At 57.3% G+C, this 57,671-nt stretch carries 44 protein-coding genes, 2 tRNA genes and 1 pseudogene (2 of these 47 only partly in view); 24 read left to right on the forward strand and 23 right to left on the reverse strand.

The genetic code is table 11. The features are described from left to right. Window positions 1-1,566: the 3' portion of a serine/threonine-protein kinase gene (locus ACIX8_RS07080; RefSeq protein WP_014264652.1), read on the forward strand. It extends 909 nt beyond the left edge of the window; the window shows 1,566 of its 2,475 coding nt (coding positions 910-2,475); the start codon falls outside the window, past its left edge; it ends in the stop codon at window positions 1,564-1,566. 44 nt (window positions 1,567-1,610) lie between these two features. Here ACIX8_RS07080 and ACIX8_RS07085 read toward each other — a convergent pair whose 3' ends face one another. The 4 genes from ACIX8_RS07085 to ACIX8_RS07100 all read right to left on the reverse strand — a co-directional run bounded on the left by ACIX8_RS07085 (window position 1,611) and on the right by ACIX8_RS07100 (window position 6,321). Beyond that, window positions 1,611-2,699 (reverse strand): IS30 family transposase, encoded by a 1,089-nt coding sequence (locus ACIX8_RS07085; protein ID WP_014263695.1) that lies wholly within the window; start codon window positions 2,697-2,699, stop codon window positions 1,611-1,613. A gap of 152 nt (window positions 2,700-2,851) precedes the next feature. Further along, on the reverse strand, window positions 2,852-3,751 hold the full coding sequence (locus tag ACIX8_RS25450) for a hypothetical protein (protein ID WP_014264653.1): 900 nt from the start codon (window positions 3,749-3,751) through the stop codon (window positions 2,852-2,854). Between the two features lie 385 nt (window positions 3,752-4,136). Continuing rightward, a complete protein-coding gene (gene bshA / locus ACIX8_RS07095) occupies window positions 4,137-5,282 on the reverse strand; it encodes an N-acetyl-alpha-D-glucosaminyl L-malate synthase BshA (RefSeq protein ID WP_014264654.1) in 1,146 nt (381 codons plus the stop codon). A gap of 172 nt (window positions 5,283-5,454) precedes the next feature. Continuing rightward, the gene (locus ACIX8_RS07100) at window positions 5,455-6,321 is read right to left on the reverse strand and encodes a ChbG/HpnK family deacetylase (RefSeq protein ID WP_014264655.1); all 867 of its coding nucleotides are present in this window, start codon (window positions 6,319-6,321) and stop codon (window positions 5,455-5,457) included. A 146-nt stretch (window positions 6,322-6,467) separates the two neighbouring features. Here ACIX8_RS07100 and panB point away from each other — a divergent pair, with 146 nt between their 5' ends. The 7 genes from panB (at window position 6,468) to ACIX8_RS07135 (ending at window position 14,471) form a co-directional block, all read left to right on the forward strand. Then, the gene (gene panB / locus ACIX8_RS07105) at window positions 6,468-7,385 is read left to right on the forward strand and encodes a 3-methyl-2-oxobutanoate hydroxymethyltransferase (protein ID WP_014264656.1); all 918 of its coding nucleotides are present in this window, start codon (window positions 6,468-6,470) and stop codon (window positions 7,383-7,385) included. Window positions 7,386-7,400: 15 nt separating this feature from the next. Then, entirely contained in the window at window positions 7,401-8,267 is an 867-nt protein-coding gene (gene panC / locus ACIX8_RS07110) for a pantoate--beta-alanine ligase (RefSeq protein WP_014264657.1), read from the forward strand. Next, entirely contained in the window at window positions 8,260-9,498 is a 1,239-nt protein-coding gene (gene coaBC / locus ACIX8_RS07115; RefSeq protein ID WP_014264658.1) for a bifunctional phosphopantothenoylcysteine decarboxylase/phosphopantothenate--cysteine ligase CoaBC, read from the forward strand. Before panC ends, coaBC begins: the two co-directional genes overlap by 8 nt. 40 nt (window positions 9,499-9,538) lie before the next feature. Then, a complete protein-coding gene (gene nadA, locus ACIX8_RS07120) occupies window positions 9,539-10,849 on the forward strand; it encodes a quinolinate synthase NadA (protein ID WP_014264659.1) in 1,311 nt (436 codons plus the stop codon). Beyond that, window positions 10,846-12,375 (forward strand): L-aspartate oxidase, encoded by a 1,530-nt coding sequence (gene nadB, locus ACIX8_RS07125; RefSeq protein WP_014264660.1) that lies wholly within the window; start codon window positions 10,846-10,848, stop codon window positions 12,373-12,375. Before nadA ends, nadB begins: the two co-directional genes overlap by 4 nt. Further along, window positions 12,372-13,238, forward strand: a complete 867-nt coding sequence (nadC, locus tag ACIX8_RS07130) for a carboxylating nicotinate-nucleotide diphosphorylase (protein WP_014264661.1) — start codon at window positions 12,372-12,374, stop codon at window positions 13,236-13,238. The genes nadB and nadC overlap by 4 nt, the downstream gene beginning before the upstream one ends. A 93-nt stretch (window positions 13,239-13,331) precedes the next feature. Continuing rightward, window positions 13,332-14,471, forward strand: coding sequence for a cysteine desulfurase family protein (locus ACIX8_RS07135; protein WP_014264662.1), 1,140 nt, complete (start codon window positions 13,332-13,334; stop codon window positions 14,469-14,471). A gap of 468 nt (window positions 14,472-14,939) precedes the next feature. On the opposite strand, the gene ACIX8_RS07140 is transcribed toward ACIX8_RS07135, so the two are convergent. Beyond that, on the reverse strand, window positions 14,940-18,866 hold the full coding sequence (locus ACIX8_RS07140; RefSeq protein WP_014264663.1) for a TonB-dependent receptor: 3,927 nt from the start codon (window positions 18,864-18,866) through the stop codon (window positions 14,940-14,942). A 461-nt stretch (window positions 18,867-19,327) separates the two neighbouring features. Here ACIX8_RS07140 and ACIX8_RS07145 point away from each other — a divergent pair, with 461 nt between their 5' ends. Together ACIX8_RS07145 and ACIX8_RS07150 are read left to right on the forward strand one after the other, a co-directional pair. Then, a complete protein-coding gene (locus ACIX8_RS07145; RefSeq protein WP_014264664.1) occupies window positions 19,328-20,902 on the forward strand; it encodes an Asp-tRNA(Asn)/Glu-tRNA(Gln) amidotransferase GatCAB subunit A in 1,575 nt (524 codons plus the stop codon). Window positions 20,903-20,951: 49 nt separating this feature from the next. Next, a complete protein-coding gene (locus ACIX8_RS07150) occupies window positions 20,952-22,580 on the forward strand; it encodes an Asp-tRNA(Asn)/Glu-tRNA(Gln) amidotransferase GatCAB subunit A (RefSeq protein WP_014264665.1) in 1,629 nt (542 codons plus the stop codon). Here ACIX8_RS07150 and ACIX8_RS07155 read toward each other — a convergent pair. Continuing rightward, window positions 22,546-23,553, reverse strand: coding sequence for an EamA family transporter (locus tag ACIX8_RS07155; protein WP_014264666.1), 1,008 nt, complete (start codon window positions 23,551-23,553; stop codon window positions 22,546-22,548). The genes ACIX8_RS07150 and ACIX8_RS07155 overlap by 35 nt on opposite strands. Window positions 23,554-23,642: 89 nt before the next feature. On the opposite strand from ACIX8_RS07155, the gene ACIX8_RS07160 reads away from it, so the two are divergent. Beyond that, complete coding sequence (locus ACIX8_RS07160; protein ID WP_014264667.1) at window positions 23,643-25,214, forward strand: Asp-tRNA(Asn)/Glu-tRNA(Gln) amidotransferase GatCAB subunit A; 1,572 nt, start codon at window positions 23,643-23,645, stop codon at window positions 25,212-25,214. Window positions 25,215-25,323: 109 nt separating this feature from the next. Here ACIX8_RS07160 and ACIX8_RS07165 read toward each other — a convergent pair whose 3' ends face one another. Continuing rightward, a complete protein-coding gene (locus ACIX8_RS07165; RefSeq protein WP_150110516.1) occupies window positions 25,324-26,820 on the reverse strand; it encodes a TPR end-of-group domain-containing protein in 1,497 nt (498 codons plus the stop codon). 469 nt (window positions 26,821-27,289) lie between these two features. On the opposite strand from ACIX8_RS07165, the gene ACIX8_RS24420 reads away from it, so the two are divergent. Then, window positions 27,290-28,138, forward strand: a complete 849-nt coding sequence (locus ACIX8_RS24420) for a GNAT family N-acetyltransferase (RefSeq protein WP_014264669.1) — start codon at window positions 27,290-27,292, stop codon at window positions 28,136-28,138. A 61-nt stretch (window positions 28,139-28,199) separates the two neighbouring features. On the opposite strand, the gene ACIX8_RS07175 is transcribed toward ACIX8_RS24420, so the two are convergent. Next, the gene (locus ACIX8_RS07175) at window positions 28,200-28,784 is read right to left on the reverse strand and encodes a DUF6916 family protein (protein ID WP_014264670.1); all 585 of its coding nucleotides are present in this window, start codon (window positions 28,782-28,784) and stop codon (window positions 28,200-28,202) included. Window positions 28,785-29,075: 291 nt separating this feature from the next. On the opposite strand from ACIX8_RS07175, the gene ACIX8_RS07180 reads away from it, so the two are divergent. From ACIX8_RS07180 to ACIX8_RS25130, 5 genes are all read left to right on the forward strand, one after another. Continuing rightward, the gene (locus tag ACIX8_RS07180) at window positions 29,076-33,569 is read left to right on the forward strand and encodes a DUF7933 domain-containing protein (RefSeq protein WP_014264671.1); all 4,494 of its coding nucleotides are present in this window, start codon (window positions 29,076-29,078) and stop codon (window positions 33,567-33,569) included. Window positions 33,570-33,591: 22 nt separating this feature from the next. After that, window positions 33,592-34,935, forward strand: a complete 1,344-nt coding sequence (locus ACIX8_RS07185) for an NHL repeat-containing protein (protein ID WP_014264672.1) — start codon at window positions 33,592-33,594, stop codon at window positions 34,933-34,935. Between the two features lie 102 nt (window positions 34,936-35,037). Continuing rightward, entirely contained in the window at window positions 35,038-35,538 is a 501-nt protein-coding gene (locus ACIX8_RS07190; RefSeq protein ID WP_014264673.1) for a phage tail protein, read from the forward strand. An 8-nt stretch (window positions 35,539-35,546) separates the two neighbouring features. Beyond that, window positions 35,547-36,065 carry a phage tail protein gene (locus ACIX8_RS25125; RefSeq protein ID WP_014264674.1) on the forward strand — a complete coding sequence of 173 codons (519 nt, stop codon included), beginning with the start codon at window positions 35,547-35,549 and terminating at the stop codon, window positions 36,063-36,065. A gap of 105 nt (window positions 36,066-36,170) precedes the next feature. Beyond that, a complete protein-coding gene (locus tag ACIX8_RS25130; protein WP_014264675.1) occupies window positions 36,171-36,701 on the forward strand; it encodes a phage tail protein in 531 nt (176 codons plus the stop codon). Between the two features lie 115 nt (window positions 36,702-36,816). On the opposite strand, the gene ACIX8_RS26325 is transcribed toward ACIX8_RS25130, so the two are convergent. The 7 genes from ACIX8_RS26325 to ACIX8_RS07230 form a co-directional block, all read right to left on the reverse strand. After that, window positions 36,817-37,344: a hypothetical protein gene (locus tag ACIX8_RS26325; protein ID WP_190273752.1), complete on the reverse strand. Its 528-nt coding sequence runs from the start codon at window positions 37,342-37,344 to the stop codon at window positions 36,817-36,819. A 143-nt stretch (window positions 37,345-37,487) separates the two neighbouring features. Next, entirely contained in the window at window positions 37,488-37,967 is a 480-nt protein-coding gene (locus ACIX8_RS07205) for a hypothetical protein (RefSeq protein WP_014264677.1), read from the reverse strand. 109 nt (window positions 37,968-38,076) lie between these two features. Next, a complete protein-coding gene (locus ACIX8_RS07210; RefSeq protein ID WP_014264678.1) occupies window positions 38,077-39,285 on the reverse strand; it encodes an acetate/propionate family kinase in 1,209 nt (402 codons plus the stop codon). A gap of 90 nt (window positions 39,286-39,375) precedes the next feature. Continuing rightward, window positions 39,376-40,122, reverse strand: a complete 747-nt coding sequence (locus ACIX8_RS07215) for an SOS response-associated peptidase (RefSeq protein WP_014264679.1) — start codon at window positions 40,120-40,122, stop codon at window positions 39,376-39,378. Between the two features lie 172 nt (window positions 40,123-40,294). After that, window positions 40,295-40,711, reverse strand: coding sequence for a hypothetical protein (locus ACIX8_RS07220; protein ID WP_014264680.1), 417 nt, complete (start codon window positions 40,709-40,711; stop codon window positions 40,295-40,297). Window positions 40,712-40,973: 262 nt separating this feature from the next. After that, window positions 40,974-41,050 (reverse strand) — tRNA-Val (locus ACIX8_RS07225). Window positions 41,051-41,101: 51 nt separating this feature from the next. Beyond that, the gene (locus ACIX8_RS07230) at window positions 41,102-42,424 is read right to left on the reverse strand and encodes a Gfo/Idh/MocA family protein (RefSeq protein WP_014264681.1); all 1,323 of its coding nucleotides are present in this window, start codon (window positions 42,422-42,424) and stop codon (window positions 41,102-41,104) included. Window positions 42,425-42,690: 266 nt separating this feature from the next. On the opposite strand from ACIX8_RS07230, the gene ACIX8_RS07235 reads away from it, so the two are divergent. Genes ACIX8_RS07235 through ACIX8_RS07245 form a run of 3 tightly spaced genes read left to right on the forward strand, consistent with a single transcriptional unit; the run spans window position 42,691 to window position 45,988 of the window. Next, window positions 42,691-43,674, forward strand: a complete 984-nt coding sequence (locus tag ACIX8_RS07235; protein ID WP_014264682.1) for a sugar phosphate isomerase/epimerase family protein — start codon at window positions 42,691-42,693, stop codon at window positions 43,672-43,674. A gap of 10 nt (window positions 43,675-43,684) precedes the next feature. Then, window positions 43,685-44,731: an FAD:protein FMN transferase gene (locus tag ACIX8_RS07240; protein ID WP_014264683.1), complete on the forward strand. Its 1,047-nt coding sequence runs from the start codon at window positions 43,685-43,687 to the stop codon at window positions 44,729-44,731. 27 nt (window positions 44,732-44,758) lie between these two features. After that, complete coding sequence (locus tag ACIX8_RS07245; protein ID WP_014264684.1) at window positions 44,759-45,988, forward strand: Gfo/Idh/MocA family protein; 1,230 nt, start codon at window positions 44,759-44,761, stop codon at window positions 45,986-45,988. A 183-nt stretch (window positions 45,989-46,171) separates the two neighbouring features. Here the strand turns inward: ACIX8_RS07245 and ACIX8_RS07250 are convergent, their stop codons facing one another. The 3 genes from ACIX8_RS07250 to ACIX8_RS07260 all read right to left on the reverse strand — a co-directional run bounded on the left by ACIX8_RS07250 (window position 46,172) and on the right by ACIX8_RS07260 (window position 51,062). Next, window positions 46,172-48,703 (reverse strand): glycoside hydrolase family 31 protein, encoded by a 2,532-nt coding sequence (locus tag ACIX8_RS07250; protein WP_014264685.1) that lies wholly within the window; start codon window positions 48,701-48,703, stop codon window positions 46,172-46,174. 136 nt (window positions 48,704-48,839) lie between these two features. Next, on the reverse strand, window positions 48,840-50,252 hold the full coding sequence (gene zwf, locus ACIX8_RS07255; RefSeq protein WP_014264686.1) for a glucose-6-phosphate dehydrogenase: 1,413 nt from the start codon (window positions 50,250-50,252) through the stop codon (window positions 48,840-48,842). A gap of 189 nt (window positions 50,253-50,441) precedes the next feature. Next, window positions 50,442-51,062, reverse strand: coding sequence for an NAD(P)-dependent oxidoreductase (locus tag ACIX8_RS07260; RefSeq protein WP_014264687.1), 621 nt, complete (start codon window positions 51,060-51,062; stop codon window positions 50,442-50,444). 78 nt (window positions 51,063-51,140) lie between these two features. On the opposite strand from ACIX8_RS07260, the gene ACIX8_RS07265 reads away from it, so the two are divergent. Further along, window positions 51,141-51,590: a winged helix-turn-helix transcriptional regulator gene (locus ACIX8_RS07265; RefSeq protein WP_014264688.1), complete on the forward strand. Its 450-nt coding sequence runs from the start codon at window positions 51,141-51,143 to the stop codon at window positions 51,588-51,590. Window positions 51,591-51,629: 39 nt separating this feature from the next. Here ACIX8_RS07265 and ACIX8_RS07270 read toward each other — a convergent pair whose 3' ends face one another. After that, window positions 51,630-52,193 carry a c-type cytochrome gene (locus tag ACIX8_RS07270; protein ID WP_014264689.1) on the reverse strand — a complete coding sequence of 188 codons (564 nt, stop codon included), beginning with the start codon at window positions 52,191-52,193 and terminating at the stop codon, window positions 51,630-51,632. A gap of 133 nt (window positions 52,194-52,326) precedes the next feature. On the opposite strand from ACIX8_RS07270, the gene ACIX8_RS07275 reads away from it, so the two are divergent. Continuing rightward, window positions 52,327-52,878, forward strand: coding sequence for a hypothetical protein (locus ACIX8_RS07275; RefSeq protein ID WP_014264690.1), 552 nt, complete (start codon window positions 52,327-52,329; stop codon window positions 52,876-52,878). A 249-nt stretch (window positions 52,879-53,127) separates the two neighbouring features. Further along, window positions 53,128-53,204 (forward strand) — tRNA-Asp (locus tag ACIX8_RS07280). 184 nt (window positions 53,205-53,388) lie between these two features. Here the strand turns inward: ACIX8_RS07280 and ACIX8_RS26485 are convergent. Then, window positions 53,389-53,493: pseudogene (locus tag ACIX8_RS26485) on the reverse strand (hypothetical protein); the annotation flags it as partial. 178 nt (window positions 53,494-53,671) lie between these two features. On the opposite strand from ACIX8_RS26485, the gene ACIX8_RS07285 reads away from it, so the two are divergent. Next, on the forward strand, window positions 53,672-54,979 hold the full coding sequence (locus ACIX8_RS07285; RefSeq protein WP_014264691.1) for a glycosyltransferase family 39 protein: 1,308 nt from the start codon (window positions 53,672-53,674) through the stop codon (window positions 54,977-54,979). Window positions 54,980-54,993: 14 nt separating this feature from the next. On the opposite strand, the gene ACIX8_RS07290 is transcribed toward ACIX8_RS07285, so the two are convergent. The 3 genes in view from ACIX8_RS07290 to ACIX8_RS07300 are tightly spaced (at most 2 nt apart) and all read right to left on the reverse strand, a layout consistent with a single transcriptional unit that may run on beyond the window. Then, on the reverse strand, window positions 54,994-55,761 hold the full coding sequence (locus ACIX8_RS07290) for a formyl transferase (protein ID WP_014264692.1): 768 nt from the start codon (window positions 55,759-55,761) through the stop codon (window positions 54,994-54,996). Then, window positions 55,749-56,747, reverse strand: coding sequence for a polysaccharide deacetylase family protein (locus tag ACIX8_RS07295; protein ID WP_014264693.1), 999 nt, complete (start codon window positions 56,745-56,747; stop codon window positions 55,749-55,751). The genes ACIX8_RS07290 and ACIX8_RS07295 overlap by 13 nt, the downstream gene beginning before the upstream one ends. 2 nt (window positions 56,748-56,749) lie before the next feature. Then, a protein-coding gene (locus ACIX8_RS07300) for a glycosyltransferase (RefSeq protein WP_014264694.1) crosses the window boundary here: on the reverse strand, window positions 56,750-57,671 show its 3' portion. 167 nt of this gene lie beyond the right edge of the window; 922 of the gene's 1,089 nt are visible here — the last part of the coding sequence; its start codon lies beyond the right edge, outside the window; the stop codon is at window positions 56,750-56,752.

Raw genomic sequence — 57,671 nt, forward strand, 5'->3', positions numbered from 1 at the left:
AACATGCCGGCGCAGCAGCGTCTCGACATGGAGACGCCCGAGGAAGAGAAGCGTACGACGGGCATTCTCTCGATGCTGGCGGAGCGCTTTCGCGAGAGCGTCACCAGCACGACGAACAAGGGAACGAGCATTGTTGTTCTGCCGTTCGTGAATCTTGGCACGACGGCTGCGACGCCGTTCTACGGCTACGCGCTGGCCGATGCGCTGGCGGCGCGTCTGGCCAAGGTTCCGGCGCTGGTAGTGCGGCCTTCGAGCGCCTTGATGAATGTACCGACGCAGCAGCTGGACCCGCTCAGCGTGGGGCGCAAGCTGATGGTGAACTACGTTCTGGCAGGCAGCTTTCTGCGCTCGGAGAGCGGTTTCGATTTGAACTGGCAGCTGCTGGACGTTGAGGGGCAGAGCGTTCGGACGGGCGGCGCGATCAGCGTGCAGAGCTTCGATCTGATCTCGGTGCAGACGGAGATCTGCGACGAGGTCTTTGGCGAGCTGCATGGATTTGGAGATCTGCAAGGAGGCATGGGCGAGCCGCAGCGCAGGGATGCGCTGGGAGGCAACGTCTCGGAGGAGTACCTGCAGGCACGCGCGCTGTTGTCCTCGTTCATGTCGAGGACCGGAAACCGCGAGGAACTGGATCGGGCACGGGAGCTGTTTGCCCGCGTCGTCGTGCAGGATGCGGCTTATGCGCCGGGGTGGTCAGGTCTGGGGATTACGCACCTGCAGTATGCGCGGCATGGCCTGGGCGGACAGATGCATGTACTGGAGGCACGGCGTGCCTTCGACCGTGCGTTGGAGCTGGATTCGGGATCGGTTGAGGCAAATCTGTATCGCGTTTACATGCTGCTCTCGCGCGGTGAAAAAGAGAGCGCCCGGCACGGCATCGAGCATCTGTTGCAGCAGGCTGACAACGACTGGAACGTCCATCTTGTTGCGGGCATGACGCTGCGCATCGACGGCATGTATGAAGAGGCGTTGGACCAGTTCAATACCTCTCTGCGGCTGAACCCGTCGAATGCGGCGATGATCTACAACCATCGCGCCAGGGTTTATCAGTACCAGAACCAGTTGGAGCTGGCGGCGGATGAGATCGAGAAGGGGCTCACGCTGGAACCGAGGCAGCCGTTGCTGCGGATCTCGCTGGGATATCAGCAGATGCGTGAAGGACAGTTGTCGCGAGCGGTGGATACGCTGGAGGGTGTCATTCGCGATGATGCGACGCTGCGCATCGTGTTTCCGACGATTGCGATGTGCTACGTGCAGCTCGGTGACCGGCATAAGGCGGCGGAGTTCATTTTGGAAGAGACGCTGGCTGCGGCTGAGGCCGACAGTGAGATGGCTTACAGGCTGGCGACTTATTTCGCGGTGGAAGGGGATGAGTCCGAAGCCCTGCACTGGCTGCGTCGCGCGATCTACCTGGGGAATGAGAACTATCCGTGGTTCAGCAAGAATCCGGCATGGCGCGGGATGAGCGATCATGGGGATTTTCAGCGCGCGCTGGAGGATTTGAAGAAAAGTTATCGGAGAAATCAGAAGAACTGGAAGCGGTTGTTGTCGCAGGTGATGCGGTAGGGCTGGGCGGGTATGAGCGAAGAGCGGGAGGAAGCAGCTTGGATTCAAGCCCCAAGTGCAACATTTGTGAACATACCAGGATTTTGCCAGAACTCAACGAAGTCGAAGGCTCCTTCTGGGAGGAAGAGTTCAGCTGGAGCTCGTTTTCCGAGTGATTTTCGGATGCGAGCATTCATGAGCATGGCGATATCGTCGAGCTGCTGTTGTGAGAAGTGACCGAGGTCTTGTCCCTTGGGCAGGAACTGTCGGAGCAGGCCGTTGGTGTTTTCGTTGATGCCGCGCTCCCATGGCGAGTGGGGATGGGCGAAGTAGACCTCGATGCCAGTCTGCTGTTCCAGCCACTTGTGCTGGGCCATCTCTCGTCCCTGATCGTAGGTCATGGAACGGCGCATCTGGGAGGCGAAGCGGTTGAGGATGCGGGCGAAGCCTTCCGCGCAGGTCTTTGCCGAGCCGTCTTCGAGCTTGACCAGGGCGAGGAATAGCGTGGTTCGCTCCACCAGCACTCCGACGCGGGACTGGTTGAGTCTGCCCTTGATCAGGTCTCCTTCCCAGTGTCCCGGGACCAGGCGAAGCCCCACCTCCTCGGGCCGCTGGTCGATGAGCTTGATGGGGTCGATGAAGTGACGGCGGTTGGGGTCCACAGCGGCCTTGGAGCGCGATCTGCGGCTCATCCGGCGGCGGCGCAGCATCGTCATCACGCGGGCGCGGAGTTCTCCCCGTGGCATGGCGTAGAGCGCGGTGTAGATGGTCTCGTGCGACAGACGCACCGGATCGGGCATACGCCTGAGTGTGAACCCAACCTGCTCCGGACTCAAGCCCCGGCCAAGCTCGGCCACGACAAGGTCCCACACGAGGGTGCCTGGAACCAGTTTGCGCGCAACCCGCGGCATGCGCTGCAACCTTCGGGCACGTCGATCTGCCGTCACCGCAGAATAGCCTCCGGCGATAAACCGGCGACCGCCCTTCGGACTAGGCTGCGCAACGTGCCAGCCATTACGACCCATCTCCCGGGTGACCGTGGACCGCGCCCGTTGGAGGCCGGCGGCTATCGCCGCCGGCCTCCAACCCATCGATAACTGCGTCTGCAGAAGACAGCGCTCCTCCATAGAAAACTGCTTGTACGTTCGACCCATGCAACATCTTCCTCCTTAGAAAAGAAAATGTTGCACTTCGAGTTTGAATCCAAGCAGGTTCCTCGGCTGCGCCTCGGAATGACAACTAGAAAGGCAACAGCAACAGCAAAAACGGCCCCTGATGGGGCCGTTTGATTTGTTATGAGTTGTAACTAGCGGTTGGCGGGTTCGAGAGGCATGGGCTGCGTGAGGCTGAAGATGATCTCCGTGCCTGCGTGCAGGGTCTCCTGGTTCTCATGCTTCAGCCACCAGACTGTGCCTACACCCGCGCCGATGCCGGCGCCAACGACCGCGCCTACTCCACCGCCGACTACTGCGCCCGTTACTGCGGCTGCGCCTGTGGTGAGGCCGAGGGTGGTTAATGTGCCTTTGCTGTGGTCGTTGCCGACGATGGTGCCTTCTCCGGAGACGTGCGAGTTGCGAATGTGCGCGAGGTCCACGACCTGGGCATCCAGACGATAGGTCACGCCGTCAGGCAGCGTTACGAACTCAGGCTGCAGATGAATGGCCGCGGAACCGCTGATGCGGCGGCCTTCGTGAAGATTGCTGACGCGGCCGCTGAGGATGGAGCCGGCAGGGATGATGACTCGGCCACGGTGCTCGATGTTCTGGGTGAGCTGGGTGTGGAAGGCAGCGCCGCGAGCAGTGGTCTGAGTCGAGATTTCGCTGTCGAGGACTGTGCGGAATAGGGTGCCTTCGGGCAGCTCATGGGCATTCGTTGGAACGTCGATGACGACGCCGCTGTTGATGTCATCGGTTACGGTCAAAGGTGCTTCGCGGCGAACGATCTGCGCGGTTTCTACAGAGCGTTGATCTGAATTGGAGGTGGGAGGGACATACGAACGATCATGCAGGACCGGAGCGGGTGCGGACGCATTGTCGACAGGGATGCCTGCGGAGGGCTTTTGATAGTGCTGGGGCGGAGCCTGGGTGGTCGCCGAGATGGAGTCGTTGAGATCTTCGGGGTGCGAAACTCCCGAGCTCTGAGCAAACAGAGGCGCTGCGAGCAGGAGGGAGGCAGCAGCGGTGAGACTGGGAATCGTGAGCTTCATAGGGCCGGTCCTCGCGTAAGGCGCAAAGGCGCTTGTTTAGAGGATAAAGCGGTAGGAGTGGCTTTGGTGGGAATCGTGCTGCGAAGGCATCCGGCGGGTTAACACGGGGTGTTTGTTGTTGTTTTTCTGGTTGTCATTCCGAGCGGAGCGAGTGAACCTGTTGTCTCCCGTTTTTTGGTTGTGTCTCCACAAATGTTATGTGGCAATGCAATCTGTGGTTTTCGGTTGTGGTCTGCGTGCGTTCTGGGAACTACGAACGAAGAACGGTAGGAAGCAGGTTCGCTCCCCTTCGGCTACGCTCAGGGTCGGAATGACAACCAGAAAGGCAAAAGCAACAGCAGATTCCCTGCGGGAATGACAACCAGAAAAACAAAGGCAACGACAACTACTTGCGTGGCCCCGTAGCGATCACGCGCTCGTAGTACTCCTCGTAGTGGGGGATGATGCGTGAGGCGCAGAACTTGTCCTGTGCGGTGCGGCGGGCGGCGAGGGACATGGCTTCGAGGCGCGTGGAGTCCGTGAGGAGTGAGAGTGCGCCGGCGGCCATGCCGTCGATGTCGCCAACTTCGTAGAGCAAGCCGTTGTTCCCGTCTTCGATGAGCTCCGGCACACCGCCCACACGGGTTGCGATGGCGGGAACGCAGCAGGCCATCGCCTCCAGCGCGGCGAGGCCGAAGGACTCCATCTCGCTCGGCATCAGCATGAGGTCGGCGAGTCCGAGGAGTTCGTTGACGTTCTCCTGCTTGCCGAGAAACTCGACGCGGTTGGTGATGCCGTGACGCCGGGCGAGGAACTCGGCGGCGGAGCGCTCGGGGCCGTCGCCGATGAGGAGCAGGCGCGACGGGACCTTGGGCGCGATGCGGGCGAAGACTTCGACGACGTCGAGCACGCGCTTGACGGGGCGAAAGTTGGAGAGGTGGACGAGGATGCGCTCGTCGGGGGTGGCGAAGCGAGGGCGCTGTTTGGCTACGAGTTCGGGATCGCGGGTGTAGAAGTCGCAGTTGACGAAGTTGCGGATCACTTCGATATCGCGCTTGATGCCGAAGGCCTCGTAGGTGCGATCGCGCAGATAGCTGGAGATGGCGGTGACGCCGTCGGACTCTTCGATGCCGAAGCGGGTGATGGGAAGGTACGAGCGGTCGAGGCCGACGAGGGTGATGTCGGTGCCGTGAAGGGTCGTGATGAAGGGGAGATGGAGGCCGCGCGCGGCGAGCATCTGGCGAGCGAGCAGGGCGCTGACGCTGTGCGGAATGGCGTAGTGGACGTGCAGGAGGTCGAGCGAATGAAGCTCCGCGACCTCGGCCATGCGGGTGGCGAGAGCGAGATCGTAGGGGGGGAACTCGAACAGCGGGTAGTTCGAGACCGGGACCTCGTGATAGTGAATGTTGGCCTCGCGGCCGGTGAGGCGGAAGGGCTGCGAGTAGGTGATGAAGTGGATCTCATGCCCGCGTGCTGCGAGTTCGATGCCCAGTTCCGTGGCAACGACGCCGGAGCCGCCGTAGGTGGGGTAACAGGTGATACCGATCTTCATAGGGGGCTCGCGCTTCTCCGCAGATATCTTGGAACGGTACATCTTGGAACGGTACGTATGGCAGGGTAGTTAAGTCTCTGGGCCGGTGCGAACGAGAAGCCTTGACGCAAAGGTCGCGAAGAGAAGAGCCAAGTTTTGCTACGGCTGCCGTGGTGAAGGTTAGCGTTCGTGGTTACTCCGCATTAATGGGTTTCAGCTTCCCATAGTGGATGAGTTCGAGGCCTGAAAGATGCAGGGAAGATTCCAGCAGGGCTGTGCGCTCGACCTCTCTTGTGACGCGGAGCCTTGTAGTGACGGCGTCAAGGTCGCGGTCGTTGTAGCCGGGGTGGCAGACGAGCTCCCAGTGTCCTTCGGGCATGGCGTCCAGCATGGCGCGCAGGGTTGAGGAGTCGAGACGGCCCGTTGCCGAGATGCCGATGGTGCCGTTCGTCGTAAGGATACTGCCGGAACGAATCTGCGGCAGAGCTTCGAAGCGTTTGCGAAGGGAATGGAGCAGCCGGACCTGAAGGCCGCGTATCCAGCCGCCCTTGCCGATGGCCAGGCTCCAGGGCTCTTCAAAGGGGTTGCGGACGGCGCCGATGCCGTTTTGTTCGGCGACACTGAGCAGAGGGCGGGCGACGCTGGGGAGCATGTGGGTGTGTTTGTGGGTGTCGAGGTGCGTGACCTGGAGGCCCGCCTGCCGGATGCGTTGGATCTGCGCCTGGGCCTCGCGCGCGATCTCGTCGCTGTTGATCCTGCCTCGTAGGGCGGCGCTGAGAAAGCTGGAGAGCGTGGGGCGGAAGCTTTTGCCATCGGGGCCGAGCAGGGTGGGGATGCTCTGTGGGGGAGAGAGGGGAATGCCGTCGGTGAGGACCACGTGGCAGCCGACGCCGAGTGTGGGGTTTGCGTGGGCGATGGCGATGGCGTCGTCGAAGGCCGGGCCGTTGGCCATGAGGGTGGCGGAGGTGAGCACGCCTGCCTGATGGAGCTCGAGGATGGAGCGGTTGATTCCGCGGGTGAGGCCGAAGTCGTCTGCGTTGATGATGAGGCGGGTGGGCATAAAAGGATTTGAATGAGTTTGATGCTGTTTGTTCTTTGTCGTCTCAGGATGACGGCGGAAACAAACAATGACCTTACACGCTATACTAAGGTCTGATTCGGGCAGCATCTGCTATGAGGCGGAGCGGCACTGGAGAAGACAAAGTTATGAGTCTCACCCAACTTCGCGATCGCGGAGCATCGGCGTCCACGCCAAGAGTTACGGCTGACGTCCTCCTACAGAAAAAACGTGCGGGCCAGCCGATTACGGCGTTAACCGCGTATGACTTTCCTACAGCACGCCTTGTCGATGAGGCGGGGATCGACCTTGTGCTCGTCGGCGACTCCGTCGGCATGGCGGTTCTGGGTTACGAGAACACTCTGCCGGTCACGATGGAAGAGATGCTGCATCACACACGGGCCGTCTCGCGCGGGGTGCGGCGGGCGCTTCTGGTGGCGGACATGCCCTATGGTTCGTACCAGGCTTCGGTCGAGGACGGAATCAGGAACGCCGTGCGCTTCGTGAAAGAGGCGGGCGCGCAGGCGGTAAAGATCGAGGGTGGCCGTAAGCATGTCGATCTGATCGCGCGTCTGGCGGATGCCGAGGTTCTGGTTGTTGGCCATATCGGCCTGACGCCGCAGTCGGTGCATCGCATGGGTGGTTATCGGGTGCAGGGGAAGTCTGCGGAGGCGATGGATGCTTTGTGTGCGGATGCCCAGGCGCTTGAAGCTGCGGGTGCGATTGCCATTGTGCTGGAGGGCATTCCTCGCGAGCTGGCTACCGTGATTACCGCCAGGAGCGGAGTGCCGACGATCGGTATCGGTGCTGGTCCTGACTGCGACGGGCAGATCCTGGTGTTTCATGACCTGTTCAACCTGACGTTTTCGGCGCCTGCGAAGTTCTCGCGCCGGTATGCAGATGGAGCGGAGTTTTTCTCGCGAGCCATCGAGCAGTATCGCGACGATGTTGCCGGGCGCTCCTTTCCGAGTGATGCCGAAAGCTACCACCTGCCGCGTGAGGTGCAGTTGCCGCGCGAGGTCCAGGCTGAATCGGATGCGGAAGAACCGCATCTGTGTAAGGCGTAGGGGCAAGGCATCGAGATGAGAATCTGTCGCACCATCAGCGAGATGCAGCAGGCGTGCCGAGAGCTTAAGAGAAGCACCGCACAGGAGCGAGGTCTTGGCTTTGTTCCTACGATGGGAGCTTTGCATGTCGGACATCTCTCGCTGGTTGCTGCCGCGCGTGCGGAATGTGATGCTGTGGTGGCATCGATCTTTGTTAACCCGCGCCAGTTCGGTGTGGGCGAGGACTACGAGATCTATCCCCGGGAGTTTGAAGAGGATTGCCGCAAGCTGGAGTCTGCCGGGGTGGAAATTCTCTTTGCACCCACAGTAGATGAGATGTACCGGCCTGGTGCGACTACGTTCGTCGAGGTCGCAGGGATTAGCGACCGGCTGGATGGAGCTTCGCGGCCCGGCCACTTTCGCGGCGTAGCAACGGTGGTTGTCAAGCTATTCAATATCGTCGGGCCCGACAAGGCTTACTTCGGACAGAAGGACGCGGCGCAGGTGGCTGTGCTGCGGGCCATGGTGCGCGATCTGAACTTTCCTGTGGAGCTGATTGCCTGCACAACGGCTCGCGAGGACGATGGCCTGGCCATGAGTTCGAGGAATCGGTATCTCTCTGCTGAGGAACGACAGCGAGCTCTTGTTCTTTCCCATGCGTTGCAGGCTGCGAAGTCTCTGGCGAAAGAAAAGGGCAGCAATGCGCAGATGTTGCGCGAAGCCATGCTGCAGAAACTTACTGCTGAGCCTCTGCTGCGCATTGATTATGCGGCAGTCGTCGATGCTGACACGCTGGAGCCCATTGAGGATCTAAGCAACGGGGCGTTGGTCGCGCTTGCTGCGTGGTTCGGGAAGACACGCCTGATCGACAACGTTCTGCTGGAGCCGGTGACGCATGTCTAGGAACATTCTGCTCGGTGTATGCGGCGGTATTGCGGCCTATAAATCCGCGGAGTTGGTGCGCGCTTTGCAGAAGCAGGGCATGGAGGTTCGCGTCGTGATGACGAAGGCTGCCGAGGAGTTTGTGCGGCCTTTGACCTTTGCTTCGCTGACGTCGCATAAGGTGTTTACCGATCTGTGGGATTCGAAGGTGGAGGCCGAAAAGGCCGGGTTTTCGATTGAGCATATTACGCAGGCGCAGTGGGCCGATTTGCTATTGATCGCTCCGGCCACGGCGAATACGATGGCGAAGTTTGCCCAGGGGCTTGCTGACGATTTTCTTTCGGCAACGTATCTTGCGACGACTGCTCCGGTTGTCTTTGCGCCGGCGATGAACGTGAATATGTGGAATCATCCCGCTACGCAGGCGAATCTGCTCGCGTTGCAGCAGCGTGGGCACCGGATCGTCGAGCCGGAGAGCGGCTATCTGGCCTGCGGCATGACCGGCAGCGGCCGGTTCCCGGAGATTGAAACTATTGTGGAGTCGGTGCTGGGACAGTTGCAGGTGCAGCGCAATCTTGCGGCGGAGACGGTTCTGATTACGGCAGGCGGTACACGTGAGCCTATCGATCCGGTTCGCTTTCTCGGGAACCGCTCCAGCGGCAAGATGGGCTACGCACTGGCTGCTGCCGCGCAGCGCCGAGGAGCGCGGGTGATTCTCGTGACGGCTCCCACTGCGCTTGCGACGCCGGAGGGTTGTGAGGTCGTTCGGGTCACGACGGCGGCGGAGATGCAGGCTGCTGTTCTGGCGCATCTGCCGGAGGCTACCGCTGTGATCAAAGCGGCGGCGGTTGCGGACTTTCGCATGAAGCAGGCTGCTGCCACGAAGTTGGAGCGCAAGGGATCGCTCACTCTGGAGCTGGAGCCTACAGACGACATCGTTCGCAGCGTGGTGGAGGCGCGGAGGCCGGGAACGCTGGTCATCGCCTTTGCGGCGGAGATGGGGCGGAATCTGGAGAGGGCTCGCGAGAAGCTGTTGCGGAAGGGCGCAGATGCGATTGTGGTCAATGACGTGGCCGTTGAGGGGTTGGGCTTCGATTCTGACCGGAATGCTGCGACACTGTTAACAAGGGTGCAATCGATCGATCTCCCAGAGTCATCTAAGAGGGAACTTGCGGAGCGGATTCTGGACGAGATGCTTCGTCTGAGGGCTTTGGTTCCCCGAACAAAAGCGAGAGAAGCGCTGAGCGTTTGAGCCAGGCGCAGCATCGGTGAGTTGCACGAAGGAGTTTTCATTGTCATCGGTAAACAGCACGATTGAGTTGATCCAGATCCAGGAGAATCGCGGAGAAACGCCTGGCCCAACGACCTGTAGTTCCAGGCTTGTCAGTCCACCATGGACGTTCGACACGCAGACGCCGGAGTATGGTCCCGGAGCTTCGATGGAGGATTTTATTCCCTCCGATGCTCCTCGTCAGGGACAGATTCCGAAGGAATATCGCAACGCCAGCGCGGAGGAACTCGACCTGCGCATTCGCGCGGCAAAGCATGCTCTGGGAGAGCGTGTTGTGATCCTCGGCCACTTTTATCAACGCGATGAGGTTGTGAAGTACGCCGACTTCGTTGGCGACTCCTTTCAGCTCGCGCGTGCTGCGACGTCTCGGCCTGCCGCCGAGGCGATTGTTTTTTGCGGCGTGCACTTTATGGCGGAGACGGCGGATATGCTCTCCGGCCCGAAGCAGTCGGTGATCCTGCCGAATCTTGCTGCTGGATGCTCCATGGCCGATATGGCCGATATTGACTCCGTCAGCGAGTGCTGGGAGCAGTTGGAAGAGGTCTACGGAACGGCTCCCGATGCGAGCGGCCGCGTGCCGGTGATTCCTGTGACCTACATGAATTCGTCCGCGGCGTTGAAGGCTTTTTGCGGAGAGCGTGGGGGCATCGTCTGCACCTCGTCGAATGCCGCTGCTGTGCTGAAGTGGGCGTTTGAGCGTGGTCAGCGCGTACTGTTCTTTCCCGACCAGCACCTCGGCCGCAATACGGCGAAGGCCATGGGGATTTCTGTCGACAAGATGCCGATGTGGGACCCTCGCAAGCAGCTTGGCGGCAATACTTCGGAGGCGCTTGCGGAGGCGCAGGTCATTCTGTGGCATGGATTCTGCTCCGTGCACAAGAGGTTCAGCGTCGAGCAGATTGACGCCGCGCGTGCGCAGTATCCCGGGGTTCGCGTGATCGTTCATCCCGAGTGCCCGATGGAGGTTGTCGATGCAGCGGATGAGTCCGGTTCCACGGACTATATCGCGAAGGCAGTTGCTGCCGCTCCTGCCGGGACGACCTTTGCTATCGGCACGGAGATCAACATGGTGCAGCGCTTGGCGAGCCAATATCCGCAGCATACGATCTTCTGCCTCGATCCGGTGATCTGTCCCTGCTCGACGATGTACCGCATTCATCCGGCTTACCTGGCGTGGGTGCTGGAGTCGTTTGAGCGCGGAGAGGTTCTCAATCGGATCGCTGTTCCTTCTGCGATTACCGTGCCCGCGCGGGTGGCGTTGCAGCGCATGCTCGATGTGGTCCCAGCGCCCGTTGCGAGAGTTGGCCAGTGAGCGAAGTCATCATCGTAGGCAGTGGCATCGCCGGTCTTATCGCAGCCATCGAAACAAGCCGCCAGCATGTAGTTACTCTGATCACCAAAGCAGAGCTGAGCGAGAGCAATACACGTTACGCGCAGGGCGGTATCGCCGTTGCGCTCTTTGCGGATGACAGCGTCGCCGAGCACGTGGCGGATACTCTGCGTGCAGGGGCGGGCCTCAGTTGCCCGTCTGTGGTGGAGGTGCTCTGCTCTGAAGGACCGGCTCGCGTTCGCGACCTGATACGGCTGGGTGTTGAGTTTGACCGACGTAATGGGGAACTCGCTCGCGGCCTGGAAGCTGCGCATTCGCGTCCGCGTGTGCTGCATGCGGGCGGCGACGCTACGGGGTTTGCGATTGAGTCGGCACTGGTGCATGCGGTGCGCTCGGCTGCGAACATCACGATCCTGGAGCACACCTTCGTCAAAGACCTGATCGTGCGTGACCGCAAGGTTGCCGGAGTAGAAATCCTGAATGAGGCTGGCGAGGCTCGTTCGCTGAGCGCCGATGCCGTGGTTCTGGCCAGCGGCGGAGCGGGGCAACTGTATCCGCATACGTCGAACCCTTCTGTAGCTACTGGAGATGGTTCAGCGATTGCGCTTCGTGCCGGAGCCGAACTGGCGGACGTGGAGTTCTACCAGTTCCATCCGACGACGCTGGCGGTACCGGGCAACTTCCTGATCTCGGAGGCTCTGCGCGGCGATGGCGCTGTGCTGCTCGATTCCGAAGGCCATCGCTTTATGCAGGCGGTCCATCCGGATGCGGAGCTTGCGCCGCGTGATGTTGTAGCGCGGGGTATCGCGGAGCAGATGGCCAAACAGAACGGCGCACCGGTCTTTCTGGATGCCTCTGCGCTGGGTGCGGAGTTTCTCAAAGAGCGCTTCCCAACGATTGACGCAGCCTGCCGCACCTATGGATTCGACTGGGCGGTTCAGCCTGTTCCTGTGACTCCGGCAGCGCACTATTGGATGGGCGGCGTGCGGACGGATGAGTGGGGACGCACTTCGCTACCGGGATTGTTTGCCGTGGGTGAGGTGGCCTGTACGGGTGTTCATGGAGCCAATCGGCTTGCTTCGAACTCGCTGCTCGAGAGCCTGGTGTTTGCGTGGCGTTGTGCGAGTCTTCTGCTGAATGAAGAAACCTTCAGCAAGGCGTGGCCTGCTTTCAGCAAGAGTGAGGTTCATGTGCTTCCCGCAGAAGAGAACAGTACCGCGACTCCAGTAGATCGTGCGGCGTTGCAGAAGCTGATGTGGGAGACCGTGGGCATCTATCGCGATGCGAGCGGGCTGAAGCGGGCGGCGGAGCAACTGCGTGGATGGCGTCGTGACGGTGCAACGGTGAGTGATTGTGAGACCGCGAACCTGCTTGATCTTGCACGCGTGATGGTTGCGGCGGCGAATATGCGGCAGGAGTCGCGTGGCGCGCACTGGCGCAACGACTTCCCCGAGACCCTGCAGAGCTTCCAGCACCACCAGAACTTTCGCAGAGAGGTAAGCGCGTGATCGTTCCGCAGAATCTTATTGATCAGGCTGTGAGAGCGGCCCTGGCTGAAGATGCCCCTTGGGGAGATCTGACGTCGCAGACATTTATTCCGGAGTCGGCGATCGCTTCGGCTCTGCTGGCCGCGCGCGAGCCGGGTGTCTGCTGCGGAGCCCAGGTCTTCACCACGGTGATGGGACTGACGGACGCGAGGATCTCGACTGTCTTTCATGCGGAAGAGGGCGAGCGCTTTGATACAGGCGATACGGTTGCAACGGTTATCGGTCCTGCGCGATCTGTGCTTCAGGCCGAACGTGTTGCGTTGAACTTTATGCAGCGGATGTCAGGGATTGCAACGCTGACTGCGAAGTACGTGGCCGAGATTGCAGGCACGCGAGCGCGCATCGTGGACACGCGCAAGACAACGCCGGGACTTCGTGTGCTGGAGCGCTACGCAGTGCGCTGCGGCGGCGGAATGAACCATCGCTTTTCGCTCTCCGACGCTGTGATGGTGAAGGACAACCATCTTGCTGTGCTTACTGCGAGCAGCAAGCTCGGCGTGACGGAGGCTCTGCGCGAGGCGCGTTCGAGGCTTCCGCATACGGTGCACTTCGAAGTGGAAGTCGACCGCATCGACCAGATCGAGCCTGTGCTCGCTGCCGGGGTCGATACGATCATGCTCGACAACTTTACGCTTGAGGAACTGCGGCAGGGAGTTGCCCTCGTCGCCGGCCGCGCGCTAGTGGAAGCCAGCGGTTCGGTGAGGCTTGAGACTGTGGGCGACATCGCTCGCACCGGTGTCGATATCATCTCGGTGGGTGCGCTTACGCATAGTGTGCGTGCGCTGGATCTTGGGTTGGATATTGAGATTGAGGCTGTTGTGTAAGGGATTTTGCTTTGAGTTGCGAGTGATGAGTCGCGAGTTGCGAGTTCGGAGCTTGAGGCGGAATGAACTGTTTCTTTAATAGGAGCATGGCTTGTGATCTATCTCGATTCGGCAGCGACAACAGCAGTCCGCCGCGAGGTGCTCGAGGCGATGTGGCCCTATCTGACTGCGGAGTTCGGCAATCCTTCGAGTCACCATTCGCTGGGTGAGGCTGCGGCTCAGGCTCTGAAAACAGCACGGGCAACGCTTGCGCAGTTGCTCGGCTGCCGGGCCAGCGAGATCATCTTTACCTCGGGTGGCACAGAGGCAGATAACCTCGCGATTAAGGGCATTGCGCTGGCTGCTCCACGAGGCCGCCATATTGTGACCACCACGATTGAGCATGAGGCAGTGCTGGAGTCCTGTGACTACCTGCATCGGCATCATGGTTTTGAGATCACCTATTTGCCGGTTGATCGCCAGGGTCTTATCTCCCTTGAGCAAGCGGCAGCAGCGATTCGTCCGGATACGACGTTGTGCTCGATCATGCTGGCCAATAATGAAGTAGGAACGATTCAGCCTATCCACGAGCTCGCTGGGATAGCTCATGCTGCGGGTGTTCCGATCCATACAGATGCCGTGCAGGCCGCTGGGGCGCTTGATCTGAATGTTGGCAATCTTGGGGTGGATGCTCTTAGTCTTTCAGGCCATAAGTTCGGCGCACCAAAAGGAACGGGGCTGCTCTACCTGCGAGGCCGGTTGACGATTGAGCCGGTGTTGCATGGCGGTGGGCAGGAACGTGGTCGCCGGTCGGGAACAGAGAGTGTTGCGGGAGCTGTAGCTCTGGCCAAAGCCTTTCAGATGGCTGAGACCTCAAGGCTCGAGAGCGCGCAACGGCTCAGTAAACTTCGCGATGATTTTATTGCTGCTGTGCTCTCCTTTGTTCCGAGTGCGATCTTGACTGGCGACTCTGTGAAGCGTCTGCCGGGCAGCGCGTCGTTCTGTTTTCCGGAGACGAGCGGCGAGGCTGTGCTGCTCTATCTGGAAGAGCACGAGATCATCTGCTCCAGTGGATCGGCCTGTGCTGCCGGAGCGGATCACCCATCGCATGTGCTTCTGGCGATGGGACTGGAGCCTGCGATCGCTCAAACGGCTGTGAGGTTTACCTTGAGCGAGAGTACGACTGCCGAGGAGTTAAGCAGGGTCGCGCTGACGATACGGAACGCGATTCATTCTCTTACTCGATCGAAGTAAGTTCTTCTTGTTAAGCGAAGAGCCGTACCTTTTCAAGTAAAAGGTACGGCTTCTAAACGCAGGAAAGAGATCCGGATGTCGAGTGGTGACTAGCTCATCACTCATCCCTACATACTTCCCAAATCTTATCCGTGGTCCCTAAGACCTAGCGACGGTCGTAACGATGATGCCGGTAATGGTGGTAATGACGGTGATGGCGATGTCCAACCGCAATGACAACTTGTGCGTTCGCTGGAGCAGCTAGCGGCGCAAGGAAGAGTAGGAGGAGCAAGCCAAGCGTAAATTTTCTCATACTCTCTTCGATGTCGGGTTGGTTGGAGGGGTTGTTGTCTTCAGCAATAAATATTTCTACATCAGTAAGTTGCCGGTTTTCGAATATTGAAGATGAGGCCCTCACGAATAAGTCAAAGCCAAAAATGGACGCCAGCCTTAGCTGGCGTCCACAAGTTGCAAGGGCAGAGGAACAATCTAAAAGATGTACCGCAGTGAGATCTGCTGGATACGCGGCTGGCTGAGCGTATGGGTGTATTGGCCCAGGGTACCGGTGCCTACCGAGTTCTTGAGCGAGGTAACAGGGTTTGTATCGAAGCGAACGGCATTGGTCACGTTGAAGACCTCCCAGTCGAACTTGAGACCCTGGCTATCGGTAATTCTCCACGTCTTCATCAGACCGGTGTCCGCTCCGAAATATCCATCGCCCCTGTACTTGTTCCGCTGGCCGACCTCGCCCGGTAGAGGATAACGGAGGGGTGTGGTGCCTGTGTTTCCACCCACAAGTCCAGAGATGCCAGCCACCAAGGCCGTTGCGTTCGGAAAGACGTTAGGGGAACGTACGCCATTGATCTTGGTCTTCTTTGGGGCAAGGGCTCCTAGTGGAGCCGTTTGAATCGTGTAGCTTTGCTTCGGCCATGCTGTCATCCATCCACCGGAGATCTGGAGGCCGAAGGGCAGGCCGCTGGTCCAGCGTCCGAGACCGTTGAGCTGCCACCCACCAAAGATCGCGTCAACCCATCCACTTGGACTGTTCAGGAAGGCTTGTCCTCTTCCGAAGGGGAGCTTGTAGACAGCGTCTGTGGTGATGATATGCGTGGTATCGAAATCGGCCACGCCCTTATTGAGAGAGGGGTTGAAGGAGTTGATGAGAACGCCGGTGGAGGCATCCGCCGTCGTACCGATGGCCGTGCAACTGGTGCAGGTACGTTCCGTATCGGAGCCAATATCGATTGCCCTGGAGTAGGTATAGCTGAAGTCCATCTGCAGACCATGGGACATGGCATGACGAAGAATGAGCTGTCCTGCGTCATAGGTGCTGAAGCCGATGGTGCTATCGGCGTAGAGTGAGCTGAAGGCGCCGTTATAGTAGCGATACAACTGTCCTCCGCAACCGGGGGAGCAAAGCGTGTCCATGAGATTCAGATCGTCCGTCGCGTTCAGCGGCTGCGCTTTGTACTGGTTATAGATATTCTGCGTGGCTGAATTTCCAGGCTGGCAGACTGTCTTGGGACACGGTATGGAGGCCTGGGGAGAGCCTGCAGCTCCTGCTGCATCGGGGAAGAGATTCTCCCAGTAGGGAATCTTCGCGACGCTGGCTGTGGGGACTCCCTTGCTGCCGTTGGCGTAGGCCTGCTTCTCCAAGAGGGAAGCGGCGGTGAAGTAGTCCATGCCACTCTTTGGGTCGACCAGATCAAGAGGCATTCCCAGATCGCGCTGTACGATCAGGTGCCGCCCTATACGACCGACATAGGCAGCTTCCAGTACAAATCCTTTGGGTAACTCACGCTGTACATCCAGATTCATCGTGTAGGAGTAAGGAGTCTGGAGCTTGTCGTCCATGGCCCACGCAAAGGCCTGGCCGGATGCGGGCGGCGCGTAAGGATAAGTGATTTTTGCCGCCGGTGCAGGCAGGAGGCTGGGAGGCAGGATGCTTGGAGAATAAGTCGGCAGGGTCGTGATGCTGGTGAAGCGTGGGGCTGTGTCCGGACTGAAGAAGCCTGCCGGTGTGGATTCTGAACCGCCGAGACCATACGAACCCAGCTCCGAGAAGTTACGCACTACACCTTCACCGAAGTGATCGAAGTAGAGGCCAAAGCCGGCGCGGATCGATGTCTTGCTATCGATTGCGTAGGCGAGTCCCAGGCGAGGAGAGAAATTCTTCCAGTTCATGGGGAAGAATGGTTTTCCGCCGTTCGCCTTTCCGGAGGGGGCGAAGGTGAAGTTAGGTTGATCGACGATACCGAGGGCTGCCTGGGAGACGCGTGTATTGAACCAGTCGTGCAGGCTGATGCTGGGCTGCACCTGCTGGCCATGAACCTCATAAGGCGTTTGCAGGATGGTGTGACGTATGCCGTAGGTGAGTGTGAACTTCGATGTCGCTCTCCATTGGTCCTGGAAGTAATACTCAAATTCATTGGCTTTGAAGTTACGCTGGACCAAGGCTCCCGTGTTCAGGAGGCTGGCCGTGCCATCGCCATTGGCATGGTATTGATAGGCGATAGACTCCGAGGCCACGACACCTGCTACGCCCATTGCAAGGCTGCTATAGGAAGAGCCGAAGGAGGAGATGACGGGAGCGTAGTTAGCCGCTATGCCTTCTGGTGAGGCAGGGTCAAGGGTTTGTCCGGTGTTGGAGATAGCATCGAAGTTTTCACCCGAGCTGGCAGTCGCGGAACTATACGATTTTGAATCGGTCGCAATGCCATCTTCAACTAAACGGTAATTGACGCCGAACTGGAAGTTATGGGAGTTCTTTGTCCAGGTGAGGTCGTCGATCAGGTTGTAGAAGGGGACAAGGATGATCTGGGTACGTGCTGTAGAGAAGGGAAGCCCTATGACCGTCGGTGTCGTGTAGGCGGTCTTCCCAGGCCCCTGATCGGAGTAGCTTTGGCGCGTGTATCCAAAGCGTACGTTATTGATCAGGTTATTCGAGATCATCCACGTTTCACCGATAGCGAATCCTTTGGTGCCGTCGCTATGAATGTCTGAAGGTGGTTGCGCTACTGGAGAAAAGTAGCCGGGTGCTCCGAACGTGGGAAAGGCGGGCGGAGAGAGTTGTTTGTCATCCTGAAGGTCGGCACGGAAGAAGAGGCGATGCTTCTGGCTGATCACATAGTCTAATCGCATAATGCCTGTGTTGAGGTTGGTTGGGTTCGGTGCGGACCAGGTGAAGCCTGAGGTGTTATAGGTGTCTCCGCCAGGAGTGTTGGGAAGGGGAAACTCGTTTGCGAGGGCGATCACATTGGGATCGACACCATGCCCCCAGGGACAGCTTGACGTGCAGTTAGGATCAAGCACGGCAAACTGAGCAGGTGTGAGCTGAGCGAGATAAGTGCCGGTTCCCACCTGGCCTACGACGTTGCTTCCCGTCGCATCGCCCGTGGTGTATTGGAGTATCCCGCTGCGCAATGCGGCGGTAGGTACTGTAGTTGTGATTTGCTGATTTTCCGCTGTACGCTGGCTCTCATAATTCCCAAAGAAAAATAGCTTGTCCTTGAGGATTGGGCCACCTACTGCCACGCCGAAGGTATTGCGGATGAGCTTTCCGGCCTGGTTGGGTATGTGCTCCAAAGCCTGGGACTGCTTATTAAACCAGTCATTGGCTGAGAGATCGGTATTGCGGTTGTACTCGTAAAAGCTTCCGGTAAATTTATTCGTGCCTGCTTTTGTAACCACGTTCACCTGGGCTCCGGATGTGCGGCCAGAGTCGGCATTATTGCCTGTGGTGGTAACGCGAAACTCTTCCACCGAGTCCAGGGTAGAACGAAGAACGCCATTGAAGGCTAGTCCGGTAACCTGATCGTTATTGTCCAGTCCATCCAGCGTGACGTTGCCCTGATCGGAGCGGGCACCCGCCACTACACCGCTGCGGCTGTCTTCATTTGCCTGGGTGAGGTTGTGCCCCAGGTAGAGCACTCCAGGTTGAAGACTGAGCAGATCCGGTACATTGCGTCCTTCCATCGGAAGAGCCTCAACTGTGGCGCTGTTCACGGAGTTACCGATGGTGGCGTCGGTAGTGTTGAGCGCGGCCTCCGTGGCTTCCACGCTGACTGTTGTCGTGTCCGATACGGACAATGCGAAATTGACGGTTGCGGGTTGAGCTACGAGCAATTCCACAATCTTCTCTGTCTTCCCCATTCCCGGAGAGGAGACGGTAATTCCATATTTTCCAGGCACAAGCTGTTGGAACTGATAATCGCCTTTTTCGTCGCTGACCATTGTTTTATGAACATTGGCAACCTTATCCATTAGATCAACCGTTGCACCGGGAATCGCTGCGCCTGTTGCATCGGTAATGGAGCCTCGAACGGAGGTAGTCGACTGTTGACAATCCATCCGGCAGGAGAGCAGCAGGACAAACACAAACAGGAGCGGCAGATAAAAACGTTGCATACGAATCATTGATAGGTCTCCAAAATATTGTGGAATGTAGGCCTGATGGCCTCCGATATGCTCTGGCTTTAGGTGCACGACCGCTGTCCCGTTTAAATCTCGATGAGAAGTCATCGGAAGGAACAGACTGTATAGGCAGAACCGTGGCCATCTTGCGATAGCCCGGCAACTATGGGTTGTTCTGAATTTTTATTCTGAGACGAGTTGATAATCCCACGTATTGCGGACGCGTTAAAGCGAAAAGGTACGAAATGCCTAGGGAATGGCCGGTTTCCGAGCTTCGGCACGTTAGCGCTTCAGTATCATCACGGATTTCGCTCTATTTCGCTTGTGAGGTTTGCGTGTTGCCGTTACGCTCGCCGAGTAATCCAAAATAGGAAGCTGCTACCCACTGCAAATATCAAGTAGCCCCATGAAGGGTGCTTGTATCCCTTATCTTTCCAATTCCAAATAGATAAAGAGAGCTAATCATGGCAATGGTTACAAGGCGGGACTTTACTCTCGGAGCTGCAGGACTGCTGGCTGCGCACACCTTTGGCAGAAAACTGTTCGCTCTTGCCGCAGAGTCCTCTGCCACGGATCTAACGGCTCTCACTCTGGCCGAAGCTAGTGCCAAAATTCGCGCGGGGACTGTTACCTCTACTCAGTTGACCCATGCCTGCCTGGAACGCATAGGAATCTATGGGCCTAAGCTGGACTGCTTCATCACCGTGATGCGGGATAAGGCGCTTGCCCAGGCCGCGATGCTGGATGGAGAACAGAAGGCAGGGAAGCTGCGTGGACCCCTGCATGGAATCCCTGTTGCGCTTAAGGACAATATCGATACGGCCGGTACGAGAACGACAGCGGCGAGCGGTGTGTTTCAGGACCGTGTTCCGATGGAAGATGCGCCGGTTACGGCTCGTCTGAAGGCTGCCGGCGCCGTGATTATCGGTAAGACGAATCTGCATGAGTTTGCCATGGGCGCTGGGGATGTTTCCTTCTTTGGTCCGGCACGGAATCCATGGGCGTTGGATCACAACACTGGGGGATCGTCGTCAGGTTCCGGTGCTGCCATGTCAGCCGATCTCTGCTACGGATCGTTAGGTACAGATACTGCCGGTTCTATTCGCAACCCCGGTTCGTTTTGCGGAGTTGTAGGAATCAAGCCCACCTATGGCCTTGTGCCGATCCGTGGCATTGCTCCTCTTGTTGTGTCTCTGGATCACTGTGGCCCGATCACCAGGACGGTAGAAGACGCTGCCATCATGCTGAATACTCTGGCGGGCTACGACAAGCTGGATATTACCAGCGTCGATCATGCGAAAGAAGATTATGTGGCGGGCATGAAGCAGCCTATTGCAGGCTTGCGACTTGGCGTTCCTGTTGGTGCCTTCGATGGGGTCAATGAAGAGGTAGGTCAGATTGTGCAAGTGGCGATCGACTTACTCGCCAAGATGACGAAGGGTGTGAAGGAGGTTAGCCTGCCTTCTACCAATGAGGTCTCCTATCAGAACTTTGCTACCTTTGGCGAAACCTATGCCTATCATGAGCAGTTCTTCAAACTGCAGGCATCGCGGTATCAGCCGATCGATAGGCGCAGGCTTGAAGCAGAGGTCGAAGCGCATCCGAGGGCGGAGGATTACATTCGGCTTCGCTGGGAGCTCGAGATGCTTCGTCGAACGATAGACGATGCTTTCGCTGACTTCGATCTTGTTCTGCTGCCAACCCAGAAGACAACGGCGCCGGTGCTGGACGACATGATCAAGAGAAATCTGCAGTTGCTGGCTGGTCCTACAAACGCCGTCATGACGGGAGGTGTGGGCTCACCTGGTGGTGGATCCAATGTCGGGACCTATAACGCCTATGGCATTCCCTCGCTGACGATTCCTTGCGGTTTCAGCAAAGAAGGCCTGCCCGTCGGCTTAATGATCTGCGGGCCACATTTCTCGGAGTCAAGAGTGTTTGCTCTCGCCAATGCGTATGAAAAGGCAACTTCCTGGCATAAGCAGAAGCCGCCGTTGACACCGGATACTCCGGTCCCGCCGCTTATTACTCATTTGTAGTGCAGGTACAACCTAAAAGGCCCAACAAGCAAAAGGAGCGTACGAAAAGATGAAGCTTACACGACGTGGATTTGGCATATTGGCCGGTGGTGCAGTGATTGCGGAGACGCTTTTGGGGAACTGGCCGATGCTGGCACAACCTGCAGCCGGTGAGGTTGCGGATGCCGATAAGTTATCCGCCATGAGTCTGACTGAAGTTTCGGAGATGGTTCACAATAAAACCATTACTTCGACCCAGCTTGTCAAAGCCCTGCTGGACCGGATCAATGTCTATAACCCCAAGGTCAATTGTTATGTCACGGTGATGGCGAAGGAAGCGCTAGGGCAGGCTGCGCAACTGGATGCGGAGCAGAAGGCTAATAAGTTTCGTGGGCCGTTGCACGGAATCCCAATCGCGTTGAAGGACAATATCGACACCGCCGGCACGAGGACTACGGCTGCAAGCCCCATGTTCAAAGACCGTGTCCCGACGGAAGATGCCGATATCGTGCGCAGGCTGAAGGGGGCGGGAGCCATTATTCTTGGTAAGTTGAATCTCCACGAATTTGCTCTTGGATGTACGGGGGATATCTCCTACTTCGGGCCGACGAGAAACCCCTGGTCTCTGGAATATGTAACGGGTGGATCATCGGCAGGTTCCGGAGCTGCGGTATCGGCCGCTCTCGTCTATGGCGCGCTGGGGACGGATACAGGAGGCAGCATCCGGTGTCCGTCCGCATGGTGCGGCATCGTCGGCCTGAAGCCGACGGTTGGACTGGTCTCGATCCGAGGCATTATTCCCTGTACCGCCGATCTCGACCACTGCGGACCTATGGCACGTACGGTAGAAGATGTGGCACTGATGCTGGGCCAGATGACGGGCTATGACAGCCTGGATATCTTTAGTGTTCAAAGTACTCCCGAGGATTACGTAAAGGCGATGAAGCAGCCGGTCTCCAGCTTCCGCCTGGGGACGCCGCAGTCGTTCTACGATCACCTCGATCCGGAGATCGATAAGGCTGTAAAAGCGGCGCTTGAGGTGCTTACAAAATTAACTGCGGGCGTTACTTCAAGCGCTCCTCTCTGGGATGGAAGTCCTGGCGCCGGTACAGGGGATGCTGATTTCTATCATCACGATCTGATCGAGAAATATGGCCTGAACTATATGCCGCCGACTCGTGCTCGCTTTGAGAAGCTCGAGAATCCTCCGCCGGGAACGAAGGTGCCTACGGCTGCCGATGCCGCACGGGCACACCAAAAGTTGATGACGACCCGCCGCATGATCGACTCATCCTTCAAGGACTTCGACCTGGTCGTTGTTCCGACGACCAGGCTGCTCGCACCGAAGATTAATGATTCACTTGCCATTGAAGCGAAAGGCGGTGGTTTTGGTGGAGGGGCAGGCGGGGCCTCTGGAGGTAAGGTCTATGACTGGTTTGCTCCAGGTGGCGGTTGCATGAACACTTCTCCCTTTGATGCTTATGGGGTTCCAGCGATCTCTCTGCCATGCGGATTTACTGAAAGCGGGATGCCGATCGGACTGATGATTGCCGGTCCACATTTCACGGAAGGAAAGGTGTTGGCCCTTGCTTATGCCTATCAGCAGGCTACCCAGTGGCATAAGAAACAGCCGCCATTGACTGCTGAAACCGTAGTTCCACCCATTATTGAGAGTAAGTCGAGCCCCGAGAATAAATAGTGTTGGGCAATGCGTCGTCTTCGTCAAGATAGGGTCGAAAGGCTGTGGTGTTTGCTATATCCTTTCGACCGTTACTCTCCGTCGGTATCCTTTGCGCCCGCCAGACTAGAATAACGCTCGCAAGAATTGTCGCCGCTCCCACGATCTGCATAGGAGAACACCTTTCATGGACAAGGCCAATCCCCAGCATCATGGCTACGATCGGATTGACATAGGCTGCCGTTGAGACGAGAGACGCAGGCTCATGTGAGAGAAGCCAATGGAAGGCCGTAAAGCCAACGACAGATCCGCCCAGCACGAGATAGGTCATCCCTAAGAGTGGTTGATAGCTGAACATCTGGCCGATCGATGGAAGGTGTGCTCCTTCATGCAGAGCACGCGAGATGGCCAGCAACAAGAGGCCCGAAGAGGTCAGTTGCAAGCCCGCCGTCTGAAGAGGCGAAGATGGCAGCTCTATTGCTTTGAGTGTCAGAGTTCCTGCGGACCATACAAAGGCAGCTGCCAGAACGGCGCCTGCAGCAATGGCAGAGAGCATTTGGCCGCGATGAAAGGTAGCTCCTACTAGAAAGGGCATGCCTGCCATGCCCATGAGCAGTGGAAGCAGAACGCGTGCCCTAAGGTAGTTGGTGCGCAGGATCAGGCACTCACCCAGATAGGTCCATAGGGAAGTAGTGGAGATAAGAACTGCGACGAGCCAGGAGGTGAGGTGTATCTCCGCCCAGAACACAACAGCATAACCGAAGGCGAACATCGCTATACCGCTAAGGACGCTATTCAAAACCTGGCTACGGCTGGGAAGAGTATTCCCCCTTATGACAAGGCTCAACAAAAGTAGAATCAATCCGCTCAGGATGTAACGAATGGACGCAGCCAGCATCGGCGGAATCACTTGCACCACAAGACGTACTGCCAGGTACGATCCACCCCATAGCAGATAGACAGCGGCATAAGCGGACACGCGCTTGATGAGCATATTTGATTTTATCAACTAAAAATAGGTTTTCATCCTATTTCGCTTGCCTGCAAATATTTTGTACGAGAGAACAGTGATGAGGGATATAGATGAAGATGCTTAACCGTCGTGAGTTTGTCGTTATGAGTGCCGGTGTCGCCGCATTACAAGCCGGAGCGCCTCTACAACAGGCCTTTGCCATGAGCAGTGATGGGGACAAAGAACTTACAGGTCTTACTTTGAGCGAGGCCTCGAAGCGCATTCATGCTGGGAGCGTGACTTCGACGCAGTTGACGCAAGCCTTGCTGGATCGCATCAAGATCTATAACCCCAAGGTAAATGCATTTATTACGGTAATGCATGCTGAAGCTCTGGAGCAGGCTGCCAAATTGGATGCCGAGGCAAAGGCGCGTAAGTTTCGCAGTCCATTACACGGAATTCCTATTGTCCTGAAAGACAATATCGATACTGCCGGGACACGAACGACTGCCGCCAGTGAGGTCTTCGATGACCGCATTCCGGAGCAGGATGCAGAAGTTGTGTTGCGCTTGAAAGAGGCAGGCGCCGTCATCCTGGGTAAGGCGAATATGCATGAGTTTGCTTCGGGAGGATCTTCTGCTTCGACTTACTTCGGTCCGGTTCGCAATCCATGGGCGCTGGACCACATTCCTGCGGGCTCTTCCGGTGGCTCGGCGGCGGCAGTGATCTCGGATCTGGCTTATGGTGCACTGGGGACGGATACGGGCGGATCTGTTCGAATGCCGGCAGCCTATTGCAGTATCGTCGGTCTGAAGCCTACTTATGGTCTTGTTTCGATTCGCGGCATTATTCCTTTAACCTATTCGCTCGATCACTGTGGCCCTATGACGAAGACCGTGGAAGATGCAGCGATGATGCTGAACCACATGACCGGTTACGACAAACGTGACGTCGCCAGTGTGGACCATCCCAAGGAAGATTATGTCGCTTCAATGAAGCAGCCTGTTTCTTCTATACGGCTGGGAATACCGAGAGCTCCCTTCTACGATCTCCTGGATCCTGAGACATTGAAGGCGATCGATGCAGCGATAGAAGTGCTGTCGAAACTAACCAAGAGTACGACCGAGTGTCATCTGCCGAGTACGGCCGGTTTCAGTGCGCTGGCGTTAGGTGGTGAGCGAGAGGCTTATCATCTTGAACTATTTCGGCGGAACGCGCAGCGGTACTCGCTAGGGGTGCGCCAGAGCCTGCAAACTGCGCAGAAGACGATGGATGACGTCACCTCGGAACCATGCTCTGAGAAGGTCGTCGATTATGTGACCTCGAACTGGCAGCTTATTCTCACGCGTAAGAGCATTGACGATGCCTTTACTAACTTCGATCTCGTTGCGCTGCCTACGATGCGTATTCTGCCGCGGACGATCAATGACGCGCTCAACCGGGAGGAAGAGATCAAACAATTGGAGCCCGAGGTCATCTCCAACTGCACGCCGTTCAACATCTTTGGACTGCCTGCAATTTCTATTCCGTGCGGATTTTCAGCAAGCGGTCTGCCTATCGGGTTGATGATTGCCGGGCCGCGTTTCTCGGAGGGCAAGGTGCTTGCACTTGCCAATGCCTACGAGCAGGCCACGCAGTGGCATACCAAACGTCCTGCTCTAAGTCCCGATATGGTGGTTCCACCGGTTACGCGGAAGATATAACTGTATCTTCCACGGCATGACGGGGCGGGACTTTGGTCCCGCCGTTCATGCTTTTTGAGTTATAGGATAATTTTGTCGAAGAGCTACTTACAGTAGAGCCAGGTTCCAGTTACATCTGGTAGTTGGACGATGCAATTTCCTGAAATCCAGGTGTGTCTCGCAGGTTAAAGAACCTTGGATCCTGCTTGATAAAGATGGTCTTCATGTCTCTTACTTCATAGGCCCTGGAGAGGCTTTCCAGTGCCTGCTCTTTTTGATTGAGGATAGCGTGTACTGCCGAGATATCGTAGGCAGGGAAGCAGGCATCGTTACTTCGGCTCTTGAGCCCGTTGAGGATTTCATTGGCCCTGCGTGCATCGCCACTACCCGCATGAGCATAGGCCAGGAGTGCCTGGCTGTAGAGAGAGTGGTTCGATACTTCTACGGCCCGGTTGAAGGCCGCCATCGCGTCGGTCCAGTTGCCACGCTCGGATTCGATGCGACCGAGCATGGCATATCCCATGATGTATTGGGGTTCTAACTCAACCGTGCGTCGAATAAAAGAAAGAGCACTCTCATAGTCGCCACCATAGAAGTAGGCCAAAGAGACCTGGTTGTTCACGGGGGGCGCGAGCGGCTCGAGGCGGTGAGCATGAAGGGCAAGACTGATAGCCTCTTCGTGGCGTCCCTGCGATCCCATCAGGCTGGAATAAAGCTGGATCGTTCTTCCATTCATCAGGCCCGAATCAACGAGCTGCTTGCATTCCTGCTCCGCCTTGGACCATTCCCAGGTGCAGTTCGTCAATACATTGATAAGGGCATTGCGGACGGTTAGAGAACTTCTGTCGAGCTTGATCGCCGTCTGTACCGCTTCGTAGGCGCTGACAGCGGCCTGACGCGCGGGTAACAGGTGGTTATAGGACATGGAGACATACGAGTTTGCCATGCCGGCATAGGCTAGAGCGCACTGTGGATCGATCTCCAGGGCATCCTTGAAGTATCCGATCGCCTTCATCAGTGTTGCGCGGCTGCGCTGGTTCCAGAAGTGAAGGCCTATTCTGCATGCCTGTTCGGCGAGGGAGTGAGTTGCGGAAGGTTCGGAGGGGGAAGGTTTTGTTCGATGAAACGTTTGCTGCGGTATTCCAGAGATAATGCGCGAGGCCAGCGATGACTGCGATGTCAGAAACCCTTGTTGTTCGCAATCGAAACGGTCAGACCAGAGACATCGCAGATCGGAGCCATCGATGAGTTGCACAAAGACCCGTATCTGATTGCCTGAATGGCGCATCGTTCCGCTCAGAAAGAGGTCGACAGAGAATTCCTTCGCGACGGTCTTCATAAAGCTCAGGCTGCTGGTGCCGGGCGAGGGAAGCGCTTTGGCGGGAAGGATGATGGTATGTAACTGGGTGCGAGCCAGTTCGGCGGTAAGTTCGTCGCGGAGGCTATGGATGAAGCGATCCATCGTCTGGCGTTGCATGATGCGGTCCGCGGCCGTGTGGACTAACTCGAAGGGCAAGGCAAGAATACGCGGATAGCTTGCCGCAGTAGGTTCAGGCGAACTTGTCGGGGCTTCGGCTCGTTGGGCATGTAGTTCCTGGGATGCCTGTTTGCCATAAGTAGAATTCATGGCGGAACGAGCAATCCACCATTGTTCCAGTTCACGACGGTAGGCATAGATGCTGCCTAATTTGCTATGGTGCTGACGCCGAACCGGCAGGCCTTCTCTCTTTTCCCAGAGCTGGACGGTGCGTACTTCTCTTCTGAAGAACGACGCAACTTCTTTCCACGAATCGAGCCGTTCTCTCGGCCATTCCGGAGGAAGGGGCATTCCACAATCTTGAAACGATGAAGGATGCATCGTGGTCGGGCCTCCTGTAGATAGCTGTGCCAACTCCGTCAACGCAAGCGTTGCAGAGGGAAGACGTCAGTTACTTGGGAACCTGAGAAACGGTCGTGGATATAAAAGGACCTGTATATGGGTGTATCAAAGGTTATGTCTACCGTCAAGCATTTACTTTACGAACAAATCTCAGGAAGGTATCGATGAAACAACGAGCAAGACCGTGACTAGAAAGTCGAGATACAGTCATAAAACTATGAATATTGTTTTGAAGCTGGCGACGCCTGAGGATCAAGTTTTTCTTGCTGACCTGTATAACGATGTTCGCTCCGTAGATTTTGTTTCTCTCGGGCTGCCGGAGCCGACGCTTGCACAGCTACTCGCTATGCAGTTTCAAGCACAGCAGATCGGATATGCGACACAGTTTCCGCATGCCGTCGACCAGATTCTCTGGACCGGTACGACGCGCATCGGGCGCATGCTGGTGAATGAGAGTGAGAGCGAGATCTGGCTGGTGGATATAGCCATCCTGAGTGCCTATCGTGGACAGGGATTGGGCGGGCACTTTCTCCAGGAGCTTTGTGTCCGCGCTACTGCTGCGCAACTGCCGCTGCGTCTCTCTGTACGATTCAACAATCCGGCGCAGCGGCTCTATGAGCGGTTGGGATTTGTCCGTACCGGTGGCGACGGGATGTATATCGCCATGGAGCTTCACACGCAGAAGTCGATCGACGAGACAGGCAGGTCTCAGTTTGCTTTTGCTGCAACAGAGGGAGAGAGGGTTGAGCAGGGATTTACCGGGGCTTATTTTCGAACGTTGATTGGTCGCCGGATGAAAGGGCAGAGTCTGGACGGGGCGGTAGCCGATCTGCTGGTGGAAGACGTGAAAGGCTTGCCGTTGCCGAAGAGCGGGCCGGAGCTGGATTCAGGTGACAGCTTCGTCGTCTACTTTAGGGGACCGCTTACTCCCGCTTTTCCGGATGCCTGTGCGAACCTGACTCCTGAGCATGGCGAGGCCATGACGATCTTTCTGGTTCCGATTGAGCGGGATGCCCAAGGGATGAAGTATGAGGCTGTATTCAATCGAATGGTGCCTCGTACCTAAGCGGTTGCCTTGAGACGTAAGGGCAATCGCTTCATTTGAACCTGCGGCGGGTTTAACGGAACTAATTGGCAAATACGCCAGGGCGCATGGGGAGAGAAACCAGGAGTGCAGACGAAGGGACTAAAGGTCTGATTGCGCCATTTGCGAGATAGCAGAAGGTTGCGCCGCAGGTTCCACTGCCTTTGACTGCATCTCCGGGAACTATAAACGCAGCGAACCGTCCGAGAATGCCGTGATCGAGCAGATAGGTTCCCTGATTGAAGACGGCGCTTGTGCTGAAGGTGAGATGGAAGGCGGTCATCTGTTGCTGCGCGGCTGCTACGGTGCGTTGTGTCGCGAGGGTAGCTGCGGGCTGGAGCGAATTGGCTGTTGGCAAGGACGGGTTTGTGGCGGTCGTGCTTGCTTGAAGTCCATCGACTTTTTGCAGGAGCAGATAACCGACGGCGTTATTCTCCAGAAACGCGGTGAAGACGGAACCCAGGTGTTTCTCAAAGGTGGTCTGGGTCAGGAGTCCTTGGGTATAGGCTCCGAGGCTGGCGTTAGTGAAGACATCACCGCCCAAACGTTCAGCAAACAGCGAGTGGGGCAGGGCAGTGCCGGTTATAGCAGCGGCTGCAGCAGCAAGAAAATTGCGGCGGCTAGGCATGGAACACCTCTAAGAGTTGAAAAGTTTTTCAATCCTACGCGCAATGATGTTGATTGCACGAGGAATAATTTTTTCGTTTGAGTCAGCTTTCTTCTTGCTGAAATTTACATTCCGGTAGTACAGTTGCACTCGACTCTCGATTGATAAATTTTCGGAAGTAGCTTGAACGCAGTTTCTCTTTCGGAGGAACCGTGTTCTTATTAACTTTTCATTAAGCTCAACGAATTTTCCTTTGCTCCATGGGCCCGTGGTCGTAACTGACCCGATTTTCCGTTACGTTTGGAGTGCGTTATGTTCTCCGTTGCAATGCCTCGTCTTGCGTCTATAGGTCTCGTCGTTTCAGGGGTTCTAGCTTTCTCCGGCAGCACTGCCAATGCGCAGCAGACGCAGTACAGTTCGGTGCATCGCAGTGCCGAGCGCACGCTGCCGCAGACCCTGAGTGGCGGGACCAAGGCGCTGCGGGCGAAGCTAGCGGCGGGCCGCAGCGGTATCTCGCTTGCGCTGGCGGACTTCGATGGCGATGGAACTCAGGATCTGGTTACGGGGTACAGCACCTCAAGTGGTGGTGCGCTCACGCTCCAGCTTGGCTCGTCATCGGCAACGGCACCGTCAGCCTCTGACTGGGCGGCCATGCAGCGTGGTGAGTTCGTAAGTCCTTTTGCACAGAGCTCAGTGGTGACTGAGCTGCCTGTGCAGCCCGACTTCCTGAAGGCTGCCGACATCAATGGCAATGGAACGATCGATATCGTGGTTGCGGCGCGCGGCGGCAGTTCCATTTACGTTCTTCTGGGAGATGGCCATGGTGGATTCTCCAAACCCCAGGCCCTGCCTGTGCAGGGAACGATTACGGCTCTTAGTACCTTGCGTACCTCTGACGGGCCCAGCTTTCTGGTTGCCAGCGTATGCGGCGGAGCGGGAGGCTGTGTTTTACAGGTGATGACCGCAGACGGTTCTGCGCGCGCCTCGTTGGTGCTTCCTGAGGCTGCCCGTGTTCTTGAAGCGATCTCCGCCAACGGCCATCAAACTCCGGATATCGCTGTAATTGCCGGTGGCAAGTTGTTGCTGGCTGATGGTCCTGCGATCGCGGCGGGCACTGCAAAGTTTGAGAGTCTGCCGGTAACGAATGCCGCTGCCCTTAGTGCGGGGTCGTTTGTGTACGACCGCCGTGGCTATGTTCAGCTTGCAGTGCTTGATTCCGCCGCAACGTTGCATCTGCTGGCGCGGACCGGCGTCGACAGCAGTGTCGTTACTCAGGCGGAATCACTGGCAGGTCGGAAAAATCGTTCCAAGGTGGTCGCGACTCCTAGCCCCGCAGGGCTTGGCTGGGCGGAGGTGGAGACACTGAACAGTGTGGGCTCCGGCGGGGCGGCGCCCATCCTGCTGCGTGCTCGCTTGAGTGGAAGTGGCGGCGACGATTTACTTGTGCTCTCCGGTTCGGAGTATGTCACAGTCCGCCATGCTATCGATACGTCCGGCGCAACGGTGAAGACGACACCGTCTGTCACTCTTGACTCCACGAGCAACCGTGCTACCGCGGCCGTTGCGGTGCGAGTGAGCCCGGATGCCCGCCAGGGCGTGGTCATCGCCGACGGCACCGCGAGCCCAAATGTTGCGCCGACGCTGCCTACGGTCAATAAGATTTATACGGTAAATACCACAGCCGACTCTTTCGATAACTTATCCACGGCGGGTCGCTGCACAACGAGTATCACTTGCTCGCTGCGCGACGCCATGGATCTGGCCAACAAGGATTCGGCTTCGAATATCAGCAGCGGCAAGATCGACACGGTAAACCTGCCCGCTGGGACCTATAAGCTGACGAACAACACGAGCTATACAGATCAAGGGGCGGATCTTTCCTACCACATTGAGATCACCGGTCCGGTAAACCTTGTTGGTGCAGGGGCAGGTGGCACCATTATCGATGGCCAGCAGAATGACAAGATCTTTTCCATCAACTCCGGCATCAACGTAGGCCAGACCATCTTCGATACCTTTATCTCCGGAGTCACACTACAGAACGCGAAAAACAACAGTAACTTCAACAATGGCGCCTTCGATTTTTACGGCGGCATCCTGGATTGGGATGCGGATGGTGGCGGTAACCTTACGATTACGAACTCCACTCTTCAAAACAGCACTGCTCCCTGGGGTCCTGGCGGTGCGATTGCAGCCTTTGATGCGACCCAAGACGGCACGGGGACGGTAGAACTGGACAATTGCGTTGTGCTTGGGAACTCTACCCCTGAAGAGGGTGGCGGTCTTTACATCACTACAGGTGTACCGCTGATTCTGAATGCCACAACGGTCGCTAATAATAAGGCCCTGGTTTCTGTGAATAGCGGTGATTCAGCTGCCTTCGGCCAGGGCGGCGGCATCTTTTACGAACAGGAGACGTCGAGTGTCCAGTCGGCGATCATCAATGGCAGCGTCATTTCAGGCAACCAGGCGACGGACTCCGGCGGCGGTGTTTATACAAATACCGGGCTAGCCATTACTGCTTCGACACTTAGGAACAATACTTCCGGTGCTTCCGGTGGCGGCCTGTTCTTTGATGCCAGCAACCAGATCGGTACGATCACCTCCGGCACATTTACCTCCAACCATGCGAGTACCGATGGTGGAGGAATCTTTGTTCAGTCCGGTATGGCCGGCAACACCTTGAACATGCATTACTCGCGCATTCAGGGCAATACCGCGGGAACACACACGGGTCTTGGCGATGGCTCTGCCGGGGATAACCCCGCAGCGACAGTCAATGCCACAGATAACTGGTGGGGCTGCAATGGACCAGCCACTGGAACTGGCTGCGATACAGCCGGGGCAAGCCTGGGAACACTGACACTCACGCCCTACACCACGCTTGCGATCTCGCTCAACAGCACCACGCCTGCCTCCGGCACCAATGTCATCGCGACGGGCAGCCTGGGGCAGGATTCGGGGGGCACCACTTATACGAAGGCACAGGACGCAGCCTACTTAAACGTTCCTGCAACGCTGACGATCACACAGGGCGGCGCAACGGTGAACTCCTCTGCGACTGCACTCGATCCCAATGCGACGATCACTACGAGCACACCCGCGACTGCCTCCGGTACGGCTACGGTTACTGTGGATGGCACCAGTGTTTCAGCGAGCTTTTCTGTAACTTCGCCGACCCTAAAGGTCACCAGCACCCACCTCGGTAGCTTTATCGCGGGCTCAAGCGGGAACAACTACACCCTGTCTGTAGCCAACAGCGGCAACGCTTCGACCTCTGGCACGGTGACGGTGATAGATACACTGCCCAGCGGCTTCACGGCAACGGCTATCAGCGGCACAGGATGGAATTGCGTTCTGGGTACCTTGACCTGCACTACCACCACCGTGCTCGCGACCGGTTCTTCTCTTCCTGCAATCACTCTTACGGTCAGCGTCAGCGGGACGAACATTGGGGTGTATAGCAATGCCGTTGCGGTGAGCGGGGGAGGGGCAGCCAGTGGGGTTGGAACCGATTCGACCACGGTCGTCGGTCCGCCAACGATGGTCCAAGCCTTTGTCCCCAATACGGCGGGGGTCAACCAGGTTGTGGCTTGGACGTTCCAGATCTCGAACCCCAACACCACGACAGCCCTTACCGGAATCAGCTTAGTCGATATTCTTCCGACGCAGATGGTCATCACCACGCCCAACGGTCTCACCAATACCTGTGGTGGTACGGCGCCGACTGCAGCCGCTGGCGGCAATGCAATCATCATCAGTGGCGCGACGTTGGCGGCAGGCGCCAATTGCACCGTCTCGGTCAATGTCATCGCCAACGCCCCTTCAGTCTATCTAGTCAACTCCGGCCCCATTAGCGCGCAAAACGGAGGACTCGGTCTATCGGGTTCGGCTATGCTCACGGTGAATAAACCTCCTACCCTGGTGTCGGTGACTCCGGGCACATCGTCGATCTTCGTGGGGGGCGCGACTTCGCTCACTTACGTTCTGAGTAATCCCAACGGAGGCACCAGCCTGACGGGGGTTGCCCTTACAGACACTCTGCCTGCGGGACTTATTGTCGATCTTCCGAATGGAGCTTCCACTACCTGCAGCGGGGGAACGGTTACAGCTCCCATTGGGGGTAGCACGATCTCTCTAAGTGGTGCGACGCTGGCTGCGAATACGAACTGCAGCTTCACGGTTGATGTGTTCGGAACCTCCGGCGGCGACAAGACCTTCAGCTCAGGAGCACCGACTTCGACGAATGGCGGGACAGGCGTAGCTTTATCGGTGGACATCAACGTCATTGCAGAATCGATCTGGCTGATCAACGCGAACGATACGCTGGTTCCAGTCAATAGTGTCGGTAACTCTACCGGGGCTATTGGCACCGCAGGCGGGGTTGGAATGCTTGGCGCTGTGGCCTTCGATCACGCAGGCAATGTCTGGGCGGTCGCTAACGGTACAAGCTCCGTTATCGGGTTTACAAGTGTCGGCACGGCGATCACGGTATCGGGAAATGCCGCTGCCGGAGTCAGCTCGCCGACCTCGCTGGCTATCGACGGCCTGGGCATGATCTGGGTCGCGAATGGGAACAACACTGTCAGCGTGCTTGATTCGTCAGGAGCTGCGGTGACGCCGAGCACTGGATATAAGGGCGGATTGATCAGTGCGCCGACCGGCATCATCGTCGACAACTCCGGTTCGGTCTGGATCAGCAATGGCGGCAACGGTTCTGTGACCAAGATCATCGGCGGGGCCGCTCCGGTTACAACGCCTACGGTTACCGGCACCCTCAACAACACGCTCGGAACACGGCCCTAAGCCTTAGAAGCAGGAGAATACGATGCGAATCCTGAAGACAACACGACAGACGATGGAACGTACCACCTTCGTTCTAGCCCTGACCCTGGCAGCCAGCGGGGCACTCACCGGCTGCAGCACGGGAGCGGGAATGGGTTCTGGTCCTATTCCAGTTCAAGGTGCCGCTGTGCATGGCAACGTGCATGGTGGCCAGCAGCCGATCGTCGGGGCCATCCTTCAGCTCTATGCGGCTGGTTCCAGCGGTTATGGTTCGGCAGCCACGCCGCTCATCTCTTCCGTCGTCAAGACGGACCCTTCCGGCAACTTCAGCATTGGCGGCGACTTTACCTGCACTTCGGGATCGCAACTGATTTATCTCACCGCGACGCAGGGAGATGCGGGAGCCGGCAACAATCCAAACCTTGCTTTGATGGTTGCGTTGGGGCCGTGCAGCGGCCTTGCCTCTATTCCTTTTGTCTGGCTCAACGAAGTTACTACCGTCGCTTCGGTATGGGCTCTGTCGCCCTTCATGACCGGCCTCGCCAATGTTGGCGCACCCGCGTCCAACGTCACCGGCCTGACGAACGCCTTTGCCGATGTCAATACGCTCGTTGACGTTACGAAAGGATCGTCGCCAGGAGCCGCTTTGCCATCAGGTACTTTCGTGCCCTCGTCGGAGATTTACACGCTCTCCAATATTCTGGCGTCCTGCGTTAACTCTGCCGGTGGTGCAGCCGGCACGCCGACTACGAATTGCGGAAAGCTCTTTTCCAGCGTCAATCCCGGTACCGGAGCAGCTCCTTCGGACACGATAGCTGCGGCCATGGACATTGCACAGCATCCCGGATTCAACGTGGGTGCGCTCTATACTCTTCCAGGTCCTGATGGCGCGGCTTTTCCGTCGGGACTCACCCTTCAACCTAACGACTTCACGATCGCCGTGAACTTTACGAGCGGTGGAATCAGCGCTCCTGCGGCCCTGGCCGCGGATGCTTCCGGCAATGTGTGGGTTGCGAATGGTACCGGAGCCGCGGTAACCGAACTCTCACATAGCGGCACACCTGTACCCGGCTCTCCGTTTGCAGCTAGCCTATCCGGAGCTTCGGCGATCGCAATCGACGCCTCGGGCGGTCCCTGGATTACGAACAAGACCGGAAATTCGGTGAGTCGCCTTACCTCTGCCGGCAGTGTTGTCGCCGGTTCGCCTTACAACACCACGGGATTCTTCGTGGCGCCTACCGGCATTGCTTTCGATCTTATGGGCAATGCCTGGATTAGCAACAGCGGTGATAACAGCGTGTCGGTACTTAATAGTGCCGGTTCGGTGCAGCGCCATTCTCCGACTGGGCTTAGCACGCCGGTTGGCATTGGAGTTAATCCGCGCTAGTTCCGGCGTGTTGGATCTTCGGGCTATGTCTCATGAAGTGCAGACGCAAACTACAAATAAGGCTCGTCATTTATTTATGGCACTTAAATCAAGGAGTAACCAGTGGGACAACCTTACGTTGGTGAGATACGGGCTGTAGGTTTCAACTTTGCGCCCGTGGGATGGGCGTCGTGCAATGGATCGCTCCTGTCGATCAGCGAGTACAACGTTTTGTTCGTCCTGCTCGGCACAACCTTCGGCGGCGATGGCGTTCAGACCTTTGGTCTGCCCGATCTGCGCGGCCGGACGCCTGTCCATCAAGGTGCAGGTTTCGTTATGGGGCAACTTGCCGGAACCGAAAATGTGAGTCTGACGATACCGACTCTGGCGGCTCATCGACATCCAATTACAGCTCAGAATGGGGATGGCAATACAGGTTCTCCGTCTGGGGCTGTCTTTGCGACTTCGACGGCGGACCAATATGGTCCTGTTGCCAATGGCACTTCCGCTTCCGGCCCCATCCTTGCGCAGACAGGCTCGAATCTCCCGCACAATAATCTACAGCCGTATCTCTGCGTCAACTACATCATCAGTCTATTCGGCGTCTTCCCAAGCCAGAATTAAGGATTTATATGAGCTTAGTTTATCTAGGACAGATTCAGCCGTTTCCTTTCAACTTTGCCCCTAAAGGCTGGGCTGTGTGCAATGGCCAGATCCTGTCAATTGCACAAAGCTCGGCTTTATTTTCCCTCCTCGGAACGACCTATGGAGGCGATGGAATTACCAACTTCGCCTTGCCCAATCTCCAGGGATCATGCGCGCTGTCCATGGGGATTGCGCCATCCAGAACTTCTTACCAATTGGGGCAGAAATCCGGCGAAGCAAACCATACTCTCTTAGCCACGGAGTTGCCTGCGCACACACATCTTCCGGTGTGCTCGACTACAGCCGGCAATCGGCCGACACCCGTTGCCAGCTTTCCGGCTGCCCCGGCGACCAGTGTTTACTTCTCTCCTTCACCCACTGCTGCGACGACACTGGGACCGGGGTCCAATCTTACGGGTGGAAGTCAGCCTCATTCGAACCAGTCACCTTATCTTGTACTCAATTTCTGCATAGCTTTGTCGGGGATCTTTCCTTCGCGCAACTAGCTTGTTTTATTGCGCGATAAAGATATCAGGTGATCTTTGCATCCGGGTTGCCTAGTTATGCGAGACCAGAGCGGCTGTTAAGAGTTATCAGTAAGGAGTCTCTTTATGTCATCACCTTTTGTCGGCGAGATCGAAATCTTCGGCTTCAATTTTGCACCCCAGGGCTGGGCTCAGTGCCAAGGGCAGTTGATGCCTATCAGTCAAAATGCCGCTCTCTTTTCACTTCTTGGCACTCAGTACGGCGGTGATGGGAAATCAACCTTTGCGCTGCCAAACCTGCAGGGCCAGATACCTGTCGGCCAGGGCCAGGGGCCCGGGCTGTCTCAATACAATGTCGGAGAAACAGCCGGCTCTGAGACTGTGACTCTCACGCTGGCAGAAATACCAAGCCACACCCACACCTTGCCTGTAGATGCAGGAGATGGAAGAGCTCCTGCACCTTCGCCTACTACTGTGCTGGGAGCTACAGGTAGAGGAGCCATGGACGTCTACGCAGCCGCAGCGACTTCTGGAGCCACGATGACCGTTAACAGTGTTGGAATGGTCGGTGGATCACAGGGACACAACAATATGATGCCGTATGTTGCCTTGAATTACTGCATCTCGCTGGGAGGAATTTTCCCGGCGCGCCAGTAAATAAGTGCTGGCCGAGCGGAGTATCTCTGGGCTGTGCAATAGACTACTAGCGGTTAAACAACAAGCGGCGAAGCTATTAGCTTCGCCGCTTGTTGTTTGATCCAGTCGCCTGGCTTTAGCGATGTCCACCACCGCCGGCGTGACCGCCACCACCGCCACCAGCATGTCCGCCACCACCTCCAGCGTGTCCACCACCGCCACCGGGCCGTCCGCCGCCGCCGACATGACCGCCGCCACCGGGACGTCCACCACCACCGACATGACCACCGCCACCGTGTACGGCCCCACCACGATAGCCGCCTCTATATCCGCCGCGCCCGCCACCATATCTGCCGCGACCGTACCCGCCACGTCCGGGAACATAACGGCCACCACCACCGCCACCGAAGCGATGACCGCCCCAGCCATGGCCGTAGCCCCAGTTAGCCCACGGGCCAACACCAAGGAAGATGCCGTTATAGAAATAGCCTGGCCCATAAAAACCGCCTGGAGCGCAGGAATAAGGAGGATATTCGTAGTAGCCGTAGGGGCAGACTGGGGGAGGGCCGCCTATGCCGATCACCACTTGTGCATGACTCACTGGCGCAAAGGCCAGGGCTGCAAATAACGCTGTTCCACCCAATAACGCTTTCAATCCAAACATACTGGAACCTTCTTTCTCTTTGGTGCGGTTCCTTAAGACGTATTGGACACGGCGGCATCCGCGTTCACAGATCTTAAGCGCTTGCCTGAACTAGCGCGCAACTAAATGAGAATAGAAATAATCGGGAAAGGTTGCCCTGAATCCTAATGCACGAGGGTATAAAGGATCGTCTGTTCGCCTTTGGATTTAGAGCTTTGGCGGATACGCTTCAGCGTGTTTCCGTTGTCGGCCAGGCTCCAGATCTCTGTGGTGTCGATGATGCGGCCATCTTCGTGCTCAACGATGGTGAAGACGAGAGCCTGGTCGCGCCAGGCGATCTGCGTATGAAAGCTGTCACCGTCGGCTCCGGTCGTGACGGACTCCTTGCCGTCCGTGGTGTAGTGCTGGAGGGCATGCTGCTTCGGGAGAAGGGTACGAAGTGTCGTGGTCTCCACCGTCAACTCGGGATCGTGGTGCTCGATGCGCAGGGTGGTGTCGCCGGAGCGTGCAGGGATGCTGTGCGCATTGTCCTGCTTCCATAGGCCGGAGAAGTCCGGATGGGCCTGGGCATACGCCGGCAACACGCAGAGGGATAGGAGGAAGAAGATTGCGTGGACAGGGAAGAGCTTTCTTAACGCCAACATGCGATCAGATTAATCGAGCCGGGCTTCGGCAAGGCTGCACTGCGGTCAATTTTTATTCTGACAGCAGCATTGATTTCGGAAGGTGCTGTTGTAGCGTTGGCTGCGGGAATCAGTCTTTCATCAGCGCCAGCATGCATTCATGCGCGATCTGCAGGCCTTCTTCCGCGGGAATGGCCCAGGCCTGTAGCCGTGAGCCTTTCGTCGAAATGCGAACCATACCTGCAATCGAACGATTGGCCTCATGGTCGAGTTCGAGACCCCATCCTCCCAAACCAGCGCATACCCCTTCGCGCAGCCAGGGCGAATCTTCGCCAATGCCGCCGCCGAAGAGGATGGCTTCTGCTTTACCAAGAGCTGCAAGATAAGCTCCTACCGCAAGGCGAACCCGATAGCTGAACATCTCAAGTGCAAGCTTTGCCTCAGGATCGCTACGTTTTACGAGCTCTCGCGTATCGAGTGATCCACCCGCGATCCCTCGAAGCCCGGAGCGCTTGTTGAGCAGAGTCAAAATCTCTTCTCCGCTTTTGGACTCCTTCTGCATAAGGTAGGGAACGATGGCTGGATCGATACTTCCGGAGCGGGAGCCCATCATTAACCCTTCCAGTGGCGTAAATCCCATGGTCGTGTCTACGGATCTTCCGGAGGCGATCGCACAGGCGGACGAGCCACTTTCCAGATGCAGCGTTACCAGAGAGAGCTCATCCGGACGCTTGCCGATGGTGTACGCATAATGCTCCAGCATGTAGCGATGCGAAACTCCGTGAAAGCCGAACTTGCGGATTCCATGGCGATCTGCCGTTTCTCGCTCGATCGGGTAGCGCCATGCTTTCTCCGGCAACGTGTGATGAAAGACCGTGTCAAACGTTGCAAATGCCGGTATGCCGGAGAGTTCTTCGGCTAAGGCATCAAGGATGTCGAGCGAGCTTTTGTTATGCAGTGGCGCTAGTTCCTCCAGCTCTGCGATGTCGCTCCGGACGTTCTCCGTAACGCGCACGGCACTCTTATACTTCGATCCACCATGCACTACGCGTACGGCGGTGAACGTCAGTTGTTTCAGCTTGTGGGATAGTTCGTCTTGCTCACGTAGCCAACCAAGGGCTGCTCGAACGGCCGATTGCATGTCTGCAACATCAGCATCGCGTTCAGAGACAATCTCACGACCTCTGTAGACCGAGAGTTTGGTATCTTTGCCGATATCGTCGAGCGCAGCACTGGCAAGCTTCGTTGCCTGTGAAGCGGTATGCTGCTTCTCATCAAGCTCCAGTAACTCAAACTTCAGCGAATTGCTGCCCGGATTAAAAACCAATGCGATAGCCATAAGTATTGGATGCCGAGTGCGCGATAAAAATCTGGTATGAGATGGATGGTTCGCGAAGAGATAGATGGAGAGAAGCACCACTCGACGACTTCATCCGCGGCTATTAAGCAAGGGCAGAGGCTCGTCTGGATTCGGGCAGACCAGCATCTCCGGACCGTTGTTCTTCACATTGCCTACAGCTGAATTACAAGGACCCAACTGCATCGCATCAGAGTCGTAGGGTTTGAGCAAATGCAAGGGGGGAGGGCGAAGGCCATCACGGTCCAGCCATTCTGCCCAGTCGCGCTGGCTTAGGATCACAGGCATCCGTGTGTGAACTTGAGACATGAGCTCGTTGGCTTCGGTGGTAATGATGGAGAAGCTTTGCAACCATGTGTCCACGGTCTGCGGTGAGCTCTTGGGCTCTTTCCATGCATCCCAGAGGCCAGCAAATGCCATTGGCTCGTCGTCCGTGAGGCTAATAGCGTAGGGCTGCTTTTTGGGCTTCCTGGAGCTATCCAACGCCTTCCACTCATAGAATCCATCCGCAGGTACGAGGCAGCGTCGGCTCTTGAGGGGTGCTTTCCAAGTGGGAGAATTTGAAAGCGTCTCAGCCTTGGCGTTGAACGTGGAGAACCCTTTGAAGTCCGCAAGGCTCCTGGCGGAGAAAGGGACCAGGCCCCACCTGGCTAAGACCATCTCGCGTTCGCTGCTGTCTCGCTCCTGGCGAACGATGGGCTGGAAGGTGCTCGGAGCGATGTTGTAGTTCGGTGGCAAGGGGTCGGCAAAGACTTTGGACGCCTGGAGCTTTTCGGCTATCTTCTGTTTCTTGCGCTTGTTGTAGTACCGGCCACACATGGCTAGACCTTATTACATTTAAGCAGGTTGCGCTGAAGAGGGATGAGTGGCGTTAGCGCAAGAGGCAAGTGAAGCTGAGTGAGACACAAAGACGCCCGGTCCTCGTGTGAGATTGCCGGGCGTTTTTGCTTGCCTGTACTGCGATTTGGGACGGTCTAGTTACTAAGTCCGGTCACTTGCCCGAGTAAGGATTGCCGTCGAGGTAAAGGCTGTCGTGCCTTTCCATGCGGCTCTTTACGAGGCTCTTTTTGACTGCTTTCTTTGCGGGAGCCTTTTTTGCGAGGGACAGTGGTCTCATGTCGGTCCAACGACCTTTAACGGCTGTTGTCTTCTTGGCAGCTTTCTTCGCAGTCGCTTTCTTGATGGCTTTCTTCGCTGGGGCTTTCTTCACTGCTTTCTTCGCGACTGCCTTCTTTGCCGGTGCTTTCTTCGATGGCAGGGCGTTGTAGGCCCCGATGTACATGAGCGATTTTGCTGGGGACTTCTTGACGGCTTTCTTTGCAACTGCCTTCTTCACGGCTTTCTTCGCCGGGGTCTTCTTGGCGGCTTTCTTTGCAAAATTAAGATTAGGATGAATATCTTTCTTCATTCGCATTACCTCCATGATTGATTTTTGGGAGCCCACGCCATGTTTACGCAGGGCTCTGCGAATAACAAGAACCTTGTTTGGTGCAGGCTCACCCCTTCTGCTTGAGGAACTGCTCACCCGTGAGATCCAGCAGGCAAGAGAGAGAAACAGAAACCCCCTCCACGTTGGAGGGGGTTATCTTTGCTTCTAACGGCTTGAAAAAGAAATGGTGGGCAGTGATGCTGCTGCGCGTTTCTACAATCACTTGTGGTTATAGCGAAAATGGTGGGCAGTGAGGGATTCGAACCCCCGACATCCTGCTTGTAAGGCAGGCGCTCTAACCAGCTGAGCTAACCGCCCGCTATGCGCGAACTTATCTAGTGTAGGACAGAGAAGGGCTGTGCGCCAAATTTAGAGCTTTGGCTCCCAGCCCTTTTCGTACTCGCGCCGGGTCAGAGCGAGTGCCGCAGGGTCGTTCACGATGTGTCCATTGGCCGGATCGAGCTTCAGGACGCGGTTGGTCTCCCAGGCGTAGTTTGCCAACTGCAGCATCGTGACCGCTACGTAGCCCGCTGAGACCGGCGAATGCAGCGCCTCGCCCTTCTGGATGGCTGCGATCAGGTTGCCGAAATGGGCGTCCGTCATCGAGTCCTTGCCGGTGAGGTCGGAGGAGGAGGTCTTCTGCGTGTTGACCTTGAACTCGTCCGTCTTTTTTCCGCTACCGTTGTAGACCTCGTAGCCGTCGCGGTCTACGAGGACCGAGCCGTTGGTTCCCATGATGAGTGAGCCGCGGTCGCGGTCGTAACGCTTCATGGGATTGCAGCAGCGGCCCTCCCAGGTGATCAGCTTGTCGTCGTACTTCCAGTTGACTTCGAGTGTGTCGTAGAACTGCCAGTCGTCTGAGTAGGCGTAGCGTCCGCCTGAGGCCTCGACGCTGTTGGGGAACTCGGCCCCGAGGGCCCAGCGGCAGACGTCGACCTCGTGGGTGCCGTTGTTCAGGGTCTCGCCGGTGCCCCAGTGCTTGAACCAGTGCCAGTTATAGGGCTGGTAGTTGTCGTGATACGGCTTGCGTGGCGCAGGCCCCTGCCAGAGGTCCCAGTCCAGGGTGGAGGGAACCGGAACTTCCTTCCCGACGCCAATGGACTTGCGGTTGTTCGCATACCAGGCTGAGGCCATGTAGGCCTTGCCGATCAGGCCGTTGTGGATGTCGCCGACGATCTTGATCGTGTGCGGCGAAGAGCGCTGTTGATTGCCCATCTGGGCATGCTTGCCGTACTTCTTCTGGGCAGCGACGAGAAGTTCGCCCTCGTGCGGGTTGTAGCTGCAGGGCTTCTCCACGTAGACATGTTTGCCGGCTTCGAGGCCGAGGATGGCCATGGGGGCGTGCCAGTGGTCGGGGGTGGCGATGGTGATCGCGTCCACATCCTTGGAGGCGAGGACTTTACGGAAGTCCTTCGCGGTGGCGGGCGCATAGCCAAGTTCCTTCTGGGTCGCGCCGGCGAACTTATCGAGGATGTTGCTTTCGACGTCGCACACGTGCGTGATGCGAGAGGTGGCCTGATTTGCCTTGAGCGCGGAGAGATGAGCATAGGCGCGGCCATTCAGCCCAATGACGGCGAAGTTTACGCGGTCGTTTGCGCCTGCGATCTGGGCATAGCTTTTCGCCGAGGATGCGACGGCGAGGGTTGCTGCTCCTGCAGCCAGGGTGCCGGTAAATTCACGTCGAGAGATCATGTCTCCTCCTCGGAGGGTTCTTTGGGGTTGTCGTTGCGGGCGACGCCGATGTGGCGCGCTGACATAGAACAAACTTTCTTGCGGGATAACGTTACATCACCGCCAAGGTCTTTTCAAATTACGTTCGATATTCAAGCGGTTTTCAAGTAGGAGGCTGGATTGTTTCACCTGTGCACCCCTTCAATCAGTGCTGGAAGACAACTCATTCTCACCTGTGACAGAATTCTGAAGACTGGTATCGATCCCAGCAATCTGGAGGGAAGTGTATGGCGGTTTCGCGAAGAGAGTTTGTCCTGGGGGTGGCGGCTGCGGCCGTGTCGACGAAGATGATCGCGCAGAAGACGCAGACGTGCCCCTTTCGTCTTGCGGTGATCAACGATGAGATTGGCACGGACTTCGAGCGCTCCTGTCATATCGCTGCGCATGACTTTGGCTTGAGCTGGATTGAGATTCGCACGCTGTGGGGCAAGAGCCTTACGGATGCGAGCGCGGATCAGGTGGCGGAGGCGAAGAAGATTCTCGCGAAGTACAACCTGAAGGTCACCGACCTGGCCAGCCCGCTCTTCAAGACGGATCTGCCGGGCGCTCCCAGTTCGAAATCGAGCACGCCTCACGATACGTTCCACTCCGACGTTCCGTATAAGGAACAGGATGAGCTGCTGGAAAAGCTGATCGATCTGTCGAAGACATTCGGCACCGATCGTATTCGCTGCTTCGATTTCTGGCGTCTTCAAGACCAGAAGCCCTGGCGTGCGGAGATCAACCGCAAGTTGATCGAGGCTTCGGAGAAGTGCGCGAAGCATGATCTGATCCTGCTGCTGGAGAATGAGATGGCTTGCAACACGGGCTCCGGCCCAGAGGCTGCCGCTTTGCTGGCCGCTATTCCGAACAAGAACTTCATGCTCAACTGGGACCTCGGCAACTCCGGAACCTTTCCCGGCGATGTGCCGTATCCGAATGACTACGAGAAGCTGCCGAAGCACCGCATCGGACATGTCCACTGCAAGAATGTGAAGCGCACTCCGGGGGGGAAGGCTGAGTTCCAATGGCAGCCCGTGGACGTTGGCCTGGTCGATTGGGTTGGCCAGTTCAAGGCGCTGAAGCGCGACGGATACCACTACGCCGTGAGCCTGGAGACGCATTGGCGTGGGGGGCCTGGAGATACGCCGGACGCCATCGCAGAATCCTCGACCCGCATCAGTATGAAGGGGTTGAAGGATTGTCTGGGCAAGGCTGGAATTAGCTGCTAAGACCGGCAAGATGGAAGCGATCAAGCGCAAATTCGCGACCGCGCTGATGATGGCGGCTTTTGCTACGACACCCGTGGCGAAAGCCGTTGCGCCTCGGCCTCTCACGCTCTATACGACGACGCATCCGGCTATGGGCACGGAGTTCACGCTGTATCTCTACAGCTCGGATGCGGCTGTCGCTGCGGAGACTTCAGAGGAGGTGTTCGATGAGGTGGATCGCGTCGAGCAACTGCTTTCGAACTATCGCGATTCCAGCGAGCTCTCGCGTATCAACCAGAACGCGGCTGCGTCGCTTGTAACCACAGACCCGGAGATGCTGGACTTCCTTACGCAGTCGGAGCACTGGAGCCGCGTCAGCGATGGAGCCTTCGACATCACCGTTGGCCGGCTAATGAAGGCGTGGGGGTTCTATCGCCATAGCGGACGTATTCCTCCGGAGGAAGAACTGCGGCAGCTACGAACAGCAACCGGTTGGGAGAAGGTGCAACTCGACCCGGCTGCGCGTACCGTGCATTTCACTTCGCCTGGTGTGGAGCTCGATCCCGGAGGTATCGGCAAAGGCTTTGCGGTCGATGCGGCTGTGCGCATTCTGCGTGCGCAGCATGTTGTTGCTGCGATGTTCTCGGCCGGTAGCAGCACGCTGTATGCCCTGGGGGCCCCACCCCACCTTGCCGGATGGCGCGTTGTAGTGCCGGGGCCTCTGCCTTCGCATGACAGCCTGTCGGTCATCACGCTGCGCGATACTTCGCTCTCCAGCGCCAACTGCAGCGAGAAAAACTTTACAGTAGCCGGTCATCTTTACTGCCACATCATGGACCCGCGCACGATGCGTCCGGTCGAAGGCCGCATTCAGGTCAGCATTGTCGATCCGTCTGCCACGGCAAGCGATGCGCTCTCGAATGTAATCTTTGTGGAGACGCCCGGGCAGAGTGTGGAGACTCTGAAGAAGTATGCTCCCGAAGCTCGCGCTCTCATCGTCTCCGGCGATGCGGGGCATCCTCACTGCACGATGTTTCATTGGGGCGTAGCGATCGACTCCAAGCGCTGCCCCCTCTGAACAAATTTATGAATTCTAAGGGTATCTATGAACCGTCGAGACTTTCTGCAATCCGCCTCAGCCGCTGCTCTTGCCTCCACGACCATCGCCCGTGCCGCAACGCCGGCGGTCAAGCCGGTCCGCCTCGGTGTCATCGGCGCCGGGAGTCGCGGGCAGGAAGACCTTCGCCAGTTTCTCCGCGTGCCTGGAGTCTCTGTTGAAGCGATCTGCGACATCTATCCGCCGCGCTACGAGCAGGTGAATCGCATTGCCGGCAAGCGGGTGCCCGCGACGGCGAACCATCATGAGCTTCTGGCGCGCACCGATCTCGATGCCATCCTGATTGCTTCGCCGGTATCGCTTCATGCGGAGCATGTCATCGCCACGGCGCAGACCGGGCGGGCGATCTATGGAGAGAAGGCGCTGGGGTTCACGGTCGAGGACAATCACAACATTCTTGCCGAGGTCACGCGCCACAAGGTGCTCTTCCAGATCGGCCACGAGTATCGCTATGCGGCGTGGGCGCAGGAGGCGATCCGGCGCGTTCATGCCGGGGACATCGGCACCCCGACGCACATCTATGCCTACTGGCACCGCAACGGAGACTGGCGCCGCGCTGTGCCGCAGCCCGATCCGGAAGGGAAGCTCGAGCACCTTATCAACTGGCGTCTGTATCGCGAGACCTCCGGCGGACTCGGCACGGAACTGGGTTCGCACCACATCGATATGGCGAACTGGGTCTTCGACGAGCAGCCGCAGAGCGTTATTGGGACCAACAGCATCTGTCGTTATCACGATGGACGCACCGTCGGCGATAACGTACAGGCTGTCTTCAGCTACTCGCAGGGGCGGCGGCTTGTCTTCTCGTCGATCACCGATAACGCGAAGCAGGGCTGCGAGCTCTGGATCTACGGCACGGAGGGTAGTGTGCAGATCACGATTGAAGATGCGACCTTCTACTACGAGAAGAAGCGCTCCAATGCGCCTTCGGCGGATAAGGCCGATAGCAAAACGGTCGTCGAACGCGGTGTTGTGACGGGGGCGTCGTATTCCACGGCGGGTGAGATGCCGTATCGTGGGCCGGGGGAGAAGGTGGTGACGCCTACGTCAGAAGATCCGACGCTCGCGGCTGTGCGTTCTTTTATCGGGGCTGTTCGTGGGGAGCACGAGATCTTCGCCGATGTTCATTGCGGCTTTCGCGCGGCCATTGCGTGCGCAGTCGCGCATGATGCGGTGTTTGAAGAGAACAAGATGGCGATTCCCGGTATGAGAGGGTAGAGCGGTTCTTGCTGTTGTTTGTTTTTCGTCGTCATCCTGAGCGGTACGCGAAGGACCCCCGCATTGGGCACCACCACGGTATCCCGTAGGCCGATGGTCGCCCATTACGTTCGTGGCCCTACCCAATGCGGGGATCCTTCGGCTACGCCTCAGGATGACGACGAAAAACAAGATCTGTGTTTACTAGTGCAGAACAATCTCAATCCCATCGCCCTTATCCGGCGTCGCGATCACAATCGCATTGTCGCTGGATGTGAACTTTCCTGCATGGCCATTGATCGTTACACTCGCCGGTGCTTTGGCCGCACCCTCGACGTCGACGACGATCTCCTTCCACCAAGCTGGGTAGCTGCCCTCATGCTTTCCGATATGCAGGGCAAGGCTGCCGTCCTTCGCTGAAGCGTCGCACGTAAACTTCATGCGTAGGAACTCGCCCCGCTTGTAGGCGAAGCTGGTGCCGTCGTCCTGGTAGAGCTGTCCTGCACACGCAGGGCCGGGGAAGACGCGGAGTGTCAGCGGGCCGTTCGGACGCTCGCTGGTGTTCTGCGTGAGCGGTGCGAGAGGCAGGATGGCTCCCGGACGTACGAAGACAGGCAGACTCGCGAGTTCAGGATGCAAATGCACGACGGACAATACTGGACCCGTCGCAGCCTCAGGCTGTAGTCCGCCTGTGCTCGCTTTCGTTTCGGCTTTGTCGACGTGCGCGCCGGTCCAGAAGTCATACCAGCCGGAAGAGGGAAGCTTGGCGTCGTAGTCGTCTGTCTTGTCGAAGAACGGTGGTGCGGCGACGAGAAGATCTGGCCCGACCATGAATTCACCCGAGGCATCAAGATCGACATCGAGAGGATGATGGTCCGGCGCGGCGTCGGGGAACTCCAGGAACAGCGGCCGCAGCAGCGGAAGGCCCGTGCGGGTGTTCTCCTCCATCACCGTGTAGAGATAGGGCAGCAGCTTGTAGCGCTGCTCGATGAAGCGACGGCGAATGTCTTCCTGTTCCGATCCGCCAACCCAGGGCTCATGGTCGCCGGTGCCTTTCTCCGCGTGATCGCGATCGATCGGCTGAAAAGCTCCAATCTCAATCCACTTGGTGAGCAGCTCCGGGGTGGGAGTGCCGGCATAACCGCCAACATCCGCGCCGGCCATCGAGAAGCCGCTGAGGCCGAGGTTCTTCAGCATCGAAGTGGTAAGCCGCAGATGGTTCCAGGTGGCGGAGTTATCGCCTGTCCACGTAGCGGCATAGCGCTGGCCGCCGGCATAGGAGGCTCGCGTGAGTACAAACGGTCGCACATCGGGCCGCAGGGCAAGCTGGCCGTCGAAGGTGGCGCGGGAGTTCTCCATGCCGTAGACGTTGTGGAGTTCGCGATGCGTCGCTGTGCGAGTAGCAAAGCCGGGTTCGTCGATGCGGTGCACGACGTCGTCCGGGATCGTGAGATGGGCAGTGAAGACCGAAGGCTCATTCATGTCGTTCCAGAAGCCGTCGATGCCCATGTGGTCAAAGTCTTTGTAGAGAGTGCCCCACCAGAGGCGCGTCTGCTGCCGCGTGAAGTCAGGAAAGGCGCTGGGACCGGGCCAGACAGGGCCGGTGTAGAGCGAGCCATCGGGATTCTTGACGAAGTGGTCGCCCGCGCTGCCGCTGTCGAATGGAGCATAGCCTTGTCCTGGCTGGTCCGCGATATGCAGGTCGGTGATTGCGATGACATGGAAGTGTTCAGCATGCAGCGCGGCAACCATGCCGGACATGTCGGGAAAGGTGGTGGTGTTAATCGTGAAGGGCCGATTCCTGTCCTGGTAGTCGATGTCGGTATAGATCGCGTCCGCAGGAATTTTGTCGTTGCGCAGACGCCCGGCTACTTCGAGGACACGTGCCTGGCTCATGTAGCTAAAACGCGACTGCTGAAATCCAAGAGCCCAGAGCGGTGGCAGTGGGGTCGGCCCGGTCAGCCACGCATAGCTTGCAAGCACCTTTTTGGTGGAGGGGCCGTAGAGCAGGTAGATGTCCGCAGGCCCGTTCTCGGCGCGGTACTGAACGGTGTCGGTGACTGTCTTGCCGAAGTCGAAGGATGAGGGCCAGGTGTTGTCGATCAGTACTCCGAGCACGGTTCCCGCACGATAGCTCAGGTAGAACGGAATGCTCTTGTAGAGCGGATCGGTGGACTCCTGCCAGGCATAGGCGTCGGTGTTCCAGAGACGGAAGGCCTGTCCGCGCCTGTCGAAGGCGCCGGTCTTGTCGCCGAGTCCGAAGTAGTGCTCGTCGGTTGGCATGGTCTTGGCGAGGTGCAGACGGTCGCCTTCAAACTGCAGCGGTTCGGCGTCCTGCTGGAGCACTTTGCCGGAGAGGTCACTCAGGGTAAGCAGACCCGTAGCTCGATCCATTGCAATGCGAAGGCTGCCGGTATGAAAACCGACGGTCGCTGCGCCGGTGTCTTGCGTGACCGCGACGGAGGCCGTGCGCGCTTCGGGCAGCACAGCCCATGATGCGTCTTCGGGGAGGGCATTGTTACGTCCGGCGCGGATGCGCAGCACGTCGTCACGCAGAGCGGTGATGCGCATGACGAGTGCGCCATCGTGAAGCTCGATGCCGTTGGGCAGTGGCGTGGCTGCGGTGACTTGCGAGAACGAAAGCAAGCTGGAAGGAGACTGTGCGTTCGCAGCGAGGCAGGCGATTCCCAGGCCTACACAAAGGACAACAAACCTGGACACACTTTGTGCGCGCATGGATATCTCCGGAAAGTGGCTTATTGAAAAGACCGAAGGCCGTGGTGAGATCACGGCCTTCGGTTGATGTATCGCTGCAATTGTAGAGGTGATTTGGGATGCGTGTCCTGTTCTTCAAAACATAAAGCAGGTTCGCTTAGCTTCGCCGGCCTACGACGCGGAAGTCTTCCTGCTCTTCCGCGCAGGGGATATCCCACCCTCCAGGAGGAACAACGTTTTGTTGTGCCTCCTGCGGCCCCCAGGTGTGGGGTTCATATTGATAGACGGGCGTTGCTGCCTTCAAAACCGGATCGACGATACGCCACGCCTCTTCGACATAGTCCTGTCGAGCGAAGAGCGTTGCATCCCCGGCGATGGCGTCGGTCAGCACTCGTTCGTAGGCTTCCATCTCGTTGGAGCGAGGATGACGAGTGGCTACGAGCTCTACCTCTTCTCGTTTGCCTTCTCCGTTTGGGGACGTGACAGAGACGGCCATGGCCACTGTCATCTCGGGGCTGATACGGAAACGGATGTAGTTCTGCGGCACGTCGGGTTCGGTGTAGTTCGTGGTGGGCGGTTTGCGGAGCCGGGCGATGACTTCCATACAGGTCAGCGGCAGATTCTTTCCGGCACGAATGTAGAACGGAACCCCATCCCATCGCCACGACTTTACCTCCAGGCGAAGAGCCGCGAAGGTTTCGACCTGCGAGTTCGGCGCTACGCCCGGTTCGTCGAGATAGCCGTGGAATTGTCCGCGAACCAGATTCTGGGGCTCCAGGGGAGGAATGGCGTTCAACACCTTGACCTTCTCATCGCGCATGGCCTCGCTGTCGTTTCGCGCTGGAGCTTCCATGGCGAGATTGCAGAGGACCTGGAAGATATGGTTCTGGATCACATCGCGAATGGCGCCTGTCTGGTCGTAGAAGGCTCCCCGGCCCTGGATGCCGAAGTCCTCCGCCATGGTGATCTGCACGCTTTCGACGTAGTTACGGTTCCAGAGCGGCTCGAGGAACGAGTTCGAAAAGCGGAACGACACCATGTTGTGAACGGGGCCTTTGGCCAGGTAATGATCGATGCGGAAGATGGAAGGCTCCGGAAAGGCGGCCAGCAGGATGCGATCGAGTTCCTGCGCCGAAGCCAGATCGTGTCCAAAGGGTTTCTCCACGATCATGCGGGCACCCTTGGCGCAGTCCGATTTCACCAGCTGCTCCACGACCTTCTCAAAGAGCACCGGTGGAATCGCCAGATAGTGAGCCGGTCTTTCGGACGTCCCAAGCTCTTTCCTGACGGCACAGAACGTGGCGGGGTCCGCATAGTCGCCATCGACGTAGCGCAACAGGGAACTGAGCTTCTCCCAGGCAGCCTGGTCGAGGCCTCCGTGTTTCTCGAGGCTGTCCTTGGCGCGTGCCTTGAACTGATCCAGGTTCCATCCGGCCTTGGCCACTCCGATAACAGGAATGGTGAGACTGCCGTGCTTGACCATGGATTGCAGGGCCGGAAAGATCTTTTTGTAGGCAAGGTCGCCGGTGGCACCGAAGAAGACTAGCGCATCGGAATGAGTTTGGCTCACGTATTTCTCCTTTGGGTCTTAATGCTACTTGGGAATGCTGAAATCCCGAAAGGCCCTCTGAGATTATGGACGATTACGTGATTTGTGTTCAGTTTGTGGCCTTGTAATCAATAAATTTGTAACGTTCAATCAACAAAGGCCGCCGGGTTCGCCGGCTGCCTCTGGCTTTTTAGAATCTGAACTTGTTTATCAATATCCGACGGTAAAGCGAGCCTTCACGTTCCTGGGATTCTCAACCTCATCCAGGAGAGCAATCGAATAGTCATCAAAGCTGATCCAGCTCTTGCCGTCTGCAGCAGTGAGAAGGGTGTCTTTGCCCAGACGGAAGATGCCTGTTCGGTCTCCTTCGACGAAGAGTGCGGAGGGACTGAGCATGGTCCAGTCCAGATCGGTAACGACGCGAAGCGTATCGAAAAAGACCTTCCCTGCCAGTGCTTCTGTTCTTATCCACTCTGGAAGCTCTGCGAAGTGTGGAGTGTCGAGCAGTAATTTGCCTGGAGCGACTTCGAGGGCGCCGGCTCCGCCGACGACCAGGTACCGCTTCACTCCAGAGCGGCGTACGGCCTCGATGAGTCTCGCTGGGACGCTGCTGCGAAAGGGGACGCTGCTGATGACGACGTCATGCCCTTTGAGCAAAGAGGCGAGAGCTTCGGGCTGATCCGCATCGCCGGATACGAGTGTGAGCCCATCCCGCGGCGACAGTTTGGACGTATCGCGGGCGATGCCGGTGACCGTGTGGCCGCGGCGGAGCGATTCATCGAGGATGTGCTTTCCGACATTGCCGGTAACGCCAATGATTGCTAGCTTCATGGTGAAAGATCTCCGTGGTCCAGTTTCTGGCATGTCTCAATGCCTAGTGCTACTCTCAAAAAGAGAGTTGAACTCACTATGTCATCCCCAAGATTGCCCGTAAAGAAGGCAGATTTAAGTCACCTGGTTACCTCAAAGGAACCAGCAGCGGTCAAGCGTGCTGCAAAGAAGCCCAAGCCCGAAGCCAAACGGGAGCATCAGGACTGTGCCATCCGCAATGTATTGGATCGCATCGGGGACAAGTGGAGTTATCTGATCGTGATGAAGCTGCAGAAGCCGCAACGCTTCGGCGCGCTTCGCCGCGACATCTCGGATATCTCGCAGCGAATGCTGACGGAGACGCTGCGCAGCTTGCAGCGGGATGGCTTGATTGAGCGAACGGTCTTTCCTACAACGCCGCCCAGTGTCGAGTACAAGCTCACAAAGCTTGGCTGTTCTCTGTTCGATCAGATGGGGGTGCTCGTGGAGTGGGCAGAGCGCAACCAGGCGAAGATCCTAAGCTCACGTGAGATCTTCGATCGGAAGTAGAGGGACATCCGTTGCTTTTGTGGGGTGAAGTTCGAAACTCTAGGGCTTCCTGGCTGCTGGTCCGTTGAGGATCTGGTTGACGGGATCGGGCAGTTCCTGATCGGCATTCTTCAGCAGAAGGCTTACCTCCCACATCTCCCTGTCGGAGAGGACGTGCGTGAAAGATGGCATACCCGTGAGACGGATGCCGTTGGCCACGATCCAGTAGGTGGAACCAGCCTCATCATCACTGACTCCAACTACTCCATGTGGACCATGTTTCTTCCAGAGTTGGGGCGCAGCGGGATACATGTGTTTTGCAAGCAGGGAGTCATGGCCGGGGGTGCCGTGGCACATCGCGCATTGAGCTTGATAGATATGTGCTCCCTCTTCGAAGACATCCTCACTGATACCGAAGGGAGCATGTTGCATCTGGCGTTTGATGCGCGCCTTCAGAGGCGTCTTGACCACCTGCCGTTCGAAGGGGAAGGGGGCATCGGCGACAGCGACTGGATGCGGACCGAATTTGAGGTACAGGAAAAAACCAATGGTGAAAAGAACGATTGTGACGGCGACTCCCAGAAAAAACTTGCCAATACCTTTATTGCTTCGAGCTTTAGCCATTTAATTCATTTCCTTGATGCGATAGGGGCCGCGCTCTACACGGCGGCTGAGTTCTTGACGCTCAATCCTGATGGTTTGGGTTCCAGATACCGCGCTATATACGGCTCCCCACCTGCTAGTTTACCTTTCCCGTATGAAGCTCATCACGGTTGCCGCTCTCATCCTCGCTCTCGCGCCGCTGTCCATCGCCGCTCAAGCTCCCTCGAAGCAGGGTGGCGACACTGCCATGGAGCCTGCTAAGCCGCCTGTTCCACCTTCAAAGAGCATCAATGTCACCTTCGAGGGAAAGACCATCACTCTCACGATCGAAGAGTTGCTTAATCTGCCGCAGGTGACTTTGCACGTGCACAACGCGCATCGCAACACCGATGAGACCTACACAGGACCGTTGCTCGCCGATGTGCTTGCTCGCGTGGGTCTCAAGGCCTCGCGCGAGACGCAGCCGCTCATCCTGCATTCGAGTCTCATCGCCACGGGTTCCGATCACTACTTCGTTCTTTACTCGGTCGCGGAGGTCGAGCCCAGCTTCAGCACAGGCCAGGTCATCGTTGCCGTGATGAAGTCCGGACTGCCTAATACTGAAGGCGGCGCCATCGAGCTGATCAACACCGTCGACGCGAAGCCCGCTCGCTGGGTTCATGGTCTTACGGATCTCAACATCATGAGCATCGCTCCCAGCAAATAACCTCGAGAGATGATTGCTGCCGCTCTCTTTCGTCAGGAACTCAATATGAGTTTTCAGAAGTGGAGAATCTTTCTGATTCCACAGGAGGAACGCTCGCCAACGTGGGGCAAAAAGAAAATCTTTGCTACAATTGAATCAACGGAACGGTGACAGTTTCGTGGTTCGCGGTCGTCTGTAGAAGCAGGCGAAAGTGTGGACAGCAAGAAATTTAGTACACTCTGTGGCTTGCAGAAGTTGACGCAAACCAGAGGGGACGTAGCTCAGTTGGTTAGAGCGCTGCCCTGTCACGGCAGAGGTCGCGGGTTCGAGCCCCGTCGTCCCCGCCATACATTCCAAAGGACTTAAGGAATGTATGGGACCCAAGGGACAAGCAAATCCGGACACAATAAGGGCACACTAAGTGAATTACGCTTCTGTACCCGTTCGTGCTTGATTCCGCTTTGTGCCCACACCGGGCACCATCATCTGAACAGCCTTGCTCTGTGCGGCTTGCTTATGTGAGTTCATGGCCTACGTGTAAACGTCAAGCGTGATCTTGCTGTTGGCATGTTGTAAAAGTCCCTGGACGGTCTTCACGTCTTCTCCGTTGCCCTTCAGCAATGTGCCGAAGGAATGGCGGAAGGTGTGTCAGGGCAATGCCATACTTACGTCAGCGGGGCGGTACAAGGGCAACAAATGCCAAACAGCCTGGCTATCGAGTGCGATGTGCCTGGTATTATCCCCCAGCCTACCTGTTTACCCACCCTTTTCGAACGAGGCGTATGGTTTGTCAGAGGCAGGAGAGCACGTAGCTATGTCCATTCGCAAATTAATCAGTTCGCCCGTCGTATGGATTGCTCTTGGCTTGAGCCTTTTGACTCAGGCGACCTATTTCACTCTGGATCATGAACACTATGGAGCAGATACACCATCGTATTTAATCCCGGCCGACAATCTTCTGCATGGGCACGGATTTGTGAATACACTGCACCAGCCGGAGTTGCTGAGGACGCCAGGCTATTCGCTTCTGCTTGCCCTCTTCCGGATTGCTCCGCTAAAGGTTGAGTATCTGATTGTTGTGCAGCATCTTCTCTGTGTGCTGCTGGCCGTTGCGGTTGTCGCTATCGCTCTCCGAATTACCGGCAGCCGATTGGTTGCATGCGTTGCCGCAGTCGTTATGTCTTTGGACCTGGCTACTCTCCGTGTGGCGAATCTTCTATTAACCGAAGTTGTGTTTATGGTTCTGATCTCTTTGATCTGTTGGATTCTTTATCGTGCGATGACGAATCCGGCGGGCAAGGGGATTGCGATCGCAGGCGCCGGACTTCTGGGGGGGTATGCCGTACTTGTCCGTCCCGTCGGCGTCTTGTACTTTGTACCTCTGTCGCTCTGCCTATTTCTGGTGTTACGGCGGCGTGCCTTGCGTCCTGTTTTGATCTTTGCCGTATTTTTTCTGATTCTTCCGGTGTTGTGGGCCACGCGGAATTTTGTCGAAGGAGGGTACTTCGGCATTAGTGCCGTCGGCGCAGAGGATATCTTGTACTATCGAGCTGCGGGAGCCATCGCGATTGAGCGGCCCGGAAGCTATACCGCGAATATTCTCAAGGTGAATGGCGAGTTGATCCAGCAGACATGCGCCGATCTGGAGCAGATGTACCACCGGGATTGCTCGCAGATCACCGACAAACAACAAGCTGCATACGCCTCACGTAAGGGGATGAGCATCATCCGAGAGCATCCTTTAAGCTATCTTCACTCCATCACGGTGTCGCTGGCGTACCTTGTTTTTGGTGGCGGTGCGGAAGCCTTATCCAGGGTTAGTCATATCAGCCCACGGATTGCGGAAGGCATTGTTTTGCTCTTCACCGTACCTGAGGTATGTCTGGCCCTGATCGGATGCCGGTACTGGTACCGGCGCGATCGAATTCTTTGCTGGCTTCTTGTTCTTACTATCGTGTACTTCCTGGGAATCTCTGCCGGAGGAGAGGCCTATTCGCGCTTCAAGGTTCCCATCATGCCGATGTACGCCTTGTTGATTGGAGGCGGCGCGGCAGGGATGGTGGAGTGGGCTCAACGGGCTCGAACACCGCGCGCCTCCTCTGCTGCTGCGATTGCTGGCTAACCGTAGTTTGTTTCTCAGCGGATGCCGCGTGCGATCCTGTGCTTCAGGTATTGGAAGAGGGTTGGGTGAGTCCATAGCTTTGACTTGCCTGCCGGCGCGGAGAGGGTCTCGAGCTTGTCGTCGAGTGCGTTGCGGATGGCCTGTTTCAGGATCGGAATCGCAAGCGCAATCTGCAGCAATGGGTAAGTAGAAAAGTTGTCGGAGCTGGATGGGCTGTCCGATGCCTGAGCCACGATCTCTCCCGTGTCGATTCCTTTGTCTATTTTGTGAATCGTTACTCCGAAGTGCTCGGGATCGCCGGAGGCCTGAGCCCAATATCCACCATGTACTCCCCGATAGAGCGGCGTAATGCCGACATGCGTATTCAGGAAGACTCCATCGCTTGCCTGCAGTACCTTTTCTTCGAGAATGCGCGTTCCATTTACGACGATGACTCGCGGGGAGAGCTTCTGCAGAATGGTGATCACCTGGGCATCGTTTACCGACAGCACGTCTGTGATGTACTCAGCAGGGATGGGGGACTCGTCCATCCCGTACTGTTGCTTGATCTCCGCCCGGCGCTGGATAGCTTCACGCCTCAACAGAGGGACCAACCCTGCGGCAAACAGGATTTGTCCTGCCAGGGTGCGCCAGCCCAGTTTCTTTAGCCGCCGCTTTAGAAAGATCGACCGGGGAATCCTGGCTTCCCGGATCACTACGTCGATGCGGAACTCCTTCGCCAGCGCGTGGTAGACGATACGCGAGAGGTCGCTGTGATCGATGAGCAGGACTATACCGTGCACTGCGGTTTCTCCGCGCGTAGGATGTTCTCGGCAACCTCGGACATGGTTCGAGAGGGCCAGCCGGTTTCACTATTCAGGTTGGCATAATGCTCCGCGATACGGGTGAGGATAACGATGTTTTCCTCCAAGTTCACACCGAAGTTGTGTGGGTGCCACCAGAGATGAAAGGTCTGATGGCTGTTCGCCGCTGCGTCCATGGAGGCAAGAATCCGTTTGAGCCGCAGGTTCTCGAATCCTTTTAGCGACTTACTCCATGGCCGCAAAAATCTCGATTGGGAGACACGCACAATGGGATATTCCTGGTCGAGAGAGGGGGTGGCGCATCCATCGCCGCTTAGCGGGAGGTAGGCATCGGCGAGTCGTCTGGCTTTGTTGAACAGGCCGTTTCCCGCAGCGATCCAGGGTTCTGCCTCCGTGCTGCGATAGGCGATGAGACCTTCTTCCGCGCAGATGCCTATGTGCGGCCTCGAAATCTGATTCCGTGGGAAGACGATGCTCTTGAGCACGATTCCGTATTGGGCTGCCGCAGACTTTGCGCTTCTGAGGTCGGCACGAAAGGACTCTAAGGTAGGGCCTGGAGCCAGCGCATAGTAGTGCGAGAAGGTGTGCGTGCCGATCTCCTGCCCCTTATGCGCTTGTATCTCCCGGATCAGGCTCGGTGCGAAATGAAAGGGGTCTTCTTCTTCGTTCCTGCCTGCTTCAGAGAAGGCTGCATAGGGATCCAGGATGGTGTCACGGTACTGCGGCAACTCAGCAGGCCATGCGGCTTTCAAGTCGTCACGATTCTCAAAGAATAGAAAACCTACCGTGGCCCAGGTGGCGCGGATTCCATACCGTTCAAAGAGACGGAGCATGGCGGGGATGGCCTGGCGAACTCCGAGCAGGTTTTCGCGATACTGGTCGACGGTGCGATGGTCTCTGACGCCCCAGTGCAGCTCGAAATCGAGACTGATGACAAACGATCCGGGATTTTGCAAAGTATCCATCTCTAGTGATTGATCAGTGACAGATAACTCGCAGCGACACTGCGGACGGTGAACTGCTGCAGGTGCTTGTAGCTATCGATTGGCTTTGGATTGTCCAGGGCGGCTAAGAGGGCCTGCGCCATGGCTTTATGGTCTCCTACAGGTACGAGCGCGCCATATCTTCCATTGCAAAGCACCTCTGCCGGGCCATATGTGCAGTCTGTCGAGACCACGGGCATGCCCAGGGCCAGAGCCTCTACCAACGCTACTCCGAATCCTTCCCACTGCGATGAGAATGCAAAGACGGCGGCACGCTTCATGAATCGATAGGGGTTCTGTTCGAAGCCGGGGAGGGATACGTCCGCTGCGAGACCGGCTTCCTGGATGGTTTGTTCGATGCGGGCTCTATCCGGACCTTCGCCGAGGATCATCAGGCGAGCGGGGCGCTGGTTTCTAACGATGCGGAATGCCTGCACCAGCATCGGAAAATCTTTCTGCTTATCCAGCCTGCCTACGCCTAATAGCACCGGCGGCTGGCCCGGCTGGAACCATGGATGTTCGACCGTTGCCGCGGCTGCGGATTGGAGGGCCTCTGTGATGACAGGATTGTAAATAACCTGAATTTTTTGCCGAGGGATTCCGGTTCGCGCCGAGAGGTCGTCGGCGACTCCGCCGGAGACGGCCACGATGGCGTCTGTTGCACTGAGAGCCCATCGGCTCCACAGCGGCATCAGGCGATATTTGAGCCCGGAGGCGTTGGCTATGACCTGCGACATCGTGTTGTGTTCGGTGGCGATGACCTTTGTTTTTCCGCCGGCGATTGCCCTTGCGATAACTGCCGCGGCGCTGCAATGCGTCATGCCGGCGATCAATGCCTCCGGTTGCCTTGCCCGAAGATACTTTGCGATCTTCGGTACGCTCCTCATCATGCGGTCGGATTCGAGG

Origin of the sequence: Granulicella mallensis MP5ACTX8 (assembly GCF_000178955.2) — a bacterium.
GTDB lineage: Bacteria > Acidobacteriota > Terriglobia > Terriglobales > Acidobacteriaceae > Granulicella > Granulicella mallensis.

Excerpts from the sequence above, each read along its gene's own strand:
- ACIX8_RS07085 (WP_014263695.1), bottom strand. The coding sequence starts at position 2,699 with ATGGGTCGAACGTACAAGCAGTTTTCTATGGAGGAGCGCTGTCTTCTG.
- ACIX8_RS25450 (WP_014264653.1), bottom strand. The coding sequence starts at position 3,751 with ATGAAGCTCACGATTCCCAGTCTCACCGCTGCTGCCTCCCTCCTGCTC.
- bshA (WP_014264654.1), bottom strand. The coding sequence starts at position 5,282 with ATGAAGATCGGTATCACCTGTTACCCCACCTACGGCGGCTCCGGCGTC.
- ACIX8_RS07100 (WP_014264655.1), bottom strand. The coding sequence starts at position 6,321 with ATGCCCACCCGCCTCATCATCAACGCAGACGACTTCGGCCTCACCCGC.
- panB (WP_014264656.1), top strand. The coding sequence starts at position 6,468 with ATGAGTCTCACCCAACTTCGCGATCGCGGAGCATCGGCGTCCACGCCA.
- panC (WP_014264657.1), top strand. The coding sequence starts at position 7,401 with ATGAGAATCTGTCGCACCATCAGCGAGATGCAGCAGGCGTGCCGAGAG.
- coaBC (WP_014264658.1), top strand. The coding sequence starts at position 8,260 with ATGTCTAGGAACATTCTGCTCGGTGTATGCGGCGGTATTGCGGCCTAT.
- ACIX8_RS07140 (WP_014264663.1), bottom strand. The coding sequence starts at position 18,866 with ATGATTCGTATGCAACGTTTTTATCTGCCGCTCCTGTTTGTGTTTGTC.
- ACIX8_RS07145 (WP_014264664.1), top strand. The coding sequence starts at position 19,328 with ATGGCAATGGTTACAAGGCGGGACTTTACTCTCGGAGCTGCAGGACTG.
- ACIX8_RS07150 (WP_014264665.1), top strand. The coding sequence starts at position 20,952 with ATGAAGCTTACACGACGTGGATTTGGCATATTGGCCGGTGGTGCAGTG.
- ACIX8_RS07155 (WP_014264666.1), bottom strand. The coding sequence starts at position 23,553 with ATGCTCATCAAGCGCGTGTCCGCTTATGCCGCTGTCTATCTGCTATGG.
- ACIX8_RS07160 (WP_014264667.1), top strand. The coding sequence starts at position 23,643 with ATGAAGATGCTTAACCGTCGTGAGTTTGTCGTTATGAGTGCCGGTGTC.
- ACIX8_RS07165 (WP_150110516.1), bottom strand. The coding sequence starts at position 26,820 with ATGAATTCTACTTATGGCAAACAGGCATCCCAGGAACTACATGCCCAA.
- ACIX8_RS24420 (WP_014264669.1), top strand. The coding sequence starts at position 27,290 with ATGAATATTGTTTTGAAGCTGGCGACGCCTGAGGATCAAGTTTTTCTT.
- ACIX8_RS07175 (WP_014264670.1), bottom strand. The coding sequence starts at position 28,784 with ATGCCTAGCCGCCGCAATTTTCTTGCTGCTGCAGCCGCTGCTATAACC.
- ACIX8_RS07180 (WP_014264671.1), top strand. The coding sequence starts at position 29,076 with ATGTTCTCCGTTGCAATGCCTCGTCTTGCGTCTATAGGTCTCGTCGTT.
- ACIX8_RS07185 (WP_014264672.1), top strand. The coding sequence starts at position 33,592 with ATGCGAATCCTGAAGACAACACGACAGACGATGGAACGTACCACCTTC.
- ACIX8_RS25125 (WP_014264674.1), top strand. The coding sequence starts at position 35,547 with ATGAGCTTAGTTTATCTAGGACAGATTCAGCCGTTTCCTTTCAACTTT.
- ACIX8_RS25130 (WP_014264675.1), top strand. The coding sequence starts at position 36,171 with ATGTCATCACCTTTTGTCGGCGAGATCGAAATCTTCGGCTTCAATTTT.
- ACIX8_RS26325 (WP_190273752.1), bottom strand. The coding sequence starts at position 37,344 with ATGTTTGGATTGAAAGCGTTATTGGGTGGAACAGCGTTATTTGCAGCC.
- ACIX8_RS07205 (WP_014264677.1), bottom strand. The coding sequence starts at position 37,967 with ATGTTGGCGTTAAGAAAGCTCTTCCCTGTCCACGCAATCTTCTTCCTC.
- ACIX8_RS07210 (WP_014264678.1), bottom strand. The coding sequence starts at position 39,285 with ATGGCTATCGCATTGGTTTTTAATCCGGGCAGCAATTCGCTGAAGTTT.
- ACIX8_RS07215 (WP_014264679.1), bottom strand. The coding sequence starts at position 40,122 with ATGTGTGGCCGGTACTACAACAAGCGCAAGAAACAGAAGATAGCCGAA.
- ACIX8_RS07220 (WP_014264680.1), bottom strand. The coding sequence starts at position 40,711 with ATGAAGAAAGATATTCATCCTAATCTTAATTTTGCAAAGAAAGCCGCC.
- ACIX8_RS07230 (WP_014264681.1), bottom strand. The coding sequence starts at position 42,424 with ATGATCTCTCGACGTGAATTTACCGGCACCCTGGCTGCAGGAGCAGCA.
- ACIX8_RS07235 (WP_014264682.1), top strand. The coding sequence starts at position 42,691 with ATGGCGGTTTCGCGAAGAGAGTTTGTCCTGGGGGTGGCGGCTGCGGCC.
- ACIX8_RS07240 (WP_014264683.1), top strand. The coding sequence starts at position 43,685 with ATGGAAGCGATCAAGCGCAAATTCGCGACCGCGCTGATGATGGCGGCT.
- ACIX8_RS07245 (WP_014264684.1), top strand. The coding sequence starts at position 44,759 with ATGAACCGTCGAGACTTTCTGCAATCCGCCTCAGCCGCTGCTCTTGCC.
- ACIX8_RS07250 (WP_014264685.1), bottom strand. The coding sequence starts at position 48,703 with ATGCGCGCACAAAGTGTGTCCAGGTTTGTTGTCCTTTGTGTAGGCCTG.
- ACIX8_RS07260 (WP_014264687.1), bottom strand. The coding sequence starts at position 51,062 with ATGAAGCTAGCAATCATTGGCGTTACCGGCAATGTCGGAAAGCACATC.
- ACIX8_RS07265 (WP_014264688.1), top strand. The coding sequence starts at position 51,141 with ATGTCATCCCCAAGATTGCCCGTAAAGAAGGCAGATTTAAGTCACCTG.
- ACIX8_RS07270 (WP_014264689.1), bottom strand. The coding sequence starts at position 52,193 with ATGGCTAAAGCTCGAAGCAATAAAGGTATTGGCAAGTTTTTTCTGGGA.
- ACIX8_RS07275 (WP_014264690.1), top strand. The coding sequence starts at position 52,327 with ATGAAGCTCATCACGGTTGCCGCTCTCATCCTCGCTCTCGCGCCGCTG.
- ACIX8_RS07285 (WP_014264691.1), top strand. The coding sequence starts at position 53,672 with ATGTCCATTCGCAAATTAATCAGTTCGCCCGTCGTATGGATTGCTCTT.
- ACIX8_RS07295 (WP_014264693.1), bottom strand. The coding sequence starts at position 56,747 with ATGGATACTTTGCAAAATCCCGGATCGTTTGTCATCAGTCTCGATTTC.